53 protein-coding genes and 1 tRNA gene (2 of these 54 cut by a window edge) are annotated in these 56,231 nt (G+C 62.0%); 26 read left to right on the forward strand and 28 right to left on the reverse strand.

Annotation, left to right across the window (positions count from 1 at the left end; translation table 11 throughout):
• The 8 genes from GTP58_RS01330 to GTP58_RS01365 form a co-directional block, all read right to left on the reverse strand.
• Positions 1 to 137: the start of a polysaccharide deacetylase family protein gene (locus tag GTP58_RS01330; protein WP_373924672.1), read on the reverse strand. It extends 838 nt beyond the left edge of the window; only the first 137 of its 975 coding nucleotides appear in the window; its start codon is at positions 135 to 137; its stop codon lies beyond the left edge, outside the window.
• A gap of 3 nt (positions 138 to 140) precedes the next feature.
• Complete coding sequence (locus tag GTP58_RS01335; protein WP_072780993.1) at positions 141 to 1,193, reverse strand: bifunctional UDP-4-keto-pentose/UDP-xylose synthase; 1,053 nt, start codon at positions 1,191 to 1,193, stop codon at positions 141 to 143.
• 41 nt (positions 1,194 to 1,234) lie between these two features.
• Positions 1,235 to 2,167, reverse strand: a complete 933-nt coding sequence (locus GTP58_RS01340; RefSeq protein WP_161075977.1) for a formyltransferase — start codon at positions 2,165 to 2,167, stop codon at positions 1,235 to 1,237.
• Complete coding sequence (locus tag GTP58_RS01345) at positions 2,160 to 3,173, reverse strand: glycosyltransferase (RefSeq protein ID WP_202413541.1); 1,014 nt, start codon at positions 3,171 to 3,173, stop codon at positions 2,160 to 2,162. The genes GTP58_RS01340 and GTP58_RS01345 overlap by 8 nt, the downstream gene beginning before the upstream one ends.
• 5 nt (positions 3,174 to 3,178) lie before the next feature.
• Entirely contained in the window at positions 3,179 to 4,318 is a 1,140-nt protein-coding gene (locus GTP58_RS01350; RefSeq protein WP_161075978.1) for a DegT/DnrJ/EryC1/StrS aminotransferase family protein, read from the reverse strand.
• Between the two features lie 67 nt (positions 4,319 to 4,385).
• A complete protein-coding gene (locus GTP58_RS01355) occupies positions 4,386 to 4,757 on the reverse strand; it encodes an SMR family transporter (protein ID WP_072780989.1) in 372 nt (123 codons plus the stop codon).
• A 15-nt stretch (positions 4,758 to 4,772) separates the two neighbouring features.
• A complete protein-coding gene (locus GTP58_RS01360; RefSeq protein ID WP_161075979.1) occupies positions 4,773 to 6,434 on the reverse strand; it encodes a glycosyltransferase family 39 protein in 1,662 nt (553 codons plus the stop codon).
• Positions 6,434 to 6,826: an Mth938-like domain-containing protein gene (locus GTP58_RS01365; protein ID WP_161075980.1), complete on the reverse strand. Its 393-nt coding sequence runs from the start codon at positions 6,824 to 6,826 to the stop codon at positions 6,434 to 6,436. The genes GTP58_RS01360 and GTP58_RS01365 overlap by 1 nt, the downstream gene beginning before the upstream one ends.
• A gap of 184 nt (positions 6,827 to 7,010) precedes the next feature.
• On the opposite strand from GTP58_RS01365, the gene GTP58_RS01370 reads away from it, so the two are divergent.
• Together GTP58_RS01370 and GTP58_RS01375 are read left to right on the forward strand one after the other, a co-directional pair.
• Positions 7,011 to 8,243, forward strand: a complete 1,233-nt coding sequence (locus tag GTP58_RS01370; RefSeq protein ID WP_161075981.1) for a pyridoxal phosphate-dependent aminotransferase — start codon at positions 7,011 to 7,013, stop codon at positions 8,241 to 8,243.
• 22 nt (positions 8,244 to 8,265) lie between these two features.
• The gene (locus tag GTP58_RS01375; protein ID WP_161075982.1) at positions 8,266 to 9,588 is read left to right on the forward strand and encodes a homoserine dehydrogenase; all 1,323 of its coding nucleotides are present in this window, start codon (positions 8,266 to 8,268) and stop codon (positions 9,586 to 9,588) included.
• A gap of 164 nt (positions 9,589 to 9,752) precedes the next feature.
• Here GTP58_RS01375 and GTP58_RS01380 read toward each other — a convergent pair whose 3' ends face one another.
• The 4 genes from GTP58_RS01380 to GTP58_RS01395 all read right to left on the reverse strand — a co-directional run bounded on the left by GTP58_RS01380 (position 9,753) and on the right by GTP58_RS01395 (position 13,662).
• On the reverse strand, positions 9,753 to 10,079 hold the full coding sequence (locus GTP58_RS01380) for a BON domain-containing protein (RefSeq protein WP_161075983.1): 327 nt from the start codon (positions 10,077 to 10,079) through the stop codon (positions 9,753 to 9,755).
• A 208-nt stretch (positions 10,080 to 10,287) separates the two neighbouring features.
• On the reverse strand, positions 10,288 to 11,688 hold the full coding sequence (locus tag GTP58_RS01385) for a sigma 54-interacting transcriptional regulator (RefSeq protein ID WP_072780978.1): 1,401 nt from the start codon (positions 11,686 to 11,688) through the stop codon (positions 10,288 to 10,290).
• Entirely contained in the window at positions 11,685 to 12,248 is a 564-nt protein-coding gene (locus tag GTP58_RS01390; RefSeq protein ID WP_202413450.1) for a hypothetical protein, read from the reverse strand. The genes GTP58_RS01385 and GTP58_RS01390 overlap by 4 nt, the downstream gene beginning before the upstream one ends.
• Positions 12,238 to 13,662 carry a HAMP domain-containing sensor histidine kinase gene (locus tag GTP58_RS01395; RefSeq protein ID WP_161075984.1) on the reverse strand — a complete coding sequence of 475 codons (1,425 nt, stop codon included), beginning with the start codon at positions 13,660 to 13,662 and terminating at the stop codon, positions 12,238 to 12,240. Before GTP58_RS01395 ends, GTP58_RS01390 begins: the two co-directional genes overlap by 11 nt.
• Before the next feature lie 145 nt (positions 13,663 to 13,807).
• On the opposite strand from GTP58_RS01395, the gene GTP58_RS01400 reads away from it, so the two are divergent.
• Positions 13,808 to 15,721: a methyl-accepting chemotaxis protein gene (locus GTP58_RS01400; protein ID WP_161075985.1), complete on the forward strand. Its 1,914-nt coding sequence runs from the start codon at positions 13,808 to 13,810 to the stop codon at positions 15,719 to 15,721.
• Here GTP58_RS01400 and udk read toward each other — a convergent pair.
• From udk to GTP58_RS01430, 6 genes are all read right to left on the reverse strand, one after another.
• Positions 15,714 to 16,349 (reverse strand): uridine kinase, encoded by a 636-nt coding sequence (udk, locus tag GTP58_RS01405; protein ID WP_072780972.1) that lies wholly within the window; start codon positions 16,347 to 16,349, stop codon positions 15,714 to 15,716. The genes GTP58_RS01400 and udk overlap by 8 nt on opposite strands.
• A complete protein-coding gene (locus tag GTP58_RS01410) occupies positions 16,346 to 17,338 on the reverse strand; it encodes a zinc-dependent alcohol dehydrogenase family protein (protein WP_161075986.1) in 993 nt (330 codons plus the stop codon). The genes udk and GTP58_RS01410 overlap by 4 nt, the downstream gene beginning before the upstream one ends.
• Before the next feature lie 63 nt (positions 17,339 to 17,401).
• Entirely contained in the window at positions 17,402 to 17,704 is a 303-nt protein-coding gene (locus GTP58_RS01415; protein WP_161075987.1) for a helix-turn-helix transcriptional regulator, read from the reverse strand.
• Between the two features lie 53 nt (positions 17,705 to 17,757).
• The gene (locus GTP58_RS01420) at positions 17,758 to 18,099 is read right to left on the reverse strand and encodes a ribonuclease E inhibitor RraB (RefSeq protein ID WP_161075988.1); all 342 of its coding nucleotides are present in this window, start codon (positions 18,097 to 18,099) and stop codon (positions 17,758 to 17,760) included.
• A gap of 28 nt (positions 18,100 to 18,127) precedes the next feature.
• Positions 18,128 to 19,567: a sensor histidine kinase gene (locus GTP58_RS01425; RefSeq protein WP_161075989.1), complete on the reverse strand. Its 1,440-nt coding sequence runs from the start codon at positions 19,565 to 19,567 to the stop codon at positions 18,128 to 18,130.
• A gap of 5 nt (positions 19,568 to 19,572) precedes the next feature.
• Entirely contained in the window at positions 19,573 to 20,286 is a 714-nt protein-coding gene (locus tag GTP58_RS01430; RefSeq protein ID WP_161075990.1) for a response regulator, read from the reverse strand.
• Positions 20,287 to 20,479: 193 nt separating this feature from the next.
• Here GTP58_RS01430 and GTP58_RS01435 point away from each other — a divergent pair, with 193 nt between their 5' ends.
• From GTP58_RS01435 to GTP58_RS01460, 6 genes are all read left to right on the forward strand, one after another.
• Complete coding sequence (locus GTP58_RS01435; RefSeq protein ID WP_072780962.1) at positions 20,480 to 21,544, forward strand: porin; 1,065 nt, start codon at positions 20,480 to 20,482, stop codon at positions 21,542 to 21,544.
• Positions 21,544 to 22,512 (forward strand): tripartite tricarboxylate transporter substrate binding protein, encoded by a 969-nt coding sequence (locus GTP58_RS01440; protein ID WP_202413451.1) that lies wholly within the window; start codon positions 21,544 to 21,546, stop codon positions 22,510 to 22,512. Before GTP58_RS01435 ends, GTP58_RS01440 begins: the two co-directional genes overlap by 1 nt.
• Positions 22,513 to 22,535: 23 nt before the next feature.
• Complete coding sequence (locus GTP58_RS01445; protein ID WP_161075991.1) at positions 22,536 to 23,621, forward strand: ABC transporter substrate-binding protein; 1,086 nt, start codon at positions 22,536 to 22,538, stop codon at positions 23,619 to 23,621.
• Positions 23,622 to 23,633: 12 nt separating this feature from the next.
• A complete protein-coding gene (locus GTP58_RS01450) occupies positions 23,634 to 25,403 on the forward strand; it encodes an iron ABC transporter permease (RefSeq protein ID WP_161075992.1) in 1,770 nt (589 codons plus the stop codon).
• A gap of 25 nt (positions 25,404 to 25,428) precedes the next feature.
• A complete protein-coding gene (locus GTP58_RS01455) occupies positions 25,429 to 26,508 on the forward strand; it encodes an ABC transporter ATP-binding protein (RefSeq protein WP_161075993.1) in 1,080 nt (359 codons plus the stop codon).
• Positions 26,509 to 26,619: 111 nt separating this feature from the next.
• Complete coding sequence (locus GTP58_RS01460) at positions 26,620 to 27,243, forward strand: 4'-phosphopantetheinyl transferase superfamily protein (protein WP_161075994.1); 624 nt, start codon at positions 26,620 to 26,622, stop codon at positions 27,241 to 27,243.
• A gap of 50 nt (positions 27,244 to 27,293) precedes the next feature.
• Here the strand turns inward: GTP58_RS01460 and GTP58_RS01465 are convergent, their stop codons facing one another.
• Together GTP58_RS01465 and GTP58_RS01470 are read right to left on the reverse strand one after the other, a co-directional pair.
• Positions 27,294 to 27,848 (reverse strand): outer membrane beta-barrel protein, encoded by a 555-nt coding sequence (locus tag GTP58_RS01465; protein WP_161075995.1) that lies wholly within the window; start codon positions 27,846 to 27,848, stop codon positions 27,294 to 27,296.
• A 126-nt stretch (positions 27,849 to 27,974) separates the two neighbouring features.
• Entirely contained in the window at positions 27,975 to 28,604 is a 630-nt protein-coding gene (locus GTP58_RS01470) for an energy transducer TonB (RefSeq protein ID WP_161075996.1), read from the reverse strand.
• Positions 28,605 to 28,747: 143 nt separating this feature from the next.
• On the opposite strand from GTP58_RS01470, the gene GTP58_RS01475 reads away from it, so the two are divergent.
• The 8 genes from GTP58_RS01475 (at position 28,748) to GTP58_RS01510 (ending at position 37,905) form a co-directional block, all read left to right on the forward strand.
• The gene (locus GTP58_RS01475) at positions 28,748 to 29,386 is read left to right on the forward strand and encodes a response regulator transcription factor (protein ID WP_161075997.1); all 639 of its coding nucleotides are present in this window, start codon (positions 28,748 to 28,750) and stop codon (positions 29,384 to 29,386) included.
• Positions 29,386 to 30,666 (forward strand): sensor histidine kinase, encoded by a 1,281-nt coding sequence (locus GTP58_RS01480; protein WP_161075998.1) that lies wholly within the window; start codon positions 29,386 to 29,388, stop codon positions 30,664 to 30,666. The genes GTP58_RS01475 and GTP58_RS01480 overlap by 1 nt, the downstream gene beginning before the upstream one ends.
• An 85-nt stretch (positions 30,667 to 30,751) precedes the next feature.
• Complete coding sequence (locus GTP58_RS01485) at positions 30,752 to 32,914, forward strand: TonB-dependent receptor (protein ID WP_161075999.1); 2,163 nt, start codon at positions 30,752 to 30,754, stop codon at positions 32,912 to 32,914.
• A gap of 12 nt (positions 32,915 to 32,926) precedes the next feature.
• Entirely contained in the window at positions 32,927 to 33,199 is a 273-nt protein-coding gene (locus GTP58_RS01490) for a hypothetical protein (protein ID WP_161076000.1), read from the forward strand.
• The gene (locus GTP58_RS01495) at positions 33,189 to 33,458 is read left to right on the forward strand and encodes a hypothetical protein (RefSeq protein ID WP_161076001.1); all 270 of its coding nucleotides are present in this window, start codon (positions 33,189 to 33,191) and stop codon (positions 33,456 to 33,458) included. The genes GTP58_RS01490 and GTP58_RS01495 overlap by 11 nt, the downstream gene beginning before the upstream one ends.
• Positions 33,455 to 35,017, forward strand: coding sequence for a PepSY domain-containing protein (locus GTP58_RS01500; protein WP_161076002.1), 1,563 nt, complete (start codon positions 33,455 to 33,457; stop codon positions 35,015 to 35,017). Before GTP58_RS01495 ends, GTP58_RS01500 begins: the two co-directional genes overlap by 4 nt.
• Before the next feature lie 68 nt (positions 35,018 to 35,085).
• On the forward strand, positions 35,086 to 36,993 hold the full coding sequence (locus GTP58_RS01505) for an MFS transporter (protein ID WP_072780946.1): 1,908 nt from the start codon (positions 35,086 to 35,088) through the stop codon (positions 36,991 to 36,993).
• 162 nt (positions 36,994 to 37,155) lie between these two features.
• On the forward strand, positions 37,156 to 37,905 hold the full coding sequence (locus GTP58_RS01510; RefSeq protein WP_202413452.1) for a hypothetical protein: 750 nt from the start codon (positions 37,156 to 37,158) through the stop codon (positions 37,903 to 37,905).
• Here GTP58_RS01510 and GTP58_RS01515 read toward each other — a convergent pair whose 3' ends face one another.
• The 3 genes from GTP58_RS01515 to GTP58_RS01525 all read right to left on the reverse strand — a co-directional run bounded on the left by GTP58_RS01515 (position 37,906) and on the right by GTP58_RS01525 (position 43,182).
• Complete coding sequence (locus GTP58_RS01515; RefSeq protein ID WP_161076003.1) at positions 37,906 to 39,435, reverse strand: ATP-binding protein; 1,530 nt, start codon at positions 39,433 to 39,435, stop codon at positions 37,906 to 37,908.
• A gap of 2 nt (positions 39,436 to 39,437) precedes the next feature.
• Entirely contained in the window at positions 39,438 to 40,931 is a 1,494-nt protein-coding gene (locus GTP58_RS01520) for an ATPase domain-containing protein (RefSeq protein WP_161076004.1), read from the reverse strand.
• A 100-nt stretch (positions 40,932 to 41,031) separates the two neighbouring features.
• Positions 41,032 to 43,182, reverse strand: coding sequence for a diguanylate cyclase domain-containing protein (locus GTP58_RS01525; RefSeq protein ID WP_161076005.1), 2,151 nt, complete (start codon positions 43,180 to 43,182; stop codon positions 41,032 to 41,034).
• 202 nt (positions 43,183 to 43,384) lie between these two features.
• Here GTP58_RS01525 and GTP58_RS01530 point away from each other — a divergent pair, with 202 nt between their 5' ends.
• The 5 genes from GTP58_RS01530 to GTP58_RS01550 all read left to right on the forward strand — a co-directional run bounded on the left by GTP58_RS01530 (position 43,385) and on the right by GTP58_RS01550 (position 50,670).
• Positions 43,385 to 44,593, forward strand: a complete 1,209-nt coding sequence (locus tag GTP58_RS01530; protein ID WP_161076006.1) for an efflux RND transporter periplasmic adaptor subunit — start codon at positions 43,385 to 43,387, stop codon at positions 44,591 to 44,593.
• Positions 44,594 to 44,604: 11 nt separating this feature from the next.
• Positions 44,605 to 47,736: an efflux RND transporter permease subunit gene (locus GTP58_RS01535; protein ID WP_072780938.1), complete on the forward strand. Its 3,132-nt coding sequence runs from the start codon at positions 44,605 to 44,607 to the stop codon at positions 47,734 to 47,736.
• Position 47,737: 1 nt separating this feature from the next.
• Complete coding sequence (adeC, locus tag GTP58_RS01540) at positions 47,738 to 49,174, forward strand: AdeC/AdeK/OprM family multidrug efflux complex outer membrane factor (RefSeq protein WP_161076007.1); 1,437 nt, start codon at positions 47,738 to 47,740, stop codon at positions 49,172 to 49,174.
• 90 nt (positions 49,175 to 49,264) lie between these two features.
• Complete coding sequence (locus GTP58_RS01545; RefSeq protein ID WP_161076008.1) at positions 49,265 to 49,876, forward strand: TetR/AcrR family transcriptional regulator; 612 nt, start codon at positions 49,265 to 49,267, stop codon at positions 49,874 to 49,876.
• A gap of 86 nt (positions 49,877 to 49,962) precedes the next feature.
• Positions 49,963 to 50,670 carry a fumarylacetoacetate hydrolase family protein gene (locus tag GTP58_RS01550; RefSeq protein WP_161076009.1) on the forward strand — a complete coding sequence of 236 codons (708 nt, stop codon included), beginning with the start codon at positions 49,963 to 49,965 and terminating at the stop codon, positions 50,668 to 50,670.
• A gap of 5 nt (positions 50,671 to 50,675) precedes the next feature.
• On the opposite strand, the gene GTP58_RS01555 is transcribed toward GTP58_RS01550, so the two are convergent.
• Positions 50,676 to 51,500: a Sir2 family NAD-dependent protein deacetylase gene (locus tag GTP58_RS01555; protein WP_161076010.1), complete on the reverse strand. Its 825-nt coding sequence runs from the start codon at positions 51,498 to 51,500 to the stop codon at positions 50,676 to 50,678.
• A 69-nt stretch (positions 51,501 to 51,569) separates the two neighbouring features.
• Here GTP58_RS01555 and GTP58_RS01560 point away from each other — a divergent pair.
• A tRNA-Pro gene (locus tag GTP58_RS01560) sits at positions 51,570 to 51,646 on the forward strand.
• A gap of 143 nt (positions 51,647 to 51,789) precedes the next feature.
• Positions 51,790 to 52,317 (forward strand): hypothetical protein, encoded by a 528-nt coding sequence (locus GTP58_RS01565; RefSeq protein WP_161076011.1) that lies wholly within the window; start codon positions 51,790 to 51,792, stop codon positions 52,315 to 52,317.
• Positions 52,318 to 52,375: 58 nt separating this feature from the next.
• Here the strand turns inward: GTP58_RS01565 and GTP58_RS01570 are convergent, their stop codons facing one another.
• Genes GTP58_RS01570 through GTP58_RS01585 form a run of 4 tightly spaced genes read right to left on the reverse strand, consistent with a single transcriptional unit; the run spans position 52,376 to position 55,074 of the window.
• Positions 52,376 to 52,606 carry a hypothetical protein gene (locus GTP58_RS01570; RefSeq protein WP_202413454.1) on the reverse strand — a complete coding sequence of 77 codons (231 nt, stop codon included), beginning with the start codon at positions 52,604 to 52,606 and terminating at the stop codon, positions 52,376 to 52,378.
• Positions 52,603 to 53,181, reverse strand: coding sequence for a TadE/TadG family type IV pilus assembly protein (locus GTP58_RS01575; RefSeq protein ID WP_161076012.1), 579 nt, complete (start codon positions 53,179 to 53,181; stop codon positions 52,603 to 52,605). Before GTP58_RS01575 ends, GTP58_RS01570 begins: the two co-directional genes overlap by 4 nt.
• Entirely contained in the window at positions 53,168 to 53,599 is a 432-nt protein-coding gene (locus tag GTP58_RS01580; protein WP_161076013.1) for a TadE family protein, read from the reverse strand. The genes GTP58_RS01575 and GTP58_RS01580 overlap by 14 nt, the downstream gene beginning before the upstream one ends.
• Positions 53,596 to 55,074 (reverse strand): pilus assembly protein TadG-related protein, encoded by a 1,479-nt coding sequence (locus tag GTP58_RS01585; protein WP_161076014.1) that lies wholly within the window; start codon positions 55,072 to 55,074, stop codon positions 53,596 to 53,598. The genes GTP58_RS01580 and GTP58_RS01585 overlap by 4 nt, the downstream gene beginning before the upstream one ends.
• A gap of 126 nt (positions 55,075 to 55,200) precedes the next feature.
• On the opposite strand from GTP58_RS01585, the gene GTP58_RS01590 reads away from it, so the two are divergent.
• Both GTP58_RS01590 and GTP58_RS01595 read left to right on the forward strand, forming a co-directional pair.
• On the forward strand, positions 55,201 to 55,566 hold the full coding sequence (locus GTP58_RS01590) for a VOC family protein (RefSeq protein ID WP_161076015.1): 366 nt from the start codon (positions 55,201 to 55,203) through the stop codon (positions 55,564 to 55,566).
• Between the two features lie 231 nt (positions 55,567 to 55,797).
• On the forward strand, positions 55,798 to 56,231 hold the start of the coding sequence (locus GTP58_RS01595) for an ABC transporter substrate-binding protein (RefSeq protein ID WP_072780922.1). Its footprint extends 832 nt past the window's final position; the window shows 434 of its 1,266 coding nt (coding positions 1-434); its start codon is at positions 55,798 to 55,800; its stop codon lies off the right edge, out of view.

Genomic DNA, 56,231 nt, shown 5'->3' on the forward strand with positions numbered 1-56,231 from the left:
GAGAACAAAAAGGTGGCGCCAGCGTGGTGCGCCTTGAGCATGCGTACCAGGTTCGGTACGCCTTCGCGGGTGCCGCGGTAGGTGTCGACATCAATCTTCAACACCATCAGCGGCTTGTGAGTTGCGTTAGCGGTCAATGCTTAGTCCATCAGTTTCTGTGCTTCGGCGACCTGGCTGCGGTAGGCGTCGAAGATTTTCTTGAGCGCGTCAGCCATGGTGGTGGTCGGTTTCCAGCCCAGCTCTTCGCAGGTGTTGGTGATCTTCGGCACGCGGTTCTGCACGTCCTGGTAGCCTGCACCGTAGTAGGCGCCCGAGGTGGTTTCGACGATCTGCACCTTGGCGGCGCCATCGGCGTACTCAGGGTATTTCGGCGCCAGTTCCAGCATCATGTTGGCCAGTTCGCGGATCGAGTAGTTGTTGACCGGATTGCCGATGTTGTAGATCTTGCCGGTGGCGGCGCCGTTCTTGTTGTCGATGATCTTCATCAGTGCATCGATACCGTCGTCGATGTCGGTGAAGGCGCGCTTCTGGTGGCCGCCGTCCACCAGCGAGATGTTCTCGCCGCGCACGATGTGGCCGAAGAACTGGGTCACCACGCGCGACGAACCTTCTTTAGGCGTGTGGATCGAATCCAGGCCGGCGCCGATCCAGTTGAATGGACGGAACAGGGTGAAGTTCAGGCCTTCCATGCCGTAGCCCCAGATCACGCGGTCCATCAGCTGCTTGGCGTTGGAGTAGATCCAGCGCGGCTTGTTGATCGGGCCGCAGATCAGTTCCGAGTTCTCAGGATCGAACTCTTCGTCGTGGCACATGCCATACACTTCCGAGGTCGACGGGAACACCAGGTGCTTGCCGTACTTGGCAGCCGAACGCACGATCGGCAGGTTGGCTTCGAAGTCCAGTTCAAACACGCGCAGCGGCGCCTTGACGTAGGTCGATGGCGTGGCAATCGCCACCAGCGGCAGGATCACGTCGCACTTCTTGACGTGGTACTCGACCCATTCCTTGTTGATGGTGATGTCGCCTTCGAAGAAGTGCATGCGCGACTTGTAGGACTCATTCTCCAGCAGGTCGGTGATACGGTCGGTGTTCATGTCCATGCCGTACACGTGCCAGTCGGTGGTTTCCAGAATGCGCTTCGACAGGTGATGGCCGATGAAGCCATTGACGCCGAGGATGAGTACTTTTTTCATGTTGATTGTCCAGGTAATGTTCTAGGTCCGCTGGCGCCGCTTTATACGCGGGCGGCCAGGCGGGTTTGCAACTGCTCGGCCGTGATGGGTTCGCCATCGGCCGTCAAAGCGGAAATCGTCAGCATGCGGCCATCGCCGCACACGCCAAAGATGCAATTATCTACTACTGTCAAGCCCGGTGGCAAACTGAGGGAAACAACATTGCCAAAATTGCCATTCAGGCGGGCGCGCTGGATCACGTAGCGGACCCCGTCGATATCGGTAAAGGCGCCCGGGTAGGGCGGGGCGACTGCGCGGTGCAGATTGTAGACTTCCTGGGCCGGCATCAGCCAGTCGATGCGGCCGTCTTCGGGCTTGCGGCCGCTGAAATAGCCGCCCTTGCTGAGGTCGTTGCGCAGGCGCGGCGCGCTGCCGGCCAGCAGCGACGGCAGGATGCGCCACAGCGCCTGCTCGGCGGCGACCTGCACCTTGCCGAACACTTCATGCGCGGTGTCGTCCGGCAGGATCGGCACGTCCATCTGCGAGACGATGGCGCCGGCGTCCGGCTTGACGGTCATCTCGTGCAGCGTGGCGCCGGTGACGCTGGCGCCATGCAGCACGGCCCAGTTGACGGGCGCGCGGCCGCGGTATTCCGGCAGCAGCGAGCCATGCATATTGAAGGCGGGCGCCACGGCCAGCAGTTCGGCCGGTAGCATGTGGCGGTAGTAGAAGCTGAACATCAGGTTCGGCTGGAGCGCCTGAACCTGCGCCAGCAGTTCCGGCGATTTGGCGTCGGCCGGCGTGATGTAGGGGATGCCTTCCGCCTCGCACAGCGAGATCACGGATTCAAACCAGATGTTCTCGCTGGCGCTGTCTTCGTGCGTGACCACCAGCGCGACATCCACGCCGCCGGCCAGCAGCACCTTGAGGCAGCGGACGCCGACATTGTGGTAGCCGAAGACAACGGCGCGCTTGCGGGGCTCGAAATCACTCATGGGGACGGCCTACAGTACGTTTTTCGGCGCTGACCGGCACGCTGTCCAGTGCCTCGCCCGGTTTTTGCTGCAACACGGTCTGCACCACATAGCGCGGCCGCGCGCGCACCTGCTGGAAGATGCGGCCCACGTATTCGCCCAGCAGACCGATGCCGAACAAGATCACGCCCATGAAGAAGAACGCAATCGCAAACAGCGTGAACAGACCTTCCGCTTCCGCGCCCAGGAACAGGCGGCGCACCACCAGCACCAGCACCAGCAGGCCGGAGATGATCGACATCAGCATGCCCATCATCGAGTAGAACTGCAGCGGCACCAGCGAGAAGCCGGTGACCAGGTCGAAGTTCAGGCGGATCAGGCTGTACAGCGAGTATTTCGATTCGCCGGCCGCGCGCTCTTCGTGTTCGACCGTGATCTCGGTCGGGTTGCGTGCAAAGCGGTAGGCCAGCGCCGGCACGAAGGTATTCACCTCGGCGCACTGGTTGACCAGGTCGATGACGTTGCGGCCGTAGGCGCGCAGCATATTGCCCTGGTCGGTGATCTTGATGTTGGTGATGCGCTCGCGCAGATGGTTCATGGCCTTGGACGCGTAGGTGCGCCATGCCGAGTCCTGGCGCTTGCGGCGGATCGAGCCGACGTAGTCATAGCCTTCGCGGATCTTGGCCACCAGGTTGCCGATTTCCTCGGGCGGGTTTTGCAGGTCGGCGTCCAGCGTAATCATGATGTCGCCGCGCGCCTGTTCGAAGCCGGCCAGAATCGCCATGTGCTGGCCGTAGTTACCGTTGAACAGCACCACGCGCGTGACGTCCGGGCGGGCGCGGAACTGCTCGGCCAGGATCGACACCGAGTTGTCGCGGCTGCCGTCGTTGACGAACACGATCTCGTAGGTGGTGCCCAGCTGGTCCAGCGCCGGATACAGGCGCGCAAACAGCGCGGCCAGGCCGGCCTGCTCGTTGTAGATCGGGATGACGACCGAGACTTCCGGCTTGATCTGGGCGATGGTCATGTCGGTCATTTGATCAGGATCGCTTTCACGGCAGCGACCGTGCGGTCGACGTCGGCGCTGGTCATGGCGTAGAACATCGGCAGGGTGACGGTCAGGCGGCCGATTTTTTCCGCGACCGGGAACATGCCTTCCTTGAAGCCGCGCTCGCGGTACATGGTGAACAGGTGGATCGGCGCGTAGTGGTAGCCGGTGCCGACGTTGAAGCGGTCCTTGAGCGCGTTCATGAAGTCGGCGCGCGTGGTCGGGCCGTTATCCGGCAGGATGATCTGGAACAGGTGGTAGTTGCTGCTGTCGAAAGCCTGCAGCGGCAACTGGGCGCCCGATTGCGCCTCAAAGTCCGGGCCGAACGCTTCGTAGTAGCGGCGTGCCAGCGCGCGGCGGTGCGCGGTGATCTTTTCAATATTGGCGAACTGGCCCAGGCCGATGGCGGCCATGATGTCGCTCATATTGTATTTGCCGCCGAGGACGTCAACGTCGATGCCATCGACGCCGCTGCGGGTCACGCCCTGCAGGCGGTATTTCTCCGCCAGTTTGGCTTCTTCCAGGTTGTTCAGCACCAGCGCGCCGCCTTCGCCCGTGGTGATGTTTTTGTTGGCCTGGAAGCTGAACGAGATGAAGTCGCCAAAGGCGCCGATGCGTTGACCTTTCCATTCCGAGCCGAACGCTTGCGCAGCGTCTTCCACCACGCGCAGATTGTGCTTTTTGGCGATGGCGTACAGGCGGTCCATATCGACCGGCAGGCCGGACAGGTAGACCGGGATGATGGCCTTGGTGCGCGGCGTGATCGCAGCTTCCACCTTGTCGAGGTCGATGTTGCGCGTGACCGGATCGATATCGGCAAACACCGGCGTGGCGCCCACTTCAATGATGACGTTGGCCGTGGCCACCCACGAGATCGGCGTGGTGATGACTTCATCGCCCGGACCGATGCCGGCAATGCGCAGCGCGATCTCCATGGTGCAGGTGCCGGAGTTGAAGGTGCGTACCGGGCGGCCGCCGAAGTACTCGGACATCTGGGCTTCGAACGCCGCCACTTTCGGGCCGCTGGTGATCCAGCCCGAGCGCAGGACTTCGCCAACGGCGGTAATGGTGGCCTCGTCTATCGTGGGACGGGAGAAGGGCAGGAATGGCAGATCAGCGCTCATGAGGTGGTTGTACTCTCGTTATTCGTATTATTTGTTTAAGACGTATTGCGGCATTCTAAATTGTTCGTCAGGTACGCGCCAGCCAGGCCACGCCCACCAGAATGACAAAAATGGCAAGCAGGCGCTGCACAGACAGTGCTTCACCGAACAGATACCAGGCGCCAAAGGCCGTAACCACATAGCCCAGCGACAGCATAGGATAGGCTACGGAAACATCGACGCGCGACAGCGCGATAATCCACAGTACCACCGACAATACGTAACAGGTCAGCCCGCCAATAATGGGCAGCTGGGTGGCGACGCGCCAGCCGACGCTGAACAGATTGCTCAGCGTCAGGTGGATTTCGCCGACGTTGCGGGCGCCCGCCTTGAGCAGCAGCTGGGCGACGGCGTTGAGCAGGACGCCCACAACGATAAAACTAAAAGTTGCAATATTCATTTAACGATTTAACCATTACAGATTGGTAATGACCAGGCGGCGCGTATCTTCCGCAATCACGCGCATGGTCACGCCCTTGGCCTTGAGTTTTTCATAAGCGTCGTCGCTGACGATGGCCAGGGCCTTGACGTTGGCGGCGCTGTGTTCTTCCCACTTCTCGATAAAGCCTTCGACGGTCGGGATCGACAGCTCCGGCTGCTGGCGCAGGCCAAACGTGAACTCATCCCAGTAATCGACCAGCGTGACCGTGCGTTGCAGGTAGAAGGTCATCGACTGCTCATAGGTGTTGACCGAGTAGATCTTGGTATCCGCCTGCAGTTCCGGCAGCATCTTCATGGCCAGTTCTTTACCGGCGCGCATTTTGCCATAAGGCTCGAAACCGGTGAGGATCAGCTGTACCGAAACGAAGCCGGCAATTGCTAGCGTCAGCACAGCCAGGTCGCGGCGCAGATGGCGCGCATGCAGCATGGCGATGGCGCCACCGGCCGCGGCCACGATGGCGGCGGTCAGCACCCACGGCTGATAGGCTTCCAGCAAGATGCGCTCGTCCGGATGGCGCACTGCCATCTGGGCCATTTGCGGCACGGCAGCCAGACCGGCCACGCCGACCAGGATCAGCAGGCCGGCCGCGATCATGCGGTTCAGGCGCGAGGCGCCTTCCAGGTAGGTAGCGATGAGCAGCGCCAGCGCCGGATAAATCGGCAGGATGTAGCCCGGCAGCTTGGAGCTGGAGTAGCTGAAGAAGAAGGTGATGAACACGGCCCAGATCAGCAGCAGCAGCTTGGGCTGGAAGGCGGCGCCCGGTTCGCGCCGGATGCCATGGAACATCGCCTGCGGCAGCACGCCCAGCCACGGCATGATGCCGGGGATCAGCAGCACCAGGAAGTAGTACCACGCGCCTTCGCGGTGGTGGGTCTTGAGGAAGAAGCGTTCCCAGTGTTCGTGGATGAAGAAGAAGTGCGGCTGCTCGGGGTTTTTCAGGCCGACCAGCACAAACCATGGCGTGGCGATGGCAAAGAACAGCAGCAGGCCCTTGCCCAGGTGCAGGCGCTTCCAGATCGCCAGGTCGCGCGACAGGGCGGTGTACAGCACCAGTACGGCGCCCGGCAGCACCAGGCCGATCAGGCCCTTGGCCAGCACCGCCAGTGCCATGCCGGCCCAGCAGACCAGCATCCAGTTACGGCGCTCGCGCTCGGTGGCGCCATCGTGCTGGGCAATCAGCACCGCGCACAGCACGATGGTGGTCATGCCCGACAGGCCCATGTCCAGCGAATCGATCTGGCCGCAAGCTACCCAGAACAGGCTCGAGCCCAGCGCCAGCGCAGCGTAAAAGCCGGCGCGCGCGCCAAATACGCGGTGGCCGGCATAACCGGTGAGGAACACGCCGCCCAGGCCGCACAGGCCGGTCCACAGGCGCGCCTGCCACTCGCCGAGGCCGAAGGCGGCAAAGGAGAGTGCGTTCATCCAGGTTTGCAGCGGTGGTTTTTCAAAGTACTTGATGCCGTTGAGGCGGGTGGTGATCCAGTCGCCGCTGGCCCACATTTCGCGCGCCATCTCGGCGTAGCGGCCTTCATCGGGCGGCACCAGCGTGCGTACGCCCAGCACATATAGCCAGACGATGACAAACGCCGCCAGCAGCGACCAGATGAGTTTTTTGGAGTTATACAGGTCGTTCATCAGGCGCTTTTGCCCTCGTTGGCGTCAATCACCAGGGCCAGCGTGACCTTGCGGCCCTCGCCCATCAGGATGTTGTAGGTGCGGCAGGCGGCCTGGCTGTCCATGCATTCCACGCCGATGCGGCGCATGGTCAGCGCGGCCGTCAGCTTGGGGTGGATGAAGCGCTGGCGCTCGCCGGTGCCGAGGATGACCACGTCCGGATGGTCTTCGCCGATGAGGTCGAAGTGCTCCTTGGTCAGGGAGGCAAAGCTGGGCGCATTCCAGGCGCGTGGCGGGGTTTCGGGCAGGACGATGAGGCTGTAGTTGTAGCGCTCGGCGTTGATTTCAACGCCGCTGTCATCGTAACCGGTGACGGTCTGGTATTTTTGGGTATCGCTTTGGTGGAGCTTCATGACGGAATCGCGGATTTGGTCGGCAAAAGAAGCATTATTGTATCGTTTTCAAGGGGGCCACGGCCTGAAAGGTTGCTTAAATCAGTGCCTTTCGGCAGAATGGTTATTTTCGCATTGCAGCAAAGGCTGGCGCCGGTGTTTTGGCAGGTCAGAGAAGTTTGCCTCACATAAACAGGATTTTATTTTGCGACCGATTCAAAAATCGAACAAACTGGCGGAAGTCTGCTACGAGATCCGCGGTCCGGTGCCGGAAAAAGCCCGGCAAATGGAGGAAGAGGGCCACAAGATCACGAAGTTGAATATTGGCAACTTGGCAGTGTTCGGCTTTGATCCTCCGGACGAGATCGTCCAGGACATGAAAATCAACCTGTCCAACGCGGCCGGCTATACCGATTCCAAAGGCATGTTTGCGCCGCGCAAGGCGGTGATGCATTACACCCAGGGCAAGAATATCCGTGGCGTCAGCATTGACGACATTTACCTGGGCAATGGCGCGTCCGAACTGATCGTGATGTCGATGAACGCGCTGCTCAACAATGGCGACGAGGTGCTGGTGCCGGCGCCCGACTATCCGCTGTGGACGGCGGCAGTGTCGCTGTCGGGCGGCAAGCCGGTGCACTACATCTGCGATGAACAGCAGGACTGGTATCCCGACATTGAGGACATGCGCCGCAAGATCACGCCGAACACGCGCGCGATCGTGGTCATCAACCCCAACAATCCGACCGGCGCGCTGTACCCGGTCGAGCTGCTGCTGCAAATCATCGAGCTGGCGCGCCAGCACGACCTCATCATCTACGCCGATGAAATCTACGACAAGGTGCTGTATGACGGCGCCGAGCACGTGTCGATCGCCTCGCTGGTCGACGATATCCTGTTCGTGACCTTTAACGGCCTGTCGAAAAACTACCGCGCCTGCGGCTACCGTTCCGGCTGGATGGTGGTGTCGGGCGAGAAATCGCACGCCAAAGACTATATCGAAGGCCTGAATATGCTGGCCTCGATGCGCTTGTGCGCCAACGCACCGGGGCAGTTTGCGATCCAGACTGCGCTCGGCGGCTACCAGTCCATCGACGACCTGGTAGGACCGGGCGGGCGCCTGTTGAAGCAACGTGATCTGGCTTACCAGCTGCTGTCCGAGATTCCGGGCGTCAGCGTGGTCAAGCCGAAAGCGGCGCTGTACATGTTCCCGCGCCTCGATCCGAAGATCTATCCGATCGCGGATGACCAGCAGTTCGCGTATGAGCTGCTGGCCGAAACCAAAGTGCTGATCGTCCAGGGCAGCGGCTTCAACTGGATCGCGCCGGACCACTTCCGCGTCGTGTTCCTGCCGAATACGGACGATATGGTGGAAGCTTTCGGCCGCATGGCCAAGTTCATGGAAAGCTACCGCAAGCGCCACGGCGCCAGCTTCTAATTCAGATCTACGGAAACACAATATGAAACCAATCAAAGTAGGCTTGCTGGGCGTCGGTAATGTCGGCGGTGGGACGTTTGACGTGCTGGAGCGCAACCAGGAAGAAATCCGCCGCCGTGCCGGCCGCAGCATCGAAGTGGTGGCGGTCTCGGCCCGCAACCTGGAACGCGCCAAGGCGCGCACCGGCGGCAAGGTGGCCGTGGTGGCCAACCCGATGGACATCGTCAACGACCCGGACATCGATATCGTCGTCGAACTGATCGGCGGCTACGAGCAGGCGCGCGAGCTGGTGCTGAAAGCGATTGCGAACGGGAAGCACGTGGTCACCGCCAACAAGGCGCTGCTGGCCGTGCATGGCAACGAGATTTTCGCTGCGGCCCAAGCCAAGGGCGTGATGGTGGCGTTTGAAGCGGCCGTGGCCGGCGGCATCCCGATCATCAAGGCGCTGCGCGAAGGCCTGACCGCCAACCGCATCGACTGGCTGGCCGGCATCATCAACGGCACCACCAACTTCATCCTGTCCGAAATGCGTGACAAGGGCCTGGACTTCGCCACCGTGCTCAAGCAGGCGCAGGAACTGGGCTATGCGGAAGCCGACCCGACCTTCGACATCGAAGGCGTGGACGCGGCGCACAAGGCCACCATCATGTCGGCCATTGCGTTTGGCATTCCGGTGCAGTTCGACAAGGCGCATGTGGAAGGCATTTCCAAGCTCAACGCGGTGGACATCCGCTACGCCGAGCAGCTGGGCTACCGCATCAAGCTGCTGGGCATCGCCAAGCGCGCCACGGTTAACGGCAAGGAAGGCGTGGAGCTGCGCGTGCACCCGACGCTGATACCGTCCAAGCGTTTAATTGCCAATGTGGAAGGCGCAATGAATGCCGTACTGGTGCAAGGCGACGCGGTCGGCGCGACGCTGTACTACGGCAAGGGCGCGGGTTCGGAGCCAACGGCGTCGGCGGTGATTGCCGATCTGGTGGACATTGCCCGCCTGGCGGCGGCGGATCCAGAGCACCGTGTGCCGCATCTGGCGTTCCAGCCGAATGCCATGACCAACATCGAGATTCTGCCGATGTCGGAAGTGACCACCAGCTACTACCTGCGCATGAACGTGAGCGACCAGCCAGGCGTGCTGGCCGACTTGACGCGCATTCTGGCCGATGCGGGGATTTCGATTGACGCCATGCTGCAGAAAGAACCGGCGGACGGCGAAACCCGTACCGACATCATCTTCCTGACGCACCAGACGCAAGAGAAGCATGTCACCGCCGCCATCGCCAAGATGGAAGGCCTGCCGACCGTGTGCGGCAGCGTGACCAAGATCCGTCTCGAAAACCTGAGCTAAACCCGCACGGCGATCCGTCGCGGGGTCAGACCCCTCTTACGGCGGTGGGTTAACGAAAAAAATCCGGACGGTGTCTACGCACACCGTCCGGCAAAGGGTTGGGGCAGCTACTCCTATTTAGTGCCCTTACTGCTACTGCTCGGAACTACCAAATACTGACGAAATTACTTCGAAGCGACGGTCAGTTCGCTTTTCACTTCCTTCACGCCAGGCACGGCCGATGCCACTTGGATGGCTTTGGTGCCGACGTCGGTGTTCGCTACGCTACCGCTCAACGTCACCACGCCGTCCTGGGTGGTCACGCCGATTTGCTTTTGATCTGCCAGGGAAGCTTTGATCTTGCTGGTGATGGCGTCATCATTGCTGGCGGTGCCGGTTTTGGCGGCGCCAGCCAATGCACCTTCCTGTTGCGCGAATGCGGTACCGGTTGCTGCAACAGCGGTCAGGGCGGTGGCAACCATCAGGCGGGCGATCAGTTTAGTGGTCATCATGATTTGCTTCCTTTATCGAGTTTGAGGATAAAACGTCTGTGACGTTACCCACTCCTTTGCAAACCCCGTGCCAGCTCTGATTTTTCTTTCTAATTCAATGACTTAGATATGAATTTCTAATGGGAAATCACAACCTTGTGGATTTTTCGGCCAGATTGCCGGGTTTTTGTCGGGAAACGGCGACACGGGCGTGCCGCTATTCGCCAAGTCATTGATTTTTAACGGACTCTTCTTGTCGCTCGATGGCGACATCGCCGCGGAACAGGCTGGCGTCCAGCTCATGCTTTTGCAGCAGACGGTAGAACTCCGTGCGGTTGCGCTCGGCCAGACGGGCAGCGTCGGCCACGTTGCCATCCGTGAGTTTCAGCAGCTGAACCAGGTAATTGCGCTCGAAACGCTGACGCGCTTCCGTGTAGCTCAGCACTTCCAGCGACGGTACACGCAGCGCGCGTTGCACCAGCGACAAGGGCACCAGCGGCGCGGTGGCCAGCGCACACACGTGTTCGATGACGTTGTACAGCTGGCGCACATTGCCGGGCCAGGCCGAGGTGGTGAGCGCCTCCAGCGCATCGGGGGCGAAGCCGCGCACGGTCTTGTCGTACTTGGCCGCCAATGTCTGCAGGAATTGCGTGGCCATGGGCGCGATGTCCTCGCGCCGCTGCGCCAGCGGCGGCAAGGTCAGCGTGATGACGTTGAGGCGGTAGTACAAGTCTTCACGGAACTGGCCTTCCAGCATGGCGGCGTCGAGATCGCGGTGGGTGGCCGATAGCACGCGGATATCCACCGGTCTGGCGATATCCGACCCCAGCTGGCGCACCACGCGCTCCTGCAGCACGCGCAGCAGTTTGACTTGCAGCAGCAGCGGCATGTCGCCGATCTCATCAAGAAACAGCGTGCCGCCATCCGCAGCCTGCAGCAAGCCCTCGCGGCTGCTCACGGCGCCGGTGTAGGCGCCTTTGACGTGGCCGAACAGTTCGGACTCCAGCAGCGCTTCCGGGATCGCGCCGCAATTGACCGCAATGAAGGGCGCCTTGGCGCGGCGGCTGGCCTTGTGGATGGCTTGCGCCAGCAGCTCCTTGCCGGTGCCGCTTTCGCCACGGATCAGGATGCTGGCGTCGGAGGCGGCCACCAGCCGCGCTTCCGCCAGCAGCTCGTCCATGCCCTGGCTGCGGCTGATGATGGCCGAGCGCCATTCCTCGTTGCCTTCGGCCGCGTGCGCGGCTGGCGCTGCCAGGCTCAGGGCCTGGCTGATGCGTTCCAGCAGCAGCTTGGCGTCAAACGGCTTGGTCAGATAGGCGTAGGCGCCCAGTGTGGTGGCTTCCACCGCGTCCGGTATGGTGCCGTGCGCGGTCAGCAGGATCACTGGCAGCGCCGGATAGCTGCGGCGGATTTCCTGGAACAGCCACATGCCGTCGCGGTCGGGCAGGCGGATGTCGCTGATGACCAGGCGCGGCAGTTCGATCGACAGCCGTGCCAGCGCAGCCTCGGCACTGCCGACCGCCGTGACGCGGTAGCCATTGGCGTTGAGCCGCATCGACAGCAGCCGCAGCAGGTCATCGTCGTCATCAACGATCAGGAGGTGGGCGCCTTGCCCTTGGGTTGTGCTCATTTGGTCACCTGTGATCCGGACGCCGGGCGGGCCGGCAAGGTACGTTCGATGGCTTTCAGGCCTTCCAGCATGTCATTGAGCTGGTCGATGCGGCGCTGGCTTTCTTTCTGCTGCGCGTTGAGGCGGTCGGTGTGGTCGTACAGCCGGCGCATTTCAGCGCAGTTGGCGGACAGCAGTTGCGCCAGCGCGCGGAACGGCGCCGCTTCCACATCGGCCGAGGTGGCGACGCTATCGAGCAGCGCCTGCGCGCGCGCGAGGTCGCCGCTGCCGCGCGTAAGCATCAGCGCCATGCCCATCTGGAGGGCGACGCGCGGACTGCGCTGTTGCAGGCCGAGGCCGCTCAGTTCCTTGACCAGCTCGCCCTGGCTCATGCGCCGCAGGCTCTGGTGATAGCTGAGCAGCGGCCCCACCTCATCGGGCGGAGGTGGTGGTGGCGTCACCACTTCCACCACTGGCGGTGGCGGCGGCAGCGGCGCCGGTTCGGCCGGCATCGGCGAATTTAAGGTGCAGGCTGCCAGTGACAGGCAGGCCAGCAGCACGAGACAGGAGTTAGCTTTCATAAGGCAGTTCAAGATGGAAGTGGGCGCCCCGTTCAGACGGCAGCAGTTTCAGGACGCCGCCATGCGCGGCCACGTATTCATGCACGATGGACAGGCCGATGCCGTTGCCCCGGCGTGCGCCGGGCGGCTGGCGCTGTCCCTGGTAAAACGGTTCAAAGATGCGCGCCGCGTCTTCCGGCGCCACACCTGGTCCCTGGTCAACGCAATCGAGCAGCAGCTTGTCGTTGAGTTCGCCGAGGCGGAAGCTGATCAGGCCGCCGGCAGGACTGAAGCGCACCGCGTTCGACAGCAGGTTGCCCAGCACGATGGCCATTTTGTCGGCATCGGCCGTGATCGGACTGGCCCGGCCTTCAGCGATGACGGTCAGCCGCGCTGCCTGCCACTGCAGGCGCTGGCTGTCGATGGCCTGGGTCAGCAGATTGTTCATGTCAACGCGCTGGCGCTGCACATGCTGGGCGTCGAAGGTGGCGGCGTTGTAGCGCAGCAGCGCTTCGATCTGCGATTGCAGCGCAACCGTGTTCTGGTTGAGGATGCCGGCAATCTCGCGCTGGTTGGGCGACAGGGCGCCGGCCACGCCGTCTTCCAGCAAGGCCACGCCCTCACGCAAGGCCGCCAGCGGCGTCTTGAGTTCGTGCGAGATGTGGCGCAGGAAGCGCGCCTTGTCCGCCTCCAGGTCGCCCAGGCGCTGGCGCAGCCAGTTCAGCTGCTGGCCCACGCGGTGCAGATCGCTTGGGCCGCGCACCTCGATGGCCTGGTCGTAGCGGTTCTCGCCCAGCGTGTCGATGGCCTGCTCGATCTGCTCCAGCGGGCGCGACAGCCACAAGCCGAAGCCGCCGGCCAGCAGCGCCGCCAGCACAATGGAGCCTATCACTTGCGCCTTGAGTACGGCGCGCCGCTGATCCAGTTCGGCCAGCAGCAGGCTGTTGCGGCGTTCCACTTCCTGTTTGGCCTCTTCGGCGAGCTGGTCGTTGACGCCGGGCAGCGGCGCCAGCACGCGTTCCAGCGCCTGCTGGCGGGCGCTGGAACGCGGACGCGAGGGTGTTTGCAGAATATTCCAGGCCTGCTCGCCCGAGGCGCGCCATTGTTCGAACACGGGCGGCGGCGTGTAGGGCAGGGCGGTGGCGACCGCATCCAGCAGCAGCTGGGCGTCGCGCCAGGCGTCGGCATAGCGCTTGCGGAAGGCTGGATCGTCCAGCACCAGATACTGGCGCGCGCTGCGCGTCATGGCGACGCTGCGTTCTGCCAGTTGCTGGATGTTTTCGGTGAGGGCCAGTGCGTGGCGTCCGCTGTCGCGGCTGTGCGCCGCCAGGCGGTCCAGCGTCCACAGCGCGTGCAGCGAGGCGGCGCTTAGCAGCACGGCGATCAGCAAAAAGACGCCCAATAGCAGCTGGCGAAACGAGAGTTTCGAGAGCATCTTGGGTTATAAAAAGGCCATATTGATGAAATCATATGGCCAAACGGACGCAACAGCCCGTTCGATTGAACACCAGCTTTTGCTTGCGCAGAGTGGCTTGTTTCGATACGCTCATTTCACTACTGAAGCTGCCCGGGAGCCCTGCATGCCTGATTTCTTGCGCCGTCTGTCTATCCGTAACAAGCTGATGCTCAGCATGGCCTGTTGCCTGCTGCTGTTTCTGGTGGTGTCCGCCACGCTGAGCGTGGTCATGACGGGCAACGGCATCCGCGAACGGGTGGTGACGCAGGAGCTGCCGGCGGAGATCGGCGAGATCCGCAACGACATCCAGCGCCAGATCGGCGAGCCGCTGGCGGCCGCATTGTCGATTTCAGCCAACACATTTTTGCTGGACTGGGAAAAAGCCGGTTTGCCCGATAGCGGCCAGGATGCGTGGAAGGCCTACGCGACCAGCATGCGCCGCAGCACAGGTGCGGCAGCGGTGTCGTGGGTGTCGGCCAGTACCGGCAAGTATTTCGATGACAAAGGCTACAACCGCACGCTGGACAAGAACGCGGCGGCCGATCACTGGTTCTATGACTTCATGGCCAGCGGCAAGCGCTACTCGCTGAATCTGGACAAGGAGCCGGGCGCCAGCAGCTACAACGTTTTCATCAACACGCGCTTTGACGCGGGCGACGGCAAGACCGGCATCACCAGCCTGGGCCTGGCAGTTGACAAGCTGGCCGAAACCATCCGCAGCTACAAGGTGGGCAAGTCGGGCTTTGTGTACCTGGCGCGGCCGAACGGCATGCTGATCGTGCACCGCGATTCTGCGCTGGCCGATGGCAAGCACTTCATGAAGGATCTGCCGGGCTTCAGCGACAAGCTGGCCGGCGAGCTGCTGAAAGGAGAACGCTACGCCAGCGCCTCCTATTCCGCGCCGGACGGCAAGCGCCTGGTGGCGTCGTCCTTTTTGCCCGAGCTGAATATGTATGTGATTGCGGAAGTGCCGGAAGCGGAGGTGCTGGGCCAGGTCACGCGATCAGTGACGATTTCCGCGCTGGTGGGTGGCCTGGTGGGCGGTGGCATCGGCATGTTTGTGATTTATCTGGTGAGCATGGCGATTGCCGCACCGGTGGCGCGCGCGGCGCAGCTGCTCAGCGAGATCGCTGACGGCAATGGCGACCTGAGTCGCCGCATGCCGGTGGAAAGCCAGGATGAAGTCGGCGCGCTGGCGGATGGCTTCAACCGTTTCGTGTCTTCGCTGAACGGCACCATCCGCCAGGTGCGCGACAGCACCGAGACGATTGCCACCGCATCGAGCGAAATCGCCAGCGGCAATCTGGACCTGTCCTCGCGCACGGAAGCGCAGGCCTCCAGCCTGGAAGAAACCGCGTCCGCCATGGAGCAACTGACGGCCACCGTGACGCAAAATGCCGACAGCGCGCGCGAGGCCAATCAGCTGGTGCAGTCGGCGGCGGGCATTGCGGCGGAAGGTGGCGCGGTGGTGGGGCGCGTGGTCCAGACCATGGAGTCGATCAAGGACAGCTCGCGCAAGATCGTCGACATCATTGCCGTCATTGACGGCATTGCGTTCCAGACCAATATCCTGGCCTTGAATGCGGCGGTGGAAGCGGCGCGCGCCGGCGAGCAGGGACGCGGCTTTGCCGTGGTGGCGTCGGAAGTGCGGACGCTGGCGCAGCGCTCGGCTGCAGCGGCCAAGGAGATCAAGGAATTGATTAACGATTCGGTGGTGAAGGTCGATGCCGGCAGCGTGCTGGTGGACGAGGCGGGCGATACCATGAGCCGTATCGTGACCTCAGTTGAGCAGGTGACCAGCATCATGGGTGAAATCGTCTCGGCCAGCCACGAGCAGAGCGAAGGCATTGCACAGGTGAATCTGGCAGTGACGGAGATCGACAGTTCGACGCAGCAGAACGCCGCGCTGGTGGAACAAGCCGCTGCAGCGGCTGGCTCGCTGCAGGAGCAAGCCGCCAACCTGGCGAAGGTGGTGAGCGTCTTTAAACTGGAAGAGGAAGCGCGCGGCAGTGCGCGCGCGCTGGTCAGGACTACTTGATCCGGCCGATCACACTGGCGACCTTGGTGGTAATCATATCCACTGCCGGGCCATTGGCGCCATGCGGAATAATCAGGTCGGCGTGGCGCTTGGTGGGCTCGATGAACTGCTTGTGCATTGGCCGCACGGTGTCCAGGTACTGGCCGACCACGCTTTCCACCGAGCGGCCGCGCTCCGTGATATCCCGCTGCATGCGGCGGATGAAGCGGATGTCCGAGGCGGTGTCGACAAAGATCTTCAGCGACATCATGTCGCGCAAGGCCTCGTCATACAGGGCAAACAGGCCTTCGATGACGATGACCGGCGCGGGTTTGACGGGAATGGTGCGGTTGGAGCGGTTGTCTAGCGTGAAGTCGTACTCCGGCATCTCGATGGCTTCACCGTTGCGCAGGGACTGGACATGCTGCACCAGCAGCGGCCAGTCGAAAGCCTGGGGATGGTCGTAGTTCTGCTGGCGGCGGACTTCAGGCGTGAGATGGGTCTGGTCGCAGTAGTAGTCGTCCTGCATCACGACTGAGACCATCTCAGCGCCAAATGACGCCAGCACTTGCTGGGACACTGTTGACTTGCCACTGCCGCTACCGCCAGCGACACCAATAATAAACGGTTGGAAAGAAATCGTATTCATACCGAATGATACCGGAACCGCGCTTCCGCTGGCACGACGGCAATCGCGATTTTCCCTTGCAGGCCATTGTTGGCGCTTTCCAGCCGGGCATGGGCGAGCGGAATGTCGGCCAGCGGGTAGATCGCGCCCACGTGCGGGCGAAGCTGGCCGCGTTCTACCAGCGCGCTCAGTTCATCCAGCTTGCCGCGGTTTTGCCGGGTGAAGACCATGTGGTAGCTGGCATTCTTGCCCCAGGCCTGGATCAGGTTTTGCGGCTGCGCGATGTCCACGATGGAGACCACCCTGCCCAGTTGAGCCAGTGCGTCCGGGCTGCGTGACAAAGTGTTGCCGCCGATGGTGTCGAGCACCACGTCAACGCCGTGGCCGTATGTTTCCCGCAGGACGGCATCGACATAGTCTTCCTGTTCGTAGTCGATGACCACATCGGCGCCCAACCCGCGCACAAAGCTGGCGTTTGCTGCGCGCACCGTGGTGAACACCCGTGCGCCCATGGCCTTGGCCAGCTGGATCGCCACATGGCCGACGCCGCCCGCGCCACCGTGTATGAGCACGCTTTCACCTACCCGCAGCGCGGCGCGCACCACCAGGGCTTCCCACGCCGTCCCGCCCACCAGGGTCAGGCTGGCCGCCTCCAGATGGCTTAGCGAGGGCGGCTTCTTGCCGACGATGCTTTCGGCGGCCACGTGGTACTCGGCGTAGCTTCCCGCGCCATCAAAGATTTGCGGGGTGTACCAGACGGCGTCGCCGGGAGCGAAGGCCGTCACGCCCGGCCCTACCGTCTCGACCACGCCGGAAACGTCGTGCCCGGTGATGGCCGGCAGTGGCACCAGGCCGGGATAGTCGCCACGGCGCACCTGGTAATCCAGCGGATTGATGGAGGTGGCATGGACCCGGACCAGCACTTGCCCCGCCTGCGGCACGGGCTTGGTCACTTCGCACAGCTGGAACGCTTCGGGGCCGCCAAATGAGTTGAGTACGATTGCTTGCATGGTAAATCCTTATTTCGTTAAAAAGGGATATCGGGAATTGTCGATATATAGTGGTAAAAAATTTTACAGCTCTTTGCCGATGATCTCGGCCAGGGCACTGATGGTTGCTTCGTTGCGTTTGTAGTAGGTCCATTGGCCGATGCGCCTGGCCTCGACCAGCCCCGCGCGTTGCAGCGTGGCCAGGTAGTCGGACACCGTGGACTGCGACAGCCCCACGCCTTCCTGGATGCTGCTGACGCAGACGCCTACCGTGAGAACGTCGCCCTCATCCTGCGGCGGAAAGTTCTTCGCAGGATCTTTCAAGCCTTTCAAGATGTCAAGACGAGTCCGGTTTGAGAGGGCTTTGAATATGTCGAGCAATTCCATGCGGCGATTATATCGGAATTTACCGATATGTGAATATGGCCGTCGCGAAAATCCTAATTTGCCGGACCCACGTCCATGCCGTCATAGGATTCAAGCAGGTGTTCGTCAGCAAACTTGTAGAACTCCTGGTTGCGGGCGTGCAGCGTGTCGACCGTGTGTTTCTCGACTTTCTCGATGTGCAGCCACCACAGGGCCGGCGTTTCCGCTTCCGGTTTGGAATCGTAGATGCCGACCACCTGGTAGCCTTTGGCTTTCAGCTCGTCTGCAGCCTTTTCCAGCTTGGCCTTTTCCGCGTCGGCGAAAAAGTAACCCCACAGCAGCGGTTTGCTGATATCCCACGGGGCGTTGGCTTTCATGTCCGCGAACAGCGTGACCATATCTTCTTTGCTAATCATGAGTCTTCCTTAAATACAGACGCGTATTTTACCGCGTCGCGAAGATAATCCTGATCTTCAGTCCCTGGCCGCCGGCAGCGTCGTCGAGTTGGATGGTGGCGCCGTGCAGTGTGGCGATGTCGCGCACGATGGCGAGGCCGAGACCATGGCCGCCGGGATTGCGCTCCAGCGTGGCGGCGGTGCGGTAGAAGGGCGCGAAGACGCGTTCGCGTTCGGCGGTGGCGATGCCGGGGCCGCTGTCCTCGACTTCCAGCGTGACGCTGTCCGTGCTTTCGCTCACGCGCAGGATGACGGTGCCGCCTTGCGGCGTGTAGCGCAGCGCGTTGTCCACCAGATTGGCCAGCATCTCGTGCAGCAGCAAGGCCTGGCCGTGGACGGTGCCTTCCTGCTCGGCCTCCAGCGACAGGTCGATGTTTCTGGCGACAGCGGCAATCGCCAGTTCCAGGCCGACCTGGCGGGCGAGGTCGCGCAGTGAAACTGGCGCGGTGCTGTCTTCGCCGCGATGTTCAATGCGGGCCAGCGTCAGCAGGCGGTTGGCCAGGTTGACGGTGGAGTCGGTGGTGGCCGCCATGCTGTAGACGATCTCGCGCAGCGCCGCTGGATCGGCGCCAGCCTTGTCGAATTCGCGCAGCGCCAGTTCGGCCTGGGTTTTCAATACGGTCAGCGGTGTGCGTAGCTGGTGCGAGGCGTCGGCGATGAAACGGCGCTGGCTGTTGATCAGCATGTGCATGCGCGAGCGAGAGCTGTTCAACGCCGTCACCAGGGGGCGGACCTCCTTGTGCACCAGCGTCGGATCAACGTCGGAAGCGTCATTCAGGCCGCGCGTTTCGACAGCGCTCTTCAGTTGCATCAGCGGCTGCAGCACGAGGCGCACCGCAAACCACACCAGCAGCGCCACGGCGGCCAGCAGCAAGGCTTGCCATGTCAGCGTATCGAACAGGATCTGGTTGGACAGCACGCGCCGCGCTTCCAGTGTTTCGCCCACCTGGATCAACGCGATGCCGCGCATGGAGTCGTCATACACGGGCTGCAGCAGCGCGGCGATGCGGACCGGCTGGCCGTTGTAGTTGGCGTGGTAGAAGCGCACCAGCGCCGGATAGGCTTCCGAGCGCGGCACGTTGGCCGGCACCGGCGGCAGGTCGCTGTAGCCGGACACGGTTTCGCCGGCAATCCCGGTGACCTTGTAGTAGATGCGGCCCAGCGTGTCGGTTTCGAAGCTGTCCAGCGCGACGTAGGGGACATCGGCCACGACTTTGCCGTCCACCACTGAGACGCGCTCCGCCAGTGCGCGCGTGGACGCCAGCAGCGAGCGGTCATACGCCACATCGGCGGCATCCAGCGCGTTGCGGTAGACCGAGATGGTGTTCAGCGCCACCAATACCAGCAAAGGCCCCAGCAGCCAGCGCAATAGCTGGCCGCGCAGGCTGCCGGGACCGACGCGGCGTGACGGAGCGCGCAGCCAGGCCATGGCGGCTAGCCGGCTCCGCCCGGGCCGCCGACTGCTGAACGCGGCTGCAGCAGATAGCCGATGCCGCGCAGCGTGGTAATGACGGCGGCATCGGGACCTTCCATGTCCAGCTTCTTGCGCACGCGGTGGATGTATAAATCGATGGCGTCGAGATTGGCGTCGTCGCCCAGCGAGAACACTTCATCGAACAGCTTGTCCTTGGCGACGGCGCGGCCGGTGCGGGTAATCAGTGTCTCCAGCACGGCATGTTCACGCGGCGTCAGCGCCAGTGCGTTGCCGGCATAGCTGAACATGCGGGTCACGGTGTCGAAACTCAGCGCGCCGCAATTGTGCACCAGCGTCTCGTTGCCGACGCTACGGCGCAGCAGCGCCTTGACGCGCGCCTCCAGTTCTGCGAGTTCGAACGGCTTGGCCAGATAGTCGTCGGCACCCAGATTCAGGCCCTGCACACGGTCTTCCAGGCCGCCGCGCGCGGTCAGGATCAGCACCGGCGTCTTGCCGCGCGGGCCGCCACGCGCGCGCAGGCGCTTGAGCACATCCAGGCCGTCCATGCGCGGCAAGGTCAGGTCGAGGATGACCAGCGAATAGTCCTGCGTGTGCAGCAGCGCGTCGGCATCGGCGCCGTTGTCGGCGCATTCCACCGTCAGATGGGCGTCGCGCAGGGCTTTGGCCAGCCAATGCTGTAATTCGGTGTGGTCTTCAACTAACAGTATGCGCATGGGGTCTTGCCAGTTCGGTCAAATAAGTGCAGGGTAAGGCCAGCATCATGGGCTGCTGGCGGATAAAAAGGAAGTCCCCGCCGGGTTTGTGGTGAGCAGGAGACACTGAAAGGCAATTGAAAGATTGACGCTCCTATAGTGGACGCCTGATTGCAAAAATCAGAACACATAAAACTATATCTGGAGACAATTCATGAAGAAATCCCCGTTGACCCTCGCGGTCCTGGCGATGCTTGCTGCCGCCGGCAGCGCCCACGCACAGTCCAATGTCCAAGTCTACGGCCTGCTGGATGTGGGTGTGGAGAGCGCCAACAACCAGACACCTACCGGTGGCAATATGACCCGCGTGATCTCGGGTGGCATGAACACGTCGCGCTGGGGCCTGCGCGGCAGCGAAGACCTGGGCGGCGGCCTGAAAGCCGTGTTCAATCTGGAAGGCGGCATCCTGATGGATACCGGTGCGCAGGACGGCGCGCTGTTCAAGCGCCAGGCCAACGTTGGCCTGGAGGGCGCGTTTGGCCGCGTGGTGATAGGCCGTTCGTTCACCACCGTGTATGACACCGTGATCGCTTTCGACCCGATGGGCTTTGCGCCGTTCTATTCCTGGGCGACTTCCGGCCCCGCTACCGGCCCAAGCAAATACGGCTTCACCACCCAGTACGACAACATCATCAAATACGCGGGCAGCTTTGGCGACTGGAAGATCGGCGCCAACTACGCGGCCGGCGAGCAGACTACCGGTGCGCAGGATAGCGCCAAGGTGGGCTTCAGCACCGTCTACAAACTCGGCGGCGCGAACCTGATGGCGACCTGGGAGCGCAACAACGGCAACACGGTGCCAGCCACCGGCAACCGCGACAAGAACACGGTGTGGCACATCGGCGCCAATTACGAAACCGGCCCGGTCAAGGTGTGGGCCGTGCTGCGCGATTACAAACTGGTGGCGGGCAAGGCACTCACCGACGATGTCGACGCCACCACTACCTGGGCCGGTGTCGCCTACAAGACCAACGAAGTGACCACGCTGACTGGCGCCATCTACCACGTCAACGTCAAGAACGTCGCTGCCGGCAAGGACGCCGATCCGACCATGTATGTGGCGCGCTACCGCTACGCGCTGTCCAAGCGCACCGACCTGCACGTGACGGCCGCTTATGCCAAAGCGAAGAACGGCCAGCTCACCGGCCTGTCGCGTGATGACGCAGGCTATGGCACCAGCCAGCGCGGCCTGACGGTCGGCATGCAGCACCGCTTCTGATGAAAAACCTGCTGGCACTCATCTGCGCACTGCTGTTTGGTGTGGCGGCCCAGGCGGCAGGGCTGGAGTGCATCGTGCCGTCCAAACCGGGCGGCGCGATGGACCTGACCTGCAAGCTGGCGCAAAAGGGCTTGTACGGCCTGCGCGACACGCCCAAGCCGCCGCCATCCGATATGCATATCACCTATCTGCCGGGCGGGATCGGTGCGGTGGCGTGGCACTCGCTGGTGTCGCGCCGCCGTACCGAGCCGAATACGCTGGTGGCGTTTTCCGGCGGCTCGCTGCTGAATCTCGCACAGGGCAAGTTCGGCAAGGTGAATGCGTCGGATGTGCGCTGGGTGGCGGCATTGGGTGCGGACTACGGCATGATCGCGGTGCGCGCCGATTCACCCTACAAGACGCTGCATGACCTGATCGGCGCGCTCAAGGCCAATCCGCAGAAGGTGCTGATTGGCGTCTCCGGCACCATCGGCAGCCAGGACTGGCTGAAGATGGCGCTGGTGTCCAGGAGCGCCGGCATCGATCCGAAAGCGCTGCGTTTCGTGGCGCTGGAGGGCGGCGGCGAAGCCTTCACCGCGATGCATGCGAACTACGTGCAGGTGGTGTCGGGCGATGCCAGCGAAGCGTCGCTGTATGCGGCCAGCGGCAATACCCGGGTGCTGGCGGTGCTGTCCGAGCAGCGCCTACCGGGCGTGCTGGCCAATGTGCCGACTGCGCGTGAGCAGGGTGTGGATGTGGTGTGGCCGATTATCCGTGGCGTGTGGATGAGTCCTCACGCGCCGGATGCCGACTATCGCCAGTGGGTGGCGGCGTTTGACCGTGTGCTGGCCAATCCGCAGTTTGCGCAGATGCGCGCAGCTTCGGGCTTGTATCCCTTTGGGCTGACCGGCGATGCGCTGGCGGTCTATGTCAAGAAAGCCGTGGACGACTACGGTAAGCGTGCAGCCGAATTAGGCCTGATGCGCTGAAACAAAAACCTATGGAGATTACGATGATGTTGAAAACAACTGTGGCCGCTGCATGCGCATTTTTTGCCGGTTCGGCGCTGGCGCAAGTCCCGGCGGGCTATCCGGCCGACTATCAGAAGATCATCGACGCCGCCAAGAAAGAGGGCAAACTGGTGATCTACGGCGCCACCGACAGCAAGGCCACGCAGCCGCTGATCAAGGATTTCAGCGCGCTTTATCCGGGCATTACGGTCGAATACAACGACATGAATTCCACCGAAGTGTATAACCGCTTCATCTCCGAAGTGGCGGCGGGCGGCAATACCGCCGATGCCATGTGGTCGTCGGCCATGGACCTGCAAATGCGCCTGGCGTCGGACGGCTACGCGCTGCAGTACAAATCGGTGGAAGCGGCCAAGATTCCCGGCTGGGCGGTGTGGGACGACAAGGCTTACGGCACCACCTTCGAGCCAGCCGCCATCGTCTACAACAAGCGCCTGGTGGATGCCAAGGAAGTGCCGCAAACGCACGCCGACTTCACCAAGCTGATACAGCAGCCCAAATTCAAGGACAAGGTCACCACCTACGATATCGAAAAATCCGGCGTGGGCTTCATGTTCATGACGCAGGACGCGCGTGAAAATCCCAAGTTCCTCGACATGGAAAATGCGTTTGGCGTGTCCAAGGTGCGCGTGCAGTCGTCCACCGGCACCATGATGGAGCGGATTTCGTCCGGCGAGAACCTGATCGGCTACAACGTACTGGGCTCCTATGCGCTGGTGCGCGCCAAGACCGATCCGTCGATCGGCGTGGTGCTGCCGAAGGATTACACGCTGGTGATGTCGCGCGTGTTCTTCATCAACAAATCGGCCAAGAACGTCAACGCCGCCAAGCTGTGGCTGGACTACATGCTGTCGCACCGTGGCCAGACCATCATCGCCAACGACTCCAAACTGTTCGCGATCCGCGCCGATGTGACTGGCGAGACCACCTCCGCCGAGCTGATTAAACAGATCGGCAAGGACAATATCAAGCCGGTACCGGTGCATCCTATCCTGCTGCAATTCCTGGGGCCAGCCAAGCGCATGGCCTTCCTGAAGCAGTGGAAAGAAACCGCTGGCAAGAAGTAAGGACTCAACATCATGCAAATTCTCGCTCACTCCGGCCGGCCAGGCTTGAACTGGCCGCGCGGTGTGGTGGTGACGCTGGCTGCCAGCGTCATTTTCCTGCCGCTGTTCCTGATTTTCTATCAAAGCTTTTTGAACGCGCCGTTCTTCATGCCGGCCAAGGAGCTGGGCCTGGATGCCTACCGCTTCATCTTTGAAGACCCCGATTTTGCGGTCGCCTTCAAGAACGCCTTCTGGCTGGCTTCCGGTCTGGCCATCATCGCCGTGCCGCTGGGGGGCATGCTGGCCTTCCTCATGATCCGCACCGATTTGCCGGGCAAGGGCTTCGTCGCACCGCTGCTGCTGGTGCCGATCTTCGTCTCGCCGATGGTGATGGGCTTTGGCTACGTGGTGGCCATGGGACCGGTGGGCTTCTACTCGCTGTGGGCCAAGGACATCCTTGGCTTCATCCCGTGGAATATCTACTCCTTCACCAGCATCGTGGTGATTGCTGGCCTGACGCACGTGCCGCACGTTTATCTGTACGCTTCGTCGGCGCTGAAAAGCCTGGGGTCCGATGTGGAAGAGGCGGCGCGCGTGACCGGTGCTTCGCCGTTGCAGGTGATGTTCAATGTGTCGCTGCCGATGATTACGCCGGCACTGGCTTACGCTGGCGTGCTGGTGTTCTTCCTGGGCTTTGAAGTGTTTGGCCTGGTGCTGGTGCTGGGTGATCCGGAAGGCCACATGGTGCTGGCCACCTATCTGTACAAGCTGACCAACAAGCTGGGCACGCCGTCGTATCACCTGATGGCGGCTGTCGCGGTGTGCCTGGTGATGGTGACCATGCCGTTGGTGATGGTGCAGCGCTGGCTGCTCAAGTCGTCCAATAAATTCGTATCGATCAAAGGCAAGGGCGCACGTTCCAAGGCCATGCCGCTGGGCCGCTGGAAATGGCTGGCCTTCGCGCTGATCTTCGGCTGGCTGATGTTCACCATCATCATGCCGATGTCCGGCATCGTGCTGCGCTCCTTCGTGCAGTACTGGGGCGAGGGCGTGAAGCTGGCGGATGTACTGACCTTGCAGCACTTCCGCGAAATCCTGGAGCAGCCGGCGCTGATGCGCGGCATCTTCAACACGGTGCTGATCGGCGTGATCGGCGGCGCTGCTGCGGTGATCTGCTACTGCGCGATTGCGCTGGCCATGCACCGCAAGCCGGACATGATTACCCGCTTCCTCGACTACAGCGTGCTGGTACCGCGTGCCGTGCCTGGCCTGCTGGCCGGCCTGTCCTTCCTGTGGGTGTTCCTGTTTGTTCCGAGCTGGCTGGATGGCATGTTGAAGGGCATGGACAACGGCGTGGCGCTGTGGCTCAGCGAGCAGGCGATACCGGTACTGCGTTCGCTGCGTTCTACCATCTTTGCCTTGTGGCTGGCATATTCGGTGGTGTGGCTGGCTTACGGCATGCGGCTGATTTCGACCGCGCTGCTGCAAGTGGGGCCGGAGCTGGAAGAAGCGGCACGCGCTGTCGGCGCCACGCGCGGCAAGGTCACGCGTGACGTCACTGTCCCGCTGATCAAGTACGGCCTGCTGGGCGCCTGGCTGATGGTGTTCCTGATTTTTGAACGCGAATATTCGACCGGCGTGTACCTGCTGTCGCCGGGCACCGAGGTGATCGGCGCAATGCTGGTGTCGCTGTGGGCGACCGGTTCCACTGACCTGGTTGCAGCGCTGTCATTCATCAATATCTCGCTGGTGGCGATCGGCCTGGGTGTCGCGCTGCGCTTTGGCGTCAAACTCCACAACTGAGTGAATCAACATGAAACGAGACATCATGACTAACGAACTGACCGTCAACGAGCTGCACCTGGACTACGGCACCGGCGCGCATGCCAATCCGATTCTGAAGGGCGTGTCCATGCACCTGCAAAAGGGCGAAGTGGTGGCGCTGCTTGGTCCTTCGGGCAGCGGCAAGACCACGCTGCTGCGCGCCGTGGCGGGCCTGGAAAGTCCGAAGGCGGGCACCATCGCCATCGGCGAGCGCAATGTATTCGATGGCGCCAGGGGTTTTGAAATGCCGGCCGAGAACCGCAACCTGGGCCTGGTGTTCCAGTCCTATGCATTGTGGCCGCACAAGACCGTATTCGACAACGTGGCCTATGGCCTCAAGCTGCGCAAGCTGGGCGCCAGCGAAATCAAGGACAAGGTCAGCGACGTACTGAAAAACCTGGGCCTGGGCCATCTGGGCGAACGCTTCCCACACCAGCTGTCCGGTGGTCAGCAGCAGCGCGTGGCGATTGCGCGCGCGCTGGTCTACAACCCGCCGGTGATACTGCTGGACGAGCCGCTGTCCAACCTGGACGCCAAGCTGCGTGAAGAAGCGCGCGCCTTCCTGCGCGAACTGATTGTGCGTATGGGGCTGTCCGCGTTGATGGTCACGCACGACCAGGCGGAGGCAATGGCGATTTCAGACCGGATCCTGCTGCTCAATAACGGCAAGATCGAACAGCAAGGCACGCCGCAAAGCATGTACGAAACGCCCGACACCTTGTTCACGGCGGAATTCATGGGCAGTAACAACCGCTTGCCGGCGCGTGTGATTCAGCGCGAAGGCAAGCAGGTGCAGCTGGAAATCAACGGCGCCCGCCTGCAAGCCAGTGCGCGCGGCGCTGGTGCGGGCAGCGGCGACGGCACGACCATCATTCGCGTGGAAGAGGTAAAGGTCAGCGCCACGCCGGTGGATAACGCCATCGAGCTGCCGCTGTTGACCTGCATGTATCTGGGCGACCGCTTCGAGTGCCTGTTCAAGGGCGAAGGGGGCGTGGAGCTCAGTCTGCGGGCATATTCCAAGTACCGCCTGGAGCCCGGGCGTTACTGGCTACAGCTGCCGGCCGATAAGCTCTGGGTGTTCTGAAACCGCCGCAATTTGTTGTTAGCGCTGGTCGCTGGTTTATAATTCGCTGGTTTTTATACCCTGGCAGACGACCATGCAGCAATTGATTTGCACGTTAGGCGGTAGCGCCTCATGACAGTATTTGCTTCGCTTTGGATGGTGGATGCCGATGCTGTCACGGAAGCGGACCTGCAACGCTATCGCGGCTGGTTGACGCCGGGCGAGATGGCGCGGCACCAGCGCTTTGTCCGCGCGCAGCGTCAGCGCCAGTTCATTGTCGGCCGCATTCTGGCGCGGGCGGCGCTGGCCCGTGTCCTCAACGTGGCGCCGCAAGATGTGCGTCTGGAAGAGCAGGTGGGCAAGGCGCCCAAGCTGGTCGCACCGGTGGTCAAAGGCGCTGCGCCCGGTTTCAGCATCGCTCACAGCGGGCGTTGGGCCGCTTGCGCGGTCAGTGCGCAGACCGCGCTGGGACTGGATATCGAGATGCGCGATGTCACGCGCGACTTGGCGGCATTGGCGGCGCAGGCTTTCGATGTCGACGAGATGGCGCAGTGGGCGCGTATCCAGGCGCTGTCCGGCGATGAGCGCGTGGATGGGTTTTACCGTTTGTGGAGCGAGAAGGAAGCGCGCTTCAAACTGAACGACATCAGTGGCGGCCATTGCGTGACGCTGCCCCACCCGGAGCTGTCGGTGGCGCTATGCAGTGCCCAGCCTTTGACGCGGCCACCGCAAATCGAGATGGTGACGCTGCCCTGAGGGCGAAAAAAAACCGGCTTAACGCCGGTTTTTTTATGCTTGTATAAAGCTTAGAATGCGTAGCGCACGCCAACCGACAGGAAGTCAGCCTTGATATTGCTGCTGCCGTCTTTGGCAACTTTGCCGAAGTTTTCGTATTCAGCAACGAAGCTGATATTCTTGTTCAGAGCGTACGAAGCGCCTACGCCGATGAATGGCGAGGTGCGGTTGTCCGAGCCGTTGGCCGAGCCGAATTTGCTCGAAACGTCCATCTTGACGTGGTTACGTGCTACGCCGACTTTGGCGAACAGGGCGAACTGGTCGTCCAGTGGCAGGGTGCCGGTAGCTGCTACGTACAGGCTCTGTGGTTTCGACGAAATGCGTGCGCCGTTGATGGTTTTTTCTGCTTCACGCAGGTCGGCAAAGCCAACTTCCGCGCCGAAGTTTTTGGTGTAGTTGTAGCCGCCGTACACTTTGTATGCGGTGGTGCTTTCTTTTACCGAGTAGCTAGCGATGTCAGCCTTTTGCTCTGCACGGCCGATGTTGCCACCAACGTATGCGCCTTCAGCGTGAGCTGCCAGTGGAGCTGCCAGAGCAGCGATCAGTGCGATAACGATTTTGTTCATTTGTTTTCCCTAAAGTGTGACAAAAGCGAAACGGCGCATCCTGCTTCATGCGGGTGCTCCGTTTCGCGCGGGCAACATTATAGAGGAGAGTAGCAAATCCTGCAAGTGAACTTCGTGTAGTGCTAGTTAATCCAGGCTCCAGACGTACTGCATCCGGATCCAGGACTGCTGGGCGACGCCGTCCACCGTGCCCGGTTTGAAGTGGCACAAGCTCAGGCCGGCCTGGGCGGCGCGGTCCAGGTCGCGGAAACCGCTGGACTTTTCGATGCGCGAATCCGCCACCTTGCCGTCCGTGCCAATCAGGAAGGCCAGCATTACGGTGCCGGTGTCGCCGTTGCGCAGCGCGTTCTTGGGATAGTCCGGCTTGCTGCACGCCTGGGCGTCCACTACGGCTGGCGTCACCGCAGGCGCCAGTCTGGCTGGCGTCACGCCGCCACCGCCGCCATCCACGATACGAGGGGGCGGCAGCGATGCATCCGGCGCGGTCTCCGTGCGGCGCGCAATGGTGGGTGGCGACTCGGTGGGAATCGCCACCACGGGCACCGGCATGAAGACGTCAGGCTCCTTCATGCGCGGCTCCTGCACCTGCAGGTCGCGCGGCTTGGGTGCGGGCGGCTCCAGATTCGGCACCAGATCGATCGTCTGGGGAGCCGGTTTGAACACGGTCAGTTTGGACCCATGCAGGAAAGCGGCCAACAACACCACATGCAGCGCTACGACGGTCGTCATACCGGTGAGGTTCTTTCTTTGGTTCATGGATGCTCCTTTGTGGTGTGAAATATTGCTATGTGTTGGAAGTATATTATTCCACTGAATGGCAGATTCAAAGCGTTTTTTGCGTGTCGTGAGTGTGATATGCTTCTACCATCTGGAAAACCCGAGTTCTTAGAGGTAGCAAAATGAAGAAAATACGTGTGATGCTGGCAGACGATCACCCGATCGTGATGACGGGATTCGCCATGTCCCTTGAAGGGCAGGGGCTGGAAGTGGTGGCGCAGGCGCGTACGCCGGAAGAGGCGCTGTCCCAGTTCGGGCAGCTAAAGCCCGACGTCATCGTGTTGGATATGCGCTTTGGCGAGCAGCTCACCGGGCTGGATGTGGCCAGGCAGATCCTGGCGCAGACGCCGGAGGCGGCCATCGTCTTCCTCAGCCAGTTCGACCAGGATGCGCTCATCAAGGAAACCTACCGCCTGGGCGCGCGCGCCTTCATGACCAAGGACTGCGATCCGGCCGACCTGGCTGCGGCAGTGCGGCGCGCGCAGGCGGGGCAGCTGTACTTCCTGCCGCATATCGCTGAACGCCTGGCGAATCTGTCGGTGCGTGGCGACGCCTCGCCGCAGTCGCAACTCGATGAGCGCGCGCTGGAAATCTTCACGCTGATGGCGGAGGGCCTGACCAACGCGGAGATTGCCGAGAAGCTGGATGTCTCCACCAAGACCATCAGCAATATCAGCCAGGCCGTGAAGGAGAAGCTGGGCGTGCACCGTCCGGCATATATCACCAGGCTGGCGGTCAAGCATGGCCTGATCGAGCCCTGATGCGCTGGCACGTATGGCGCCACTGGAGTGTGCGTACGCGCCTGCTGGCGATGACGGCCATTCCGTTGGCATACCTGTTCTGCACCTTTGTCTGGTATGCCTATCAATCGCGCCTGTCGGAAGTGCGCGAGGAGATGGCGGAGCGTGGGCCGCTGGTGGCCAAGGTGCTGGCGGACAGCAGCGAATTCAGTCTGGCCTCGCGCCGCTATGATGATCTCAGGCTGACCATCAACGGTTTGCTGCGCGCAGATCCCAGCATTGACCGCATCGAAGTCGTGGATGCACAGCGGCGGGAGCTGGTGCATGCGGCCGCGCGCGCCTCGGGCGGCGGGCAGGAATTGCGCTACTTTGAAGCGCCGGTCCTGAAGCGGCTGATGTGGGTGGCGATGCTGGGACCGGACGGCAAGCCGTATCAGAAGGATCGGCCATTTGGCGCCTCCGGGACAACGGTGGAGACCATGGGCTATGTGCGCGTGACGATGTCGCCGTCGGCGCTGTTGCTGAAGCAGACGCACAGATTTTATGTGGAGCTGCTGGTCGGTAGTCTGGGGCTGTTGGCATGCGTGCTGCTGGCGTGGCAACTGGCCAAGGGGCTGGATGCGTCGCTGCATGCGAGCATGCAGGCCTTGCGTGAAGCCGATGCGGAGAAGCGGCGCCTGATCCGCAAGGTCAACTCGGCGGTGGAGGATGAGCGCAAGAGCATCGCGCTGGAGATACATGATGAGCTGAATGCGACGCTGATCGCGGCGCGGCTGGAGGCGCAGCGCATTGCCGACGCCAGCGCGGACGGGGAGGTGCGCGAGCGCGCCCAGTCCATCATCAAGTTGACGCTGGGTTTATACAACAGCGGCCGCTCGCTGGTGCGTCGTTTGCGGCCGGAAGTGCTGGACATGCTGGGTCTTGATGGGGCAGTGGAGGAGATGGTGCGGCACTATGACAGTGCGCGCAGCGGTTGCCGTTTCGCCATGGCGGTCCATGGGAACTTCTCGCGTATGGAAGGTGGAATTGCTATCTCCGCGTACCGTATCGTTCAGGAGGCGTTGTCCAACGTCGTCAAACATGCACGCGCCAGCCAGGCCTCAGTCACGCTGGCGCTGGCCAATGGTGAGCTGCGCATGGAAATCGCCGATAACGGCAAAGGATTTGATGCGACTCAGGTTTGTACCGGCATCGGCCTGGTTGGCATGCGTGAGCGCGTGTATGCGTGCAATGGCCGCATCACCATCGATACCGCGCTGGCGGCGGGCACGCATATCCAAATTGTAATGCCAATTCATTAAAATTCCATTTTGAATGTAAACGATTCTCATTTAATATCCTTGTTTGGTAATAATTCTCATTCAATAAAAACAGGGGAAGTAGAGAATGCGCGTCAAAGTGATGGTGATGGCGTTGGCCGGGATAACGGCCAGCTGGCAGGCGACTGCGGATGAGGTGGCGACGGCAGATCCGGCGGCGCCGGTGGAACAGGTGGTGATCACCGGCGATAAGCTGAAGCGTACGGAAATCGACAGCAGCGCCAGTGTGGGCGCGCGCAATCGGCGTCAGATCGCGGAATCGGGCATGACGGCGCTGAGCGAGGTGGTATCGCAGATGGCCAACGTGGGCACGGCTGAAAACCTGTCCATCCGCGGCGTGCAGGCTTATGGTCCGACGGGTGGCGCCAGCAAGACCATCACCATGGTGGTGGACGGCGTGCCGCAGGATGGCTTTGGCCAGGATATCGCCAGCCTGAGCGTGTGGGATGCCGACCGCGTGGAAGTGCTGCGCGGACCGCAATCGACCAACCAGGGCCGCAATTCGCTGGCCGGCGCGGTGGTGCTGAAAACCCGCGATCCTTCCGATGCGCGCGACTTTGCTTACCGCGTCAGCGCCGGCAACCAGAACGCCTGGCGCGTGGCGATGGCCGGCGGCGGGGCGATTGTCGACCAGGTGCTGGCTGGCCGCCTGTCGCTGGAGCAGCGCAAGCGCGATGGCGATATCTACAACCCAACCCGCGACGACAAGCGCGCCAACAAGGATGATGGCCACACGCTGCGCGGCAAGCTGCGCATCACGCCGTGGGGCGATGCCTACCAGGCGCTGGTGACGCTGGTCGATGATAAGCAGCTGCTGGGCTACAGCACAGTGGAGGCGGTGGCGGTGCCTGCAGCGGCGCGCCAGAATCTGGCCAACGAGCTGAGTGGCGTCAGCAACCACACGCGTTCCGCCGCGCTGGAGCAGACCTTCCGCGCCGGTGGCGCCGACGTGACGCTGCTGACCACCTATTCGCACAACCGCTATCAGCGGGTGCAGGACTACGATGGCACGGAACTCCGGCAGGGCTACCGTCACGGCGAGAACATCGACCGTCAATGGGTGCAGGAGGCGCGCGCCAACTTTGATACCGCGCTGTTTGGTCATCAGCTGAAAGGCGTGGCAGGACTGTATTACTCGCAGCAGTACTACAACGGCGACGACAGCTTCATCGTGCCGGTGTCCTACGTATTGAGCCTGGTCGGCCAGTGTCCGTCGCCTGCCGCGTGCGATGCCTTGTTTGGCAAGGACTTCATCAGCCGCCGCCAGTTGCAGGACAACGTCAGCAAGACGCGCGCCGCGTACGGCGAGTTCGACTACGTGATCGACAAGCTGACGCTGACTGCGGGCATGCGCTATGAGAGTGAACGCCAGGACCGCGTGGTAGGTTCGGAAACCGACGGCACATCGCCGATGGCGCGCCAGGTCTACACCCAGCTGATCGCCGCCGGCGCCTTTGCGCCAGACGGCTTGCAGCCCATGGGCACCAGCAACTCGGTGTGGCTGCCGAAGTTCGGCATTCGCTATGCACTGGCGCCAGAGTGGGTGGCAGGTCTGACCGCGCAGCGCGGCTACCGCAACGGCGGCGTCGATTACAGCTACCAGCGCGGCTCGCATCCATTTGGTCCCGAGTTCACCAAGAACTATGAAGCTTCGCTGAAAGGTGTGCTGGACAACGGCTTGATGGTGTCGCTGAACGCCTACCGCGTCGACTGGAACGACCAGCAGGTGGACATTGGCCGCAATTCGATCGATACCTATTTCGTGAATGCCGGCCGTTCGCGCCTGCAAGGGCTGGAGGCGGAGGCGCGTGGCCATGTCACGCGTGAGCTGGAACTGTTTGGCGCTCTGGGCGTCGCCCACACCAGGTTCCTGGAATTTGTCACGCCAACGGCGGATTACAGCGGTCATGAGTTTTCGCGTTCGCCGCGCCAGACGCAGTCGGTGGGCTTCAGCTGGACGCCGGGCAGCTGGATGCTGAACATGAACCTGCAGCATTCGGCCAGCACCTACACCGCGCCGGAGAACCTCGACCGCAACGACGGCCATACCACGTTGGGCGGCAAGGCCACCTACGCGCTGAGCAAGGGCCTGACCCTGTTCGCTTATGGCAGCAACCTGACCAACCGCACCTACATCACGGCCAACCGGCTGGAGACGGTGACTGGCCGCTATGCAGTGACCCTGGGGCCGGCGCGTCAATTCGGCTTTGGCCTGCAAGGCAGCATCTGACGGAGGTTTGAAATGAACTGGATCTGCATAGGCGTGGCGGCGCTTGCCGCGCTGTGCCTTTACCTGGCGTCGCCGCACCAGTCCCTGTGGCCGGCGGCGTTGCGTCGCCAGGCCTTCCTGCGCTGGCTTGCGGTACCGCTGCTGGCGGGTTCCGTGGCCAGCGCGGTGGATGCGTATGGCGCCTGGTGCGGCGTGTGCATCGGACTGGCCGGCTTTATGAGCACGCTGGTGGCGCTGCCGTATCTGGACGCGTGGCGTCGCAAGGGAGGCCGCCATGCTGGGTAAATCAACTGCCGCCGCGTTCCTCGGCTTGCCGCTGGCGGTGCTGATGGTGGGCTTTGCCGCGTTGCTGAGCCACGACCAGGTCAACACCACGCTGCCCTGGCTGCTGCTGTTCTTCCTGGTGTGGATCGCGACGATGACGGCGGCTTTCCTGTTCAAGACCGGCCTGCGTGCCTGGCTGTGGATGGGCGGCGTGACCATTGCCGGCTACGCCGCGCTGCATTTTCTCAAGGCCAGTGGCCTGATAAGGATCGCCGCATGAAGTCCTCGACGTTGCGCACCTTTATTTCGGTGCATACCTGGGTGGGTCTGGTGGCTGGCTTTTGCCTGTTCATCGCGTTTTATGCCGGTGCGGTGACGCTGTTCCATGAAGAACTGCACGCATGGGAAACGCCATTGCCTGCGGTGGCGGCGCCATGGCAGGAGCCGCAGCCGCTGATCGACGCCGTACTGCAAGCGCATCCCAAGGCGAAAGAAGATTTTTACCTGCGCATGCCATCCGAATACGAGCCGCGCCTGGTGCTGGAGTTCGATGATCGGCACTTCCGTCTGGACGCCAACGGCAAGCTGGAGGAGTTCAAGGAACGCTCGCAACTGGTGGACTTCGTCTACCGCCTGCACTACACGGCCGGGCTGCCGCGCAGCTGGGGTATTTATGTGCTGGGCGTGATCTGCATTCTGTACGGTCTGGCGCTGGCGACCGGCGTGGTGATCTACGCGCCCACCTTCTTCAAGGACTTGTTCGCGCTGCGGGTAGGGAAGAACATCAAGCGCATGTGGCAGGACGCGCATAACGCCATTGGCGTCCTGTCGCTGCCGTTTCACCTGATGTATGCGTGGAGTGGCGCGGTGCTGGCGCTGGGCGTGATTTTGCTGGCGCCATTCCAGTATCTAATTTTTGACGGCAAGCTGCTGCAACTGGTGGGGCCGGATATCAGCGTGGTAGCGCCGGCCAAGGCGGCGGGCGTGGCAGCGCCGTTGCTGCCTGCTTCGCGGCTGCTGGCCGAAGTGCAGCGCCAGGCGCCGGGCATCGAGCTAGAGACGCTGGTCTACCACAATGCCGGTGACGCCAATGGACAGCTGCAGGCCTATGGACATCTGCATCAGAAGACCGTGGCCAGCATGGCTGCGGTGGCGCTGAACACCAGCACTGGCAAGATCGAGCGGGTGGTGATGCCGGAGAACTTCAGTGCCGGCACACGCTTCCTGCGCAGTTTGCAAAGCCTGCACTTTGGCAGTTTCGGCGATGCGGCGGTGCAGTGGACGTACTTCATCCTGGGCATGGGCGGCGCCTTCCTGTTCTACAGCGGCAACCTGCTGTGGATCGAGGCGCGCCGCAAACGCCAGAAGCTGGTGCAGCCGCGCAGCGGCAAGCTGATGGCGCAGGCCACGCTGGGTGTGTGCCTGGGCTGTGTGGCGGGTGTATCGGCGGTGTTTGTGGCGAACAAGCTGGGGCCGGCCGGACAGCTGCCGTTGTGGGAAGAGCGCAGCTATTACGCGGTGTTCTTTGGCTGCGTGCTGTGGGCCTTTGCCCGTCCGCCGGCGCGTGCAGCGCATGAGCTGCTGACATTGTGTGCGCTGCTGGCGCTGGCTGTACCAGCAGCGCACTGGTGGAGCACCGGTGTCAATCCTTTGCTGGCACTGCTGCAAGGGGATGGCGTCGTGGTGGGCGTGGCGCTGGTATCACTGCTGTTTGCAGCGCTGTACTGGAAGATGGCGCGCGCTGTACTGCATCGCGGCCAGCACGGTGATCCGCACAGTGTCTGGTCGCTGCGTGTGGCACCGCCAGTACAAGCCCCAGTACAGCAGCGGGCTGCTTGAGCAGACGCATGCCGGCTGTGTGCGGCATGCGGTTATAATCCGCTCAATCTTACCGAAATGGAACGGATATGAGCCAGCCCAATCAGTTTTCCCTGCTGAAGCAACGCCGCTTCGCGCCTTTTTTCTGGACCCAGTTTTTAGGCGCGTTCAACGACAATCTGTTCAAGACCGCACTGGTGGTCATCATCACTTTCGATGCGCTGAGCTGGACCACGCTGGCGCCATCGACCATCACCAATCTGATTCCCGGGCTGTTCATCCTGCCCTACGTGCTGTTCTCCGCCACGGCAGGGCAGCTGGCCGACAAGTTTGAAAAATCGCGCTTGACGCGCTTCGTCAAATGGCTGGAAGTCGGCATCATGTGCCTGGCCGGCATCGGCTGGGTCACGCATCATCTGTGGCTGCTGATTGCTGCGGTGGTGGGCATGGGTGTGCACTCGACGCTGTTTGGTCCCGTCAAATATGCTTACCTGCCGCAGCAGCTCAAGCCGGAAGAGCTCATCGGCGGCAACGGCGTGACCGAGATGGGGACTTTTGTCGGCATCCTGATGGGCGAGGTGCTGGGCGCGGTGCTGGTGGTGCAGCAGCCGCATGGCCTGATGCTGGAAGCGGCTGCCACGATTCTGGTCGCCGGCTTGGGCGTGGCTGCGGCGTACCGCATTCCCAATTCGCCCGCACCGGCCCCGGATCTCAAGATCAGCTGGAACTTCATCGGTGAATCCATCCGCAACATCAACTTCTCGCGCAAGAACCGCTCGGTGTTCCTGTCCATGCTGGGCAACTCGTGGTTCTGGTTCTACGGCGCGCTGGTGCTGGCGCAGTTCCCCGTGTATGCCAAGGATTATCTGCATGGCGACCATGGCGCTTTCGTGCTGCTGCTGACGATCTTCTCGCTGGGCGTGGGCAGCGGTTCGCTGCTGTGCGAGCGCCTGTCCGGCCACAAGGTGGAGATTGGCCTGGTGCCGTTTGGCTCGATCGGCCTGACGGTGTTTGGCGTGGATTTGTATTTCGCCAGCCTGGCCTTCCATGAAAGCGCGATGGCGCTGGCGGCGGGGCCGCATCTGGATGCGCTGGCCCTGCTGGCGCATCATGGCATGTGGCGCATCCTGTTTGACGTGCTGATGATCGGCATGTTCGGTGGCTTCTTCATCGTGCCGCTGTTTGCGCTGATCCAGCTGCGCTGCGATCCGGCCCACATCTCGCGCACCATCGCCGGCATGAATATCCTGAACGCGCTGTTCATGGTGGCGGCGGCCGGCCTGGCGATTGTGTTGCTGGGGCAGGGCCTGTCGATCCCGCAGCTGTTCCTGGTCACGGCCGTACTGAATGCTGTTGTGGCGCTCTACATCTTCTCGCTGGTGCCGGAATTCCTGATGCGCTTCCTGGCCTGGCTGCTGATTCATACCATCCACCGCGTGCACACGGTGGATGCGCAGCGTATTCCTGCGGAAGGCGCGGCGGTACTGGTGTGTAACCACGTGAGTTATGTCGATGCCATCGTGATTGGCGCTGCGTCGCCGCGGCCTATCCGCTTTGTGATGGACCACCGCATCTTCAAGCTGCCGCTGCTGGGCTGGATCTTCCGCACGGCGCGCGCGATTCCGATTGCACCAGCCAAGGAAGACCCGTGGCTGATGGAGAAGGCCTACATCGATATCGCCCAGGCACTGCACGAAGGCGACCTGGTTTGCATCTTCCCAGAAGGGCAGCTCACGCGCACCGGCGACATCAACGAATTCAAGGGCGGCATCGCCAAGATCGTCGAGCGCACCAAGGTGCCGGTGATTCCAATGGCGCTGCGCGGCCTGTGGGGCCATATGCTGAGCCGTAACAAGGAAAACGTCTTCGAACGCGCTTTCCGCAGCGGCCTGCGTTCGCGTCTGTCGCTTGCCGTCGGCGTGCCGGTGGCGCCGCAGGATGTCACGCCAGAGGACCTGAAACAGCGCGTCGCAGCGCTGCGCGGTGACTGGAAATAACGCTGGAAATAATGTCGCTTTTACCAAATCTGCCATGTCATAGACGTTAAAAATTGTAACTTACCACCGGTTACAAATTACTTTTTTGTCTTTACAAGTTTTCCGTAGACTTCGCTTCGGCGCTTCACGAGAGCGTCGCGAAAATCACCAGGGGAAAACAATATGCAGAAATACACCAGCATCTCCGCGCTGGCATTGGCGCTCGCGCTGACCGCTTGCGGCGGGTCCGACAACACCTCCACCAAGCAGCCGGTTGGCTCGCCGGCTCCAGCGCCGGCGCCGACGCCAACTGCGTCCACCATCACCATCGATTTCAACAAGGGCATTGATGGCTGGACCGCTGGCGTGGCCGACTACCACGATGGTACTGAACCGACTGAAACCGGCGCTGGCTGGTCCAAGCTGCCGGTGCCATTCACGGGCATGGGCTACTACATGCGATCGCATAACAACAGCGATGACGTGTTCACCTACGCCAAGCGCCAGTTCAGCGGCTTTGTGCCGAATGCGAAGTACAACCTGACCATTGAAATGAGCTATGTGACCAGCGCGTCCAATGGCTGCATGGGTGTTGGCGGTGCGCGGGGCGAGGCCGTCTTCATGGTGGGCGCGGCGATTGATTTCGAGCCCAAGCTGGTCAAGGGCAGCGACGGCCGCTATGTGCTGAACTTCGATCACGGCGACCAGGGCAACTCGGGCAAACAGGGCAAGGTGCTGGGCCGCCAGGGTATCGATGGACTGGAGTGCGATGGCACCGCTTACGGCAAGGCCACCCGCAAGTCGGACGAGGTGATCCCGGTGCAGGCCGACATGGACGGCAAGTTCTGGATCGTGCTGGGCACTGACTCGGCATTCGAAGGCACCAACGATCTGTACCTGACTGGCGCGGTCGTCAACGTCAAGCCGCAGTAACTAGCGCGCCGCCTGGACCTGGTCGCGGTTGTGCCGCGCGCCAGCCAGGCGGACGATTTGCTCCAGTTCGACGGGCTTGACCAGATGATGGTCGAAGCCCGCTTCCATGGTGCGCCGGCGAGCATCGCCCTGGCCCCAGCCGGTCAGGGCCAGTAGCAGAATGCGTTCGGCGCCCGGCATCTGGCGGATGGCGCGCGCGGTTTCATAGCCGTCCATGCCAGGCATGCCGAGGTCCATGATGATCATATCGGGCGCCTGTTTTTCAACGGCGGTGATGGCGGCGGCGCCGTCATACACGGCATACGCGTCAAAGCCGTCGATCTCCAGCAGGGCTGTCAATGAATCGGCGGCGTCCTGGTTGTCGTCCACCACCAGCACCTGCATTTTATGGCCGTCCGTGCCTGCTTCCTGCGCTAGCGGAACGGGCTGGCGCGTATCGCCGCGATCCAGCACCGGTAAGCGAATCACGAACTCGCTGCCTTTCCCCGGGCCTTCACTGTAGGCTTCTACGGTCCCGCCATGCATTTCAGCGAACTCGCGCGAAAGACTCAGACCGATGCCCAGGCCACTGGAGAACTGGCCATTGACGGTTTTGCTTTGCTCGAACATGCGGAAGATGCGCGGGATGGTTTCCGCATCGAGACCAATGCCGTCATCGCGTATGCTGACCAGCAGGCCACCTTCATCCTCACCGGCACGTACCACCACATGGCCGCCTTGCGGCGTGAACTTGACCGCGTTGGACAGGATGTTGGCGTAGATCTGCACCACGCGCGCGTAGTCGATATTCAGCATTAATTCGTCCGGCGGCAGTTGCCAGGCAATGTGGATGCGCTTGGCGTCCGCCGCTTGCAGGCACAATTCGCTCACGTGGTTCATCACGGATGCCAATGGCACCAGCTGCTTTTGCAGCTTGATTTTTCCGCTGGTGATACGCGCCACGTCGAGCAGGTCGTCCACCAGGCGCGTGAGCAGGCGTACCTGGCGTTCGACCATGTCGCGGATGCGCGCTACCGGTGCGGCGTTTGGATACAGGTGCGTCAGCAGCGAGACCGAGGTTCGGATAGGCGCCAAGGGATTGCGCAGCTCATGTCCCAGGCTGGCGAGGAATTCGTCCTTGCGCCGTGCCGCTTCACGCGCCTGGTATTGTTTGTTGCGGGCGCGTAGCGTGGCGTGCAGCGCGGTGATCAATGTCAGGGTGCGTACCGGACGCTCCATCAGGCTCAGATTGCCCAATCCCGTCACCGCTTGCCGCACGCTGGGCGAGTCAGCGCCGTTATGGGTCAATAAAATAATGGGCAAGTCGGACCAATCGGGCTGGCTTGCAACGCAACTTTGTAACAATTGATAAGCGCCCGGCGCCAGCGCTTCTTCCACCGTGAGTACCGCACCGGCGCCCAGCGCCAGTTCCTGTTCCAGGTCCGCCAACGTCACGCAGACATGGCTGTCGATGGCGGCCATGGCCAGCACCTTGGCGGCCAGCGGTGCATCCTGGCCGGTGGGCGCGTAAATCAGGATGCGCGCTTCCATGGTCACTTACCAGTCGATGCGCCGCCAACGACGCCGTGATAAGTGGGCACGCCGGTCAGGACGCCGTGGAAATCTTTGAGCACCGGCCCGACATGCAGGCCATCGGTGCCAATTTCAAAACGGCGGATGGTGCGTTCGTGCGAACTGCCGCGTTTTTTGAAGACGGAGATGGCCTGACGGACTTCGCCATCGGCTTCAAAGTAGCGCAGCATGATGACGTTGTCGGCCAGGTAGCTGGCGTCGACGGCGTTGGTCATGCCGATTCCCAGCATACCTTGCTGTACGCCGACGATGATACTGACCACGCCACGCTGGCCCAGATAGGTCAGCAGCTCGTGCAGGTAGATGACGAGGAAGCGTTCATCCGGCACGGCATTCAGATAGCCATTCAAGCTGTCGATGACGACGACGCGCGCGCCATCATCCACCGACTGCATGACGGCCGTGGAAAATTCTCCGGGTGACAGTTCGGCCGGGTCGATCTGCTGGATGCTGAGCAGGCCGTTGTCGATGGCGCCCGACAGATGCAGTCCCAGACTGGTGCAGCGGTTCAGCAGATTGTTGCGTGCTTCCTCAAACAGGAACATGGCACAGCGTTCGCCGCGCTGGGTGGCGGCATACACAAACTGGGCGGCCAGCGAAGACTTGCCGGTGCCGGATGGACCGGTGATCAAGGTGCTCATGCCTTCTTCCAGTCCGCCACCGATCAAGGCATCGAGTGCTGGCATGCCGCTGGAAAGTTGCCGGCGCTGGTTGTCTGAGCGGCTATGGGCAGCCACCAGGCGAGGGTGGACATGCAGGCCGCCCTTGACGATCTTGTAGTCATGGGCGCCGCCACGGAACTGCACGCCGCGGTATTTGACCACGCGCAGCCGGCGGCGCTCGGCGCCATAGGCCTGATCGGCCAGCTCCAGCGTGAGCACCGCGTGGGCCACGCTGCGCACTTGCAGGTCGGTGCTGAGGGCCGTGCGGTCATCAAGGAAAATGGTGGTGCAGTTACGGCTGCTCAGATACTGTTTGAGCGCGAGTACCTGGCGGCGGTAGCGCAGCGGACTTTCCGCCAGCAGCTGGAGCTCGGACAGCGAATCGAGCACCACGCGGCGTGGCTGGTATTTGTCGATGGCGGCCAGCAGGCGCTGGGTGGTGCTGCCCAGTTCAATTTCCGAAGGATGGAAGATGGTGTACTGCTGTTGCGGATCCAGTATTTTTTCGTCAGGGATGATTTCCTCGATGTGGATGTCATCCATATTCCAGCCATGCGATTGCGCTACGCTGCGCAATTCCACGACGGTTTCGGCTAGCGTGATGTACAGCGTGGATTCGCCGCGCCGCACGCCTTCGTTCAGGAATTGCAGCGCCAGGGTGGTCTTGCCGGTGCCTGGTTCGCCCTCCACCAGATACAGCCGGTCCCGTGTCAGGCCGCCGCCCAATACGGCATCCAGGCCCGGCACGCCGGTGGCGAGAAAATCGGTAGTCAGGCTGTTTTGCTCTTCCATGGGTAGCATCCAAAACGAAACAAAAGTTATTCTGGATGCTACTGGAGTTGGCAGACTGGAGATGTACGATAGCGTACATAGTGCCGTGTAATGTCGCGTATCAGCGGCGTGCGCGCTGTTGTATGCCTTGCTGCTTGTGGCGGTACATGGCGCGGTCGGCGCGGCCCAGTAGCATCTCGATATCCTGTGGATCATCGGGGTGGTGGATGGCGATGCCGATGCTGGCGCTGAGGGTAACCGTTACGGTCTTGAGCACAAACGGCTGCTGCAATATGGGCAGTAATTTGTCGGCGGCTTCCTGGGCATCGGCGTCGCTGTGCAGCATCTCGAGGATGACGACAAACTCATCGCCCGCGAGGCGGCCGACAGTGTCGGTCTTGCGTACTGCAGCGCCGACACGTTCGGCGAACTGGCGCAGCAGCTCGTCGCCTTCATCGTGGCCGTAACGGTCGTTGACCTGTTTGAAGCGGTCCAGGTCGAGGAAGAATACGGCGCAGCTCTGGCGCGAACGGTTGGCGCGGCGCAGGGCTTCGGGCAGGGCCTGCATCAGCGCGCGGCGGTTGGGCAAGCCAGTCAGCGTATCGCGCAGCGCCATGGCTTCCATCGACGCGAACAGCGATTTGCGTTCGCTGATGTCGTGCAGGAAGGCGATGAACAGGTGGCCGCTGCTGCGTGGCACGTAGGCCAGCGAGACTTCCACCGGCAGCTCCTTGCCGTCGCGGTTGTGCAGGGCGAGTTCGACGCGCCGGCTCAGGACCGAGGCAGCGCTGTCGCCACTCTCGGCCAGCAGGCGCATATCGCGTTCGTAGGCGCGGCGCAGCAGCGGCGGCAGCATCATCGCGGCCAGTGGCTGGCCGATGACTTCCTTGCGCTGCCATCCCAGCAGTTTTTCCGCTTGCAGATTCCACTCGCGCACCACGCCGCCCGGATCGAGCGCGATGAAGGCGTCGTGGGCGTTGTCCAGAATCGCCCGCAGCTCGGCGGCGCGTTCCTGCAGCAGCTGTTGCGTGCTTTGTTCCTGCGCCAGCGCGCGCTCCAGCTGCAAGGCCTTGCGGGCGATTTCACGCGTGCGTTCGGCCACGGTGGATTCCAGCTTCTCGTTCAGCTTTTGCAGCTCGTCGACATGCAGCTGTTCGTTGCGCAGCATTTCGGCCAGACCGCGCGACAGCACCTGCACTTCGTGATAACTGTCGCTGGGGCGGATTTCGGGCAGCGTGGCGCCGCCCGGCGTGGCCAGGCCGCCTTCAATCGCGCGGCTTAGTGCGTTGAGTGGCCGGGTCAGGCGGCGTGCCGCAATCGCGGAGGCAATCGCCATTGCGGAGCCCAGGATCGCGCCCAGCAGCAGGATCTGGCGCTCCAGCGCGCGGGCGCCGGCCAGTGCCAGTTCTTCCGGCTGGCGCACCAGTATCGACCAGGTCAGCGTGGCCGCGTCTTCAGGATTGCCGCTGCGCGCGTAGCCGGTCAGGTAGGTTTTACCATCGGCCCAGGTTTCCTGCAAGGCGCCGGAAGCGCCACTGCGCGCCAGCGTCAGGCTGTCGCTGGTGATCTTCTGTTCTTCCATGCCGCGCGGGCCGAGCATGACGGTGCCGTCGCCGCGCACCACGAAAATGTCGGCTGAATACTGGCGGTCCGCCGGCGCGAAGATGGTCTGCACCATGCGGCGTGCCCAGCCCCAGCTCATGTGCACGCACAGCACGCCGCGGTAGGTGCCGTCCGGGCTGTACACCGGGCCGGCCGCATCGACAAAGCGCCATGGGTCGGCGCTGGCCGGCAGTTTTTTGCCCAGCAGCGTGGCGGGGTGGAAGTCGCCCGCATACAGCTTGTCCTGGCCACCCTTGAACCAGTCACGTTCGCTGACGTTGACGCCCTCCAGCAGGCTTTGGGTGGCGGCGTACACGGTGCCGTCCGGATTGGCCAGGCCTATCCAGGCGTAATCGGGGAAGGTCTTTTGCAGGTTTTCCAGCACCTTGCGCACTTCGTCCGGCGAGCGTGTCTGCCGCACCTGCTGCAGCTCGGACAATAGCTGCACGTCGCCGACGGCCTTGCGCACCACGCCGTTGAGCGAATCGCGCATTTGCCATGAGAGCTGCTGCAAGCGTTGCTCGGCCTCGCGGCGCGCGTAGTCGATGGCGAAATGATCGACCAGCACCAACAGGGCAAGCACGGTGAGCAGCACCGTGGCGCTGACACCGATGGTGACCAGGGTGGTGAGGCGGGGGCGGGAAGTACTGGTGGAAGACGGCAAAGGCATGCGCTGGTGGGCCGAAATGATGTCACACAGAAATTATCTGATTGTAGCACCGGGCCTTGGGCGTATAGCGGTGTCATAGACAAAATCGTCAGCTTAAACCACGCTTAACTTTGCCGCGCTGCACAAGAAAGTTGCTTGACTTAATTAGAATGATCGTTCATTCTATCGTCTGTGCTTAATTTTTATACAGAAAGCTCACTCCATGGAAGCCTTTTTCTGCAAAAAACCTCTGCTGCGGACCGCTGGCGCCGCAGCAATACTCTCCGCAATCGCCGTCCTGGCCGGTTGCTCCAAATCCACGACCGAAGCACCTCACAAGCAGCAGGTGGCGGAAGTGGGCGTTTTCAAAGTGGCGCAGGAAGCGCTGCAAATCACGACCGAACTGCCGGGCCGCACCGCCGCTTATCAGGTGGCTGAAGTGCGCCCGCAGGTCAATGGTCTGATTCAGAAACGCCTGTTTGTTGAAGGCGCCGACGTCAAGGCCGGCGTGGCGCTGTACCAGATCGACCCCGCTATCTATCAGGCGGCCTACAACTCGGCCAAGGCGGCACTGGCCAAGGCCAAGGCCAACCTGATGACCGCCGCGCCGAAAGTGGCGCGCTACAAGGATCTGGTGGCGATTGAAGGCGTGAGCAAGCAAGAGTACGACGACGCCGTCGCCTCGCACGAGCAGGCCAAGGCCGATGTGGAATCGGCCACCGCCGCGCTGGAACAGGCCAAGATCAACCTGGACTACACCCATGTGGACGCGCCGATCAGTGGCCGCATCAGCCGTTCGGCTGTCACGCCGGGCGCGCTGGTGACGGCCAACCAGACCACTGCGCTGACCACCGTGCAGCAGCTGGACCCGATCTACGTTGACGTCACCCAGAGCAGCGAGGACATGCTGCGCCTGAAGCGCGAAATCGAAACTGGCGGCCTGAAAAAAGATGGCGGCCAGGCCAAGGTGACGCTGCTGCTGTCGGACGGCACCAAATATGCGGAAGCCGGCAAGCTGCAATTCTCCGACGTGACGGTTGATCCGGGTACCGGCAACGTCACGCTGCGCGCGCTGTTCCCGAATCCTAAGCACGATCTGCTGCCTGGCATGTTTGTGCGTGCAGTGATCGACAGCGGCGTCAATGAACACGCCATCGCCGTGCCGCAGCAGGGCGTGACCCGTAATCCCAAAGGTGAAGCTACTGCGCTGGTGCTGAACAAGGAAGGCAAGGTCGAGCAGCGCATCCTGGTCACCGGCGGTACGCTGGGCGCCAAGTGGCTGGTCAAGTCCGGCCTGAATGACGGCGATCTGCTGATTGTGGAAGGCGTGCAGAAAGTGAAGCCGGGCGCACCGGCCAACGTCGCCAAGCCGGCGTCCAACGTGGCCACCGCCGGTGGCGCAACGCCAGCAAACGCCAAGAGCGCGCAATAAGGAGATAGCACATGTCCCGTTTCTTTATTGATCGCCCGATTTTTGCGTGGGTGGTCGCCATCGTCATCATGCTCGCGGGCGTGATTGCGATTCTCGGCCTGCCGATATCGCAGTATCCAAGCATCGCTCCGCCATCGATCTCGATTAGCGGCTCGTATCCAGGCGCTTCGGCCAAGACGGTGGAAGACGCCGTTACCCAGATCATCGAACAGAAGATGAAGGGTATCGATGGCCTGCGCTATATGTCCTCGTCGTCCGATTCGACCGGTGGCGTCAGCATCACGCTAACCTTCAAGAGCGGCACCAATCCTGACATCGCGCAGGTGCAGGTGCAGAACAAGCTGCAGCTGGCCACGCCGCTGCTGCCGGCCGCCGTTCAGCAGCAAGGTCTGGTGGTTGCCAAGGCCACCAAGAACTTCCTGATGGTGCTGGGCTTTGTGTCCGAAGATGGCTCCATGAAGCAGGCCGACATTGGCGACTATGTGGCCGCCAGCGTGATTGATCCGATCTCGCGCGTGGAAGGTGTGGGCGACGTGACCAACTTCGGTTCGCAATACGCCATGCGTATCTGGCTGGACGCGGCCAAGCTGCAAAGCTACCAGCTGACGCCTGCCGACGTTTCCAACGCCATCACCGCGCAGAACACGGAAGTCTCCGCCGGTGAACTGGGCGGCCTGCCTGCCGTCGCCGGCCAGCAGCTGAATGCGACCGTGACCGCGCAAAGCCGTCTGCAAACCGCCGAACAATTCGGCGCCATCCTGCTCAAGACGTCCACCAATGGCGCCACCGTGCACCTGCGCGATGTCGCCCGCATGGAGCTGGGCAGCGAAACCTACAACATCCTGGCCCGTTACAACGGCAAGGCGGCATCCGGCATGGCGATCAAGCTGGCTACCGGCGCCAACGCGCTGGAAACCGCAAACGCCGTCAAAGCCAAAGTCGCCCAGCTGGAGAAGAACTTCCCGCACGGCCTGAAAGCCGTAGTGGCCTTCGATACCACCCCATTCGTCAAGCTGTCGATTGAAGAAGTGGTGAAGACGCTGGTGGAAGCGATCATCCTGGTGTTCCTGGTGATGTATCTGTTCCTGCAAAACTTCCGCGCCACGCTGATCCCAACCATGGCGGTGCCAGTGGTGCTGCTGGGTACCTTCGCGATCCTGTCGGCGCTGGGCTACTCGATCAACACGCTGACCATGTTTGCCGTGGTGCTGGCGATTGGCCTGCTGGTCGATGATGCGATCGTGGTGGTGGAAAACGTTGAGCGCGTGATGACGGAAGAGGGCTTGTCGCCGCTGGAAGCGACCCGCAAGTCCATGAGCCAGATCAGTGGTGCGCTGGTGGGTATCGCGATGGTGCTGTCGGCCGTGTTCGTGCCGATGGCCTTCTTCAGCGGTTCGACCGGTGTGATCTACCGCCAGTTCTCGATCACGATTGTGTCGGCGATGGTGTTGTCCGTACTGGTGGCGATGATCTTCACGCCAGCGCTGTGCGCGACCATCCTGAAGCCGGTGGAAAAAGGTCACCACATGACCAACAAAGGTTTCTTCGGTTGGTTCAACCGTACCTTTGACCGCAGCAGCACAAAATACCAGGGCATCGTGGGTTCGATCCTGAACCGCGGCGGCCGTTCGCTGGCCGTGTATGGCCTGATCGTTGCCGTGCTGGCGGTAGTGTTCATGCGCCTCCCGACTTCCTTCCTGCCGGAAGAAGACCAGGGCGTGCTGTTCTCGCAGATTCAGCTGCCGACCGGTGCCACGCAACAGCGTACGCTGAAGGTCATCGAGAAAGTCGAAAACCACTTCCTGACCGAAGAGAAGGATGCCGTGGCTTCCGTGTTCGCCGTGGCTGGTTTCAGCTTCAGCGGCAATGGCCAGAACAGTGGCATCGCCTTCGTGCGCATGAAGGACTGGGCTGAGCGTCCGGGCGCTGCCAACCGCGTCAACGCAATTGTGGGCCGCGCGATGGGCACCTTCTCGCAGATCAAGGATGCGATGGTGTTTGCGTTTGCGCCACCTGCGGTGCTGGAACTGGGTAACGCCAGCGGCTTCGACTTGCAGCTGCAGGATATCGGCGGCGTCGGTCACGAAGCGCTGATGGCCGCACGTAACCAGATGCTGGGCATGGCGTCGAAGAGCCCTGTGCTGGTCGGCGTGCGTCCTAACGGCCAGGAAGATACGCCGCAGTACAAGATCACTGTTGACCAGCAGAAGGCGATTGCCCTCGGCCTGGCGGTGGCGGATGTGAACAAGGTGCTGAGCACCGCCTGGGGTAGCGCTTACGTCAACGACTTCGTGGACCGCGGCCGTGTGAAGAAGGTGTACCTGCAAGGTGCGGCCGAATCGCGCATGACGCCGGAAGACCTGAACAAGTGGTTTGTACGGAATGCCGATGGCCAGATGGTGCCTTTCTCCGCCTTCACCACCGGTCAGTGGATTTATGCGTCGCCACGCCTGGAGCGCTACAACGGCCTGCCATCGACCGAGATCCTCGGTATGCCGGCACCGGGCCAGAGCTCGGGCACGGCGATGAAGGAAATCGAAAAGCTTGCGGAACAACTGCCGCCGGGTATCGGCTACGAGTGGACCGGCCTGTCGACCGAGGAACGCGACTCCGGTTCGCAAACCACGCAGCTGTATGCAATCTCGATCCTGATTGTGTTCCTGTGTCTGGCCGCGCTGTATGAAAGCTGGTCGGTGCCGTTCTCGGTGCTGCTGGTGGTGCCGCTGGGTGTCGTCGGTACCGTGCTGGCAACCTGGGGCTTCAAACTGTCGAACGACGTCTACTTCCAGGTCGGCCTGCTGACCGTGATTGGCCTGTCGGCGAAGAACGCGATCCTGATTGTGGAATTCGCCAAGGAGCTGCAAGAGCAGGGCATCGAGTTGAAAGAAGCGACGCTGCAGGCAGTCAAGCTGCGTCTGCGTCCGATCCTGATGACCTCCATCGCGTTTGGCCTGGGCGTGCTGCCGCTGGCGATCAGCAGCGGCGCCGGTTCCGGCAGCCAGAACGCGATCGGCGTGGGCGTGCTGGGTGGGATGCTGTCGGCGACCTTCCTGGGCATCTTCTTCGTGCCGCTGTTCTTTGTGCTGGTGCGTGGCTACTTCGCGCCGAAGAAGGCTGCTCCAGCAACTGTAGAGGTGCATTAATATGAAAAAGTCTTTATTCACGATGGCGGCGCTGGCGATGTTGGCCGGCTGCAGCCTGGCGCCGGTGTATGAACGTCCGGCGCAACCGGTGGCGCAGGCCTGGCCTGCGGGGGATGCCTACAAGGGCGTGCCTGCGGCAGCGGCCGATGCCAAGCCGGTATCGCAAATCCTGTGGCGCGAATACTTCGCCGATGAAAAGCTGCGCCAGGTGATCGAGCTGGCGCTGGCCAACAACCGCGACCTGCGCGTCTCGGTGCTCAATATCGAGAAGGCCAAGGCGCAGTACAACATCGACACGGCAGCGCTGCTGCCCAAGCTGTCGGCCAATGTGAACCAGAGCGCGTCGCGCACGCCATCAACCATGACCGGCACCGGCGAAGCGGCGATCAACCGCCAGTACAGCGGCGGCCTGACGATGGCGTCGTATGAGCTGGACTTCTTCGGCAAGGTGCGCAACCTGTCGGAAGCCGGTCTGCAAACCTATCTCGGCACAGAAGAGGCGCGCCGCGCGCAGCAGATTACGCTGGTGTCGGAAGTGGCGAATGCCTACATGACGCTGATCGCTGACCAGCAGCGTTTGAAACTGGCGCAGGAAACCCTGAAGTCGCAGCAGACCACGTATGAACTGAGCCAGAAGCGCTTTGCTTCCGGCGTCGTAGCTGGCACCGATATGTACGATGCGCAGACCAGCGTGGAAACCGCACGTAACGACGCTGCGGTCTACACCGCGCAAGTGGCGCTGGACCAGAACGCGCTGGCGCTGCTGGTCGGCAGCGCCGTGCCTGAAAACCTGCTGCCGTCGGGTGATCTGAGCGAAGTATCGCAGCTGGCCGCGATTCCGGCCGGCCTGCCATCGGACCTGCTGCAATCACGTCCGGACGTACAGGAAGCAGAACGTTCGCTGCGCGCTGCCAACGCCAATATCGGCGTGGCGCGTGCTGCCTTCTTTCCGAGCATCTCGCTGACGGCATCGGGCGGTAGCGCCAGCCGCACCTTGTCTGGCTTGTTCAAGGCGGGTTCGTCGACCTGGAGCTTTGCGCCGCAAATCAACCTGCCGATCTTTGACGGTGGCGTCAACCGCGCCAACCTGACGATCGCCAAGGCGGACCGCGACATCTCGGTGGCGCAGTACGAGAAAGCGGTACAGACCGCGTTCCGCGAAGTGGCCGATGCACTGGCCACGCGCGGCACGCTGGATGATCGCCTGGCGTCGCAGCAGGCGCTGGTGCAGGCTGCTGAGAAAAGCTACACCATCAACGAGGCACGCTATCGCAAAGGTGCGGACTCGTACCTGAACGCGCTGGTGTCGCAACGCGCGCTGTATTCGGCCCAGCAGGGCCTGATTACCACGCGCCTGGCCAAGTCCAGCAACGCCGTCAGCCTGTACAAGGTGCTGGGCGGCGGCTGGCAGCCGGAACTTCCGCAGCCAAAAGGCTGACCTTTGGCGGCGGGTGTGGTATCTTGCGCCCGCCGCTAAATTCTCATGTTAAATTGACCATCCCAGGCAAGAATCGACCAAGGACCGCCCATGAACGCCCCCGCCAAACGACGCACAGACCCTGAACGCGCGCAAAGCCGCCGCAATCAGGTATTGCAGGCGGCAGCGTTGTGCTTCGCGCGCAGCGGTTTCCATGGCGCCAGCATGTCCGAAATCTCGAAAGAGGCGGGCATGAGCGCGGGCCACATCTATAACTACTTCGACAGCAAGGAAGCCATCATTATGGCGTTTGTCGATCTGGAAGCGGAGCATGTGACCACGCAGTTGCGTGAGCTGGAGAGCAAGGACGATCCGCTGCAATCGATGATCGATGAAGCGCCACGCCATATCGACGAAAACCTGGACCCGCATTTCTTCCAGCTGCCGATGGAGATGTTTGCCGAGGCGGCGCGCAATCCCAAGATTGCGGAGGCGATGCGTGCGGCGGATGTGTCGGCGATGGAGCGCTTCCGTCCCCTCATCAAGCGCGAGCGCGAGCGGCGCGGGCTGGCGGTGGACGATGCGCTGCTCGAAGGCCGCATCGACACGCTGGTGTCGCTGTTCCATGGCTTGCCGATCCGGGCGTTGCATCGTCCGCACCTGAACCGCGACTCGCTGATCGAAGGCTACCGCGTCGCCCTGAAGGCGCTGCTGCTGACCTGATTTGTCTCGTATTGTTTCGCGTGCCTGCACGTGCGCCGCTGCTGTTGTACCATGCCTGATGTCTCTTATCTGACTATCGGAGCATCATGACTTCCTACGTAATTCCCGCCCATGACATCGTTGGCCTGCCGGTGGCCGGCACGTCCGACCTGTTCCCTGTCCGCCGCGTCTACTGCGTTGGCCGCAACTACGCCGGCCATGCGCGTGAAATGGGCTCGGACCCTGACCGCGAGCCGCCATTCTTCTTCTGCAAACCAGGCGACGCGCAAGCTGTGGTGCCGGCGGCGCCTAACCGCGTGCTGGAACTGCCATATCCGTCAGCGACCAGCAATCTGCATTATGAATGTGAGCTGGTGGTGGCGATCGGCAAAGGCGGCGCGAATATTTCGGTGGAAGACGCTGCATCGCACATCTTTGGCTACGCCGTGGGCTTCGACATGACGCGCCGCGACCTGCAATTCAAGATGCGCGACGCGGGCCGTCCGTGGGAAATCGGCAAGGCGTTCGACTTCTCCGCGCCAATCGGCCTGATTCACCGCGCGGAGGAGGCGGGCGATATCAACAACGCCGCAATTCAGCTCGATGTGGATGGCGTGACCAAACAGTCCTCCGCCATCTCGCATCTGATCTGGTCTATCAGCGAAACCATCGCCAACCTGTCGACGCTGTTCACGCTGGCGCCGGGCGACCTGATTTTCAGCGGCACGCCGGAAGGTGTGGGCGCGGTGGTGCGCGGCCAGGTATTGGAAGGCAAGGTCGAAGGTCTGTCGCCGATCACCGTCAAATTGGTATAAATCGTTTATAGCAGCGCGTCTATCGCGGCCAGTGCCGCGAGGGCGCCTGCTGCCAGCCCGACATCCCTGGTGCTGGCCACCTGTGGTTCGCGTGGATTGATGCGGACCATGCGGCTATTGCGGTGCTGGAGCACCGTCTGGCCGAAATGGCGTACCGACGGTATCGCCACGCCTGCGCCCAGTTCAATCACCAGCGGCCGCTGCGCCTTGTGCAGCAGCGCGTGCAGACGCCGTTCCTGTTGTGCGGAGCGTCCTTCGTTCCATCCCCAATCCCCAAACATCAGAATATTTGGCCGCGCCATATTGCCGCAATGAGGGCAGGTCGGCGCTGCGCCAAGCAAGCGGCACGCATCATTGTCGACTTGTGGTGCATAGTCCCGGGCACTCCAGATATGCCCGCCGCACGGCTCAAGGCATTGCAGATGATGGATAGAGCCATGGCATTCATAAATGCGTTGCCCGTCAAAACCGGCCGCCTGAAAATGGCCATCCACATTGCTGGTAAAGACGCCATACCCATGCGCCATCCGCTCGCCCCATTTCTTCAGCAGGCCGAAGCCCGCGTGCGGGATGGTGGCGCGATACAAATTGAGCCGGTGCCCATAAAATCCCCAGGCCAGCGTTGGGTCGTCTTGGAAAGTGGCGGGCGACGCCACGCTGGTGAACTCCATTCCCGCCCGGCCTAATGCCGGATAGGCTTTCCAGAAACCCTGGTTGCCGCGAAAGTCCGGCAAACCGGAATCCACGCCCATGCCCGCTCCGGCCGCCACGATCAGCAAATCGGCCTGATGTAGGAGGGCGGCGGCGTGTTCAAGATCAGCAGGATTCATGACGGCTATGGTAGCTCACAAAGCAAACATGACAAATACTTAAACCCGCTGCTATAATTAGCTGTTCGTCGGGGCGTAGCGCAGCCTGGTAGCGTACGTGCATGGGGTGCACGGGGTCGGAGGTTCGAATCCTCTCGCCCCGACCAACACTAAAGAAATCAAAGACTTAGGCCAATCATTAGATTGGCCTTTTTCTTTTGTGCTGCGCTTCGAATCGACGATTGGGTATAAGATCTTTGACAAAACCAGTCATCGCGCCCCTCCTGCAGCCCCCACCGAAGAAATCATCATGGAAGACTTTGCTCACAACCCGGATGCCGAATATTTGTGGAATCGCCGCGCAGCGATCCAATTGCGTGCGCTGATGAATCGTATTTATTATCAGGAGCGGCAACGTATTTTCGAAATGAGAGAAGGGCTGATTAAAGTGATTGCCATTTTGTGTGGCTCGCTTGCGTTTGCCAGAATCGCAGATCCTGGCTTGGTGCAATGGTGTGCCGCAGTCATTACGATTAGTAGTGCCGCCTCACTGGTGTTCGGGTTTGGTACGAAGGCGAGAGATAGTGCACGGCGAAGTTCTGAATGGACGTTGTTGGAGCGCGATATTGAATTGCTTGGACAGCGTGATTACACAGAAGGCGACTTGGCGAAATGGGCAGCGCGGTGTAATGAAATTGAGGCTGATGAGCCTGCCACCCATGCTGGCCTGATGGAGCGCTGTTATCAGCGCGCCTGTGCTTCTTTAGGACAGATACCCGAAGGTCAATCAGCATTGCCCTTTTGGCAGCGATATTTCCCTGCCGTGCTTATTCAATAAATCAAGATGCGGCCATCCGGTGTCGCCTGGGTCGTTTGCCGGTCACTCTATCGCCCCGTCACAGGACAAATTTCTTCAGCAGAAGGGGGAGTAGCTGCGCCAGTATCACGGTGGTGGCTACCCACACAATGATGCTGTTTTTAGCTTCGGCCAAGTCCGCTTTTGTGACGTAGTTCGACTTGATGACCGCCAGGTCAATCTTCATTGCCGCGACGTCGGCTTCAAGTTTTTCAATCCGCGCTTCCATCTTTTGATAATAGGCCGGCATCTTTTCATCGTCAAATTTCATGGGCATAACGTGCTCCCAGGCTGGTAGCCAAGGGACTCGGCTTTGCTGATGGTGGTAGCGGTGGGCAGGGCGTGGCTAAGGCCGGTGAGCGGGAAGAAGGGCCGGTAGCGGACTTCATCGCAGTCGGTGCCGGGCGCGCACAGGCGGGCTCGGACGAAGCGGATACAACTGCTGCCGTTGGGGTTGGCGATGCAGTTGATGTGTACGCGTGCCGGGCAGGCGGGCAGACTGGCGGTGGGGATGGGCGTCATGGCCAGGCTACCGTTGGCGTTGCGGGTAAGGGCCAGGTAGTCGATGCGGATGTGGGCGTCGGTGACTGGGTCGCCTAGTGGCAGCAGGCCGCTGCTGTCACGCAGGATGGCGGCCTGGCGCACGCTGTCCATCACGACGGGATTGCTGAAGTCGCTGACTGCTGCGGCATAAGCGGCGCGGCGCGTGACTTCCTGCAGGGTGTTCCAGACGTACACCACGCGCGCGAGCTCTATCACGAAGAACAGCACGGTGAAGAAGATCACTGCGCTGAGCGCGAATTCGGCTGTAGTGGCGCCGCGTTGATGGTGTTTAGTAGCCGACATAGCGCATGCTGTGGCTGATGCGTAGCCGCTGAGTGGGCAGGTCCGGTGCGTAGCCGGGCAGCAGATTCGGTATCTGCACGATGATGGTGACGGTGACCTGCGCGGGCAAGGCGCCGGTAAGCGCAGGACAGGGTACGTCGTCACAGGTCAGATACACCAATGCGTCGCCCGCCATCGCATCCAGTTCAGTCAGCACCATGTTCTCGGTCAGGTCGAGCTCATGGCCAAGCACGGTGGTGTTTCTGATGTTGGCGGCGGCAACGCTGGCCAGATAACGCGCACCATCGCGCGCGGCTTTTTGCGCGACGTCGTAGTTGTAGGTGATGCGCCCATAGAACAAGACGATGGTCAGCATGGTCAGCAGCACCGGCAGCACCAGTGCCAGCTCCAGTACGACGGCGCCACGTTGCCGCTTCATCGCTGTAGCTCCACTGCGCCCGACAGCGACGATGGTGCCGCCACACCGGCAAACTCGGCGGGGAGGCTGGTCGCCGTCGCGGGCACCGTCATGAAAAAGCGTCCCACGCCCAGCACGCTGGCTTGCGCAGTTGCCCCGGCCGGCACAGGGCACGACAGCAGCGCAACGTTGAGTACACGGCGTCTGGACAGGCCGGGCTGATGCGCAGCCGATGGCGCCAGGTAGTTGCCGCCGCTGGTAGTGCTATACGGCGTAGAGCTCGCCTGTGCCGATGGATAGCCCACCGCTGCCGGCGGCCCCGGCGTGTACAGGGTCGACCATGCGCTGGTGCTGAAGCTGTTGTAGCCATTGGCTGGTTCTACTGGCGATGCGGTGTAGGCGGAATAGGGCACGGCCTTGGCAAAGGCCCACAACGGCCCATACAGCGGCGCGGTGTTGCTGGGATCGCCAGGAAGCGGGTCGGCGCGCGTCCACAGCCGGGTGCTGGCGTTGGTCCAGCTCGCGGCGGTTTGTGTCGTGGTCGGTGTGCTCATCCAGGTGATGCTGGCGTAGCTGTAAGTGCGGATATTGCTGTCGGGCGGCGCGCCTTCCGGTGTGCAGTTGCCGCCGCTGTAGTTGTCGAAGCGCGAATTCAGATGTGTGTACAACGCGGCCAGCGGAAAGCCGCGCTGCACGTGCAGGGCGCCACCCATCAGGCTGCTCATGAGCATACTGCCAGCGCAGACAAACGGCCCGACTGTCGCCGTACCAAAGTTGGCCGACGATCCCGCCATGCCCGGTGGCGACAAGGGATCGATGAGAAAGTTCGCCGGCGTAGTGCCGTTGGGATTCAGGTTCATCAGGTCATAGGCGACGCCACGGCGAAAGCCAAACTCCACCAGCTCGTTGTACGTGCTGCTGCCGCTGTTGGCGCGTGAAGCCGCCGCAGTGGGCGCTTGCGCGCAGATGCCCAGCGGCGTGACCTGGATGCTCAGTCGTCCCGCCACCGCGCGCGCCGGCGCCTGGATCACCGATGGCGCGTTGCCGCTAAAACGCATGAAGATGGTGGCCACGCTGCTCACCGTCGCGTCCAGTGCGGCGGTATCGACCTTCGCAAACAGCATGCTGGTCGGCGCGGACTGCGCGCCCGCCGCATCGACCCATCCCACATCCGGCGTGCTGGATGCGGCGGCAAAGCGCAGCGCAGCGCTGGACCACGGTACGGACTGCTTGTTGTACTGGTAGGGATAATTCTGTGCGGCGCTGGCAGCCGCCGCGACGGCGTTGTTGATGCCGGCCACCGTCCCGTTGAGTTCGCGGGCGGCAGCTAGTGCAGCGGTATCGGCCAGCGCCTGCAATTCGGCCTTGCGGTTGTAGACCAGCGCCAGATCCAGCGCCAGCCCGGCCATGCTCAGCAAGGCCATCACCATCAGCGTGAACAGGATGGCGATGACGCCGCGTTGGCGTGCCGGGCGGGGATAGGGGAGAGGGCGCATGCGTCCGATTCTATCCAGCAGGAAACATCAGCATTTGATGCGGCACAAGGGGCAACGCTCCTGACAGAAACTGTCACGACCCTCTCGTAACATAGTTTCATTGCCAACCTTGATCGGAGAATAAAAATGAGCCCAGACTATGTCCTGTTGTATGTTGATAATCCTGCCGCCAGCGGCGAGTTCTATGCAGACCTGCTGAACATGCAGCCGGTGGAAACCTCGCCGACCTTTGTGCTGTTCGTGCTGCCGTCCGGCCTCAAGCTGGGCCTGTGGTCGCGCCACACGGCGGAACCGACCGTGCAAGCCTTCGCCGGCGGCAGCGAGCTGGCGTTTGCGGTGCCGGACCGTAGCGTGGTCAACGATATGTACACCGACTGGTCGGCGCGCGGCCTGGCGATTGCCCAGCGGCCTGTCGCCATGGACTTCGGTTTCACCTTCGTGGCGCTGGACCGCGATGGCCACCGCCTGCGTGTGCTGGCGCTGGAAAACTGAAACCAGGCGTATGAAATCCGGTGAAAGGGGGCTGCGGCCCCCTTTTCCGTTGACACTCAAAATCATTGGGTGCTATATTTTGAACCGTGATTGGGAACGTTTCCAATCTGTTGGGCACTTACCCTCGTCTCTTCGCCCCGCGAAGTTGCCGGCGCCTTGGGCGGCGCCGGTTTTTTTCCCGGCAGGAAGACGGTAGTATCTGGCATCACCATAAAAAAATACGGAGACTGGATGACCAAGCAGAGTACGGGCGCGTCGCGCATCGCATGGACCTTGCTCGCTTCGCTGGCGCTGTGCGCCACCGGCAAGGCTAGCGCGGCAGCCGCCGCAGCCGCCCCCAAGGCGGAGGTGATGCACTGGTGGACCTCCAGCAGCGAATCGGCCGCCGTGCGCAAGTTTGCCGACGCCTTCCGCGCCGCTGGCGGCGTGTGGGGCGATACCGCGATTGCGGGCGCGGACCAGGCCAAGGCCGTGGCCATCAACCGCATCGTCGGCGGCAATCCACCGACCGCCGCGCAGTTCAACACCACCAAACAATTCCGCGATCTCATCGACCAGGGCTCGCTCAACAACGTCGATGACATCGCCGCGCGGGATCGCTGGGATCAGCTGATGCCGCAGCCGGTGCTGGACGTTATCAAGGTCAAAGGCCATTTCTATGCGGT

The sequence above is a fragment of the Duganella sp. CY15W genome (genome assembly GCF_009857555.1).
Lineage (GTDB): Bacteria > Pseudomonadota > Gammaproteobacteria > Burkholderiales > Burkholderiaceae_D > Rugamonas > Rugamonas sacchari.

Coding starts and splice junctions, on each gene's coding strand:
- GTP58_RS01335 (WP_072780993.1), bottom strand. CDS start 1,193: ATGAAAAAAGTACTCATCCTCGGCGTCAATGGCTTCATCGGCCATCAC.
- GTP58_RS01340 (WP_161075977.1), bottom strand. CDS start 2,167: ATGAGTGATTTCGAGCCCCGCAAGCGCGCCGTTGTCTTCGGCTACCAC.
- GTP58_RS01345 (WP_202413541.1), bottom strand. CDS start 3,173: ATGACCATCGCCCAGATCAAGCCGGAAGTCTCGGTCGTCATCCCGATC.
- GTP58_RS01350 (WP_161075978.1), bottom strand. CDS start 4,318: ATGAGCGCTGATCTGCCATTCCTGCCCTTCTCCCGTCCCACGATAGAC.
- GTP58_RS01355 (WP_072780989.1), bottom strand. CDS start 4,757: ATGAATATTGCAACTTTTAGTTTTATCGTTGTGGGCGTCCTGCTCAAC.
- GTP58_RS01360 (WP_161075979.1), bottom strand. CDS start 6,434: ATGAACGACCTGTATAACTCCAAAAAACTCATCTGGTCGCTGCTGGCG.
- GTP58_RS01365 (WP_161075980.1), bottom strand. CDS start 6,826: ATGAAGCTCCACCAAAGCGATACCCAAAAATACCAGACCGTCACCGGT.
- GTP58_RS01375 (WP_161075982.1), top strand. CDS start 8,266: ATGAAACCAATCAAAGTAGGCTTGCTGGGCGTCGGTAATGTCGGCGGT.
- GTP58_RS01380 (WP_161075983.1), bottom strand. CDS start 10,079: ATGATGACCACTAAACTGATCGCCCGCCTGATGGTTGCCACCGCCCTG.
- GTP58_RS01385 (WP_072780978.1), bottom strand. CDS start 11,688: ATGAGCACAACCCAAGGGCAAGGCGCCCACCTCCTGATCGTTGATGAC.
- GTP58_RS01390 (WP_202413450.1), bottom strand. CDS start 12,248: ATGAAAGCTAACTCCTGTCTCGTGCTGCTGGCCTGCCTGTCACTGGCA.
- GTP58_RS01395 (WP_161075984.1), bottom strand. CDS start 13,662: ATGCTCTCGAAACTCTCGTTTCGCCAGCTGCTATTGGGCGTCTTTTTG.
- GTP58_RS01400 (WP_161075985.1), top strand. CDS start 13,808: ATGCCTGATTTCTTGCGCCGTCTGTCTATCCGTAACAAGCTGATGCTC.
- udk (WP_072780972.1), bottom strand. CDS start 16,349: ATGAATACGATTTCTTTCCAACCGTTTATTATTGGTGTCGCTGGCGGT.
- GTP58_RS01410 (WP_161075986.1), bottom strand. CDS start 17,338: ATGCAAGCAATCGTACTCAACTCATTTGGCGGCCCCGAAGCGTTCCAG.
- GTP58_RS01415 (WP_161075987.1), bottom strand. CDS start 17,704: ATGGAATTGCTCGACATATTCAAAGCCCTCTCAAACCGGACTCGTCTT.
- GTP58_RS01420 (WP_161075988.1), bottom strand. CDS start 18,099: ATGATTAGCAAAGAAGATATGGTCACGCTGTTCGCGGACATGAAAGCC.
- GTP58_RS01425 (WP_161075989.1), bottom strand. CDS start 19,567: ATGGCCTGGCTGCGCGCTCCGTCACGCCGCGTCGGTCCCGGCAGCCTG.
- GTP58_RS01430 (WP_161075990.1), bottom strand. CDS start 20,286: ATGCGCATACTGTTAGTTGAAGACCACACCGAATTACAGCATTGGCTG.
- GTP58_RS01435 (WP_072780962.1), top strand. CDS start 20,480: ATGAAGAAATCCCCGTTGACCCTCGCGGTCCTGGCGATGCTTGCTGCC.
- GTP58_RS01440 (WP_202413451.1), top strand. CDS start 21,544: ATGAAAAACCTGCTGGCACTCATCTGCGCACTGCTGTTTGGTGTGGCG.
- GTP58_RS01445 (WP_161075991.1), top strand. CDS start 22,536: ATGATGTTGAAAACAACTGTGGCCGCTGCATGCGCATTTTTTGCCGGT.
- GTP58_RS01450 (WP_161075992.1), top strand. CDS start 23,634: ATGCAAATTCTCGCTCACTCCGGCCGGCCAGGCTTGAACTGGCCGCGC.
- GTP58_RS01455 (WP_161075993.1), top strand. CDS start 25,429: ATGACTAACGAACTGACCGTCAACGAGCTGCACCTGGACTACGGCACC.
- GTP58_RS01460 (WP_161075994.1), top strand. CDS start 26,620: ATGACAGTATTTGCTTCGCTTTGGATGGTGGATGCCGATGCTGTCACG.
- GTP58_RS01465 (WP_161075995.1), bottom strand. CDS start 27,848: ATGAACAAAATCGTTATCGCACTGATCGCTGCTCTGGCAGCTCCACTG.
- GTP58_RS01470 (WP_161075996.1), bottom strand. CDS start 28,604: ATGAACCAAAGAAAGAACCTCACCGGTATGACGACCGTCGTAGCGCTG.
- GTP58_RS01475 (WP_161075997.1), top strand. CDS start 28,748: ATGAAGAAAATACGTGTGATGCTGGCAGACGATCACCCGATCGTGATG.
- GTP58_RS01480 (WP_161075998.1), top strand. CDS start 29,386: ATGCGCTGGCACGTATGGCGCCACTGGAGTGTGCGTACGCGCCTGCTG.
- GTP58_RS01485 (WP_161075999.1), top strand. CDS start 30,752: ATGCGCGTCAAAGTGATGGTGATGGCGTTGGCCGGGATAACGGCCAGC.
- GTP58_RS01490 (WP_161076000.1), top strand. CDS start 32,927: ATGAACTGGATCTGCATAGGCGTGGCGGCGCTTGCCGCGCTGTGCCTT.
- GTP58_RS01495 (WP_161076001.1), top strand. CDS start 33,189: ATGCTGGGTAAATCAACTGCCGCCGCGTTCCTCGGCTTGCCGCTGGCG.
- GTP58_RS01500 (WP_161076002.1), top strand. CDS start 33,455: ATGAAGTCCTCGACGTTGCGCACCTTTATTTCGGTGCATACCTGGGTG.
- GTP58_RS01505 (WP_072780946.1), top strand. CDS start 35,086: ATGAGCCAGCCCAATCAGTTTTCCCTGCTGAAGCAACGCCGCTTCGCG.
- GTP58_RS01510 (WP_202413452.1), top strand. CDS start 37,156: ATGCAGAAATACACCAGCATCTCCGCGCTGGCATTGGCGCTCGCGCTG.
- GTP58_RS01515 (WP_161076003.1), bottom strand. CDS start 39,435: ATGGAAGCGCGCATCCTGATTTACGCGCCCACCGGCCAGGATGCACCG.
- GTP58_RS01520 (WP_161076004.1), bottom strand. CDS start 40,931: ATGGAAGAGCAAAACAGCCTGACTACCGATTTTCTCGCCACCGGCGTG.
- GTP58_RS01525 (WP_161076005.1), bottom strand. CDS start 43,182: ATGCCTTTGCCGTCTTCCACCAGTACTTCCCGCCCCCGCCTCACCACC.
- GTP58_RS01530 (WP_161076006.1), top strand. CDS start 43,385: ATGGAAGCCTTTTTCTGCAAAAAACCTCTGCTGCGGACCGCTGGCGCC.
- GTP58_RS01535 (WP_072780938.1), top strand. CDS start 44,605: ATGTCCCGTTTCTTTATTGATCGCCCGATTTTTGCGTGGGTGGTCGCC.
- adeC (WP_161076007.1), top strand. CDS start 47,738: ATGAAAAAGTCTTTATTCACGATGGCGGCGCTGGCGATGTTGGCCGGC.
- GTP58_RS01545 (WP_161076008.1), top strand. CDS start 49,265: ATGAACGCCCCCGCCAAACGACGCACAGACCCTGAACGCGCGCAAAGC.
- GTP58_RS01550 (WP_161076009.1), top strand. CDS start 49,963: ATGACTTCCTACGTAATTCCCGCCCATGACATCGTTGGCCTGCCGGTG.
- GTP58_RS01555 (WP_161076010.1), bottom strand. CDS start 51,500: ATGAATCCTGCTGATCTTGAACACGCCGCCGCCCTCCTACATCAGGCC.
- GTP58_RS01565 (WP_161076011.1), top strand. CDS start 51,790: ATGGAAGACTTTGCTCACAACCCGGATGCCGAATATTTGTGGAATCGC.
- GTP58_RS01570 (WP_202413454.1), bottom strand. CDS start 52,606: ATGAAATTTGACGATGAAAAGATGCCGGCCTATTATCAAAAGATGGAA.
- GTP58_RS01575 (WP_161076012.1), bottom strand. CDS start 53,181: ATGTCGGCTACTAAACACCATCAACGCGGCGCCACTACAGCCGAATTC.
- GTP58_RS01580 (WP_161076013.1), bottom strand. CDS start 53,599: ATGAAGCGGCAACGTGGCGCCGTCGTACTGGAGCTGGCACTGGTGCTG.
- GTP58_RS01585 (WP_161076014.1), bottom strand. CDS start 55,074: ATGCGCCCTCTCCCCTATCCCCGCCCGGCACGCCAACGCGGCGTCATC.
- GTP58_RS01590 (WP_161076015.1), top strand. CDS start 55,201: ATGAGCCCAGACTATGTCCTGTTGTATGTTGATAATCCTGCCGCCAGC.